Genomic DNA, 47465 nt, shown 5'->3' on the forward strand with positions numbered 1-47465 from the left:
CGCTCCTCGACGTCGCAAATAGCTGTGATCATTGAAGTATCTTGCGCCATAAATCGCATAGCACAAACCGAACCGCGCCCACCCGGCGGTCGGGCGCTGCGCGGCTCATCGTCGGATGATCAACGTCTGCTCCAGGCCCATCCCGCCCCGCCGCTTATTGCACGCACATCAGCCGCAGCGCGTCGTGGATGGCGGCGTGGATGTTGCGGGCGCTGACCGCGTCGCCGATGCGGAAGAGCTGAAACGCGCCGTCGGGATTGGCGGCGACGGTTTGCGGCTGCCCGGCGATCAGCGCTTCATGATCCACCGCGCCGCCGTTGCGCGAGAGGGGCCGCAGATCATGGTACAGGTCGTCGAGCGGCAGGGTGCCGTGATTGACCACCACCTGGTCGAATTCCGCCTCATAGGTGTGGTCGGAGTAATCCGTGCCGAGGGTGGCGCGCAGCCGGTTGCCCGCGCGCGCGACCGATTTGAGGCGGCGCGCAACGGTCATGGTCACGGGCTTGTCCTGAAGGCTGCGCATGTAGGGAACCAGGTTCATCCCCATCACCTCTGGGGCGAAGCTGCGGTCGGGGGTCATCACCTCGACCGTCGCCCCCGATGCCGCGATCACCTCTGCTGCCTGAAGGGCCGCGTGGTCGCCCGCGTCGTCGAACAGCAGAACCTCGCGCCCCGGCCTCACATCGCCGGTGAGGATGTCCCACGCCGTCACCGTCAGGTCGTTGCCCGCCTCGAGAATGTCCTGCTGCGCCAGCCCGCCGGTGGCGACGATCACGATGTCTGGGGCGAGCGCGGTGATGTCCTCGGCCTCGGCGAGCGCGTTGAAGCGGAAGTCCACGTCGCGCGCGGCGCATTGCGCCATGCGCCAGTCGATGATGCCGATAAGCTCGGACCGGCGGCGTGACTGTGCCGCGAGCCGGACCTGCCCGCCGGGCTGGTTGGCGGCCTCGAACACGGTGACGTGGTGGCCGCGTGTGGCGGCGACGCGCGCGGCCTCGAGCCCGCCGGGGCCGGCACCGACGATCACCACGCGGCGGGGGCTCGGGCTGGGCGTGATTTCATGAGGCAGGTCGAGTTCACGGCCCGTGGCGGCGTTGTGGATGCACAGCGCCTCGCCGCCCTGGTAGATTCGGTCGAGGCAATAGGTGGCGCCGACGCAGGGGCGGATATCGTCCTCGCGCCCCTCGGCAATCTTGGCCACGATGCGCGGCTCGGCCATGTGGGCGCGGGTCATGCCGACCATGTCGAGCTGTCCGGTGGCCACCGCGTGGCGGGCGGTGGCCACGTCGGGGATGCGCGCGGCGTGGAAGGTGGGTAGGCCGATCTCGGCGCGCACGCGGCCCGCGAAATCGAGATGCGGGGCCGATTTCATGCCCTGCACCGGGATCACGTCGGTGAGGTTGGCGTCGGTATCGACGCGGCCCCGGATCACGTTGAGGAAATCGACCATGCCGCTCGCCTTTAGCCGGTGGCCGATGGCGAGCCCATCCTCGGCCGTGATGCCGTGCGGGGTGAGATCGTCGGCGGTGTAGCGCACGCCGACGATGAAATCGGGGCCGGTGCGGTCGCGGATGGCCGACAGCACGTCGAGAGAGAAGCGCATCCGCGCCTCCAGATCGCCGTTCCAGGGCGCGTCGAGCGCGTTCTGGCGCGGCGCCCAGAAGGCGTCCATCAGGTGGCCGTAGGCCTCGAGTTCGATCCCGTCGAGCCCGGCGTCCTGCATCCGCTCGGCGGCGTCGGCGTAATCGGCGATGATGCGCGCGATGTCCCAATCCTCCATCACCTTGGGAAAGGCGCGGTGGGCGGGTTCGCGCAGGGCGGAAGGTGCCAGCGAGGGCAGCCAGTCGCCCCGGTCCCAGCGGGTGCGCCAGCCCAGGTGGGTGAGCTGGATCATCACCGCGCAGCCGTGGTCGTGGCATTCATCGGCGAGCTGGCGCAGCCACGGCACCACCTCATCCTGGTAGGCGAGGATGTTGTTGAAGGCGGGCGGGCTGTCGCGGCTGACCACCGCCGATCCTGCGGTCATGGTAAGCGCCACGCCACCCCTCGCGCGTTCGACATGGTAGGCGCGGTAGCGGTCCTTGGGTAGCCCGTCCTCGGCATAGGCGGGTTCGTGGCTGGTGGTCATGATGCGGTTCTTCAGCGTGAGATGGCGCAGCGTGTAGGGCTGAAGGAGCGGATCGCGGGACATGGGCGGGCCTCCGGGCTGGCGGGTCGCGGGGAAGCGTGCCGTGGCCGGGGCGGGGATGCAAGAGGGAGGTTATGGCCTGAAGGGGTCGTTTGGGATTTGGCGATGAGACGCGCGGGTGCCCGACCGCCGGGTGGGCGTGGTTCGGTCTGTGCTGTGTGATTTATGGTGCAAAATACATTTTATATTTCAGCTTCTTGCAGCGTTGCAAAAGCGCCCGCCCGAGGGGGCGGTCGGGCGCTCGCGCGGTGGCGTGCAAGCACGCCTTGTCCCGCGCGGGGTAGGAGGCAAATGACCAATCCAGGCCAAGTGCCACCCTGCTGTGTCTTGCGATGCGCAACCGGGGGCGAAGCTGTGGGGGGGCGCGTCGGCGCCCCCCCGGTGTTGTCTCAGAGCAGCGATTTCACCTCGGTGGCCACCGACTCTGCGGTGATGCCGAACTGCTCGTAGAGCACCTCGGCCGGCGCGGAGGCGCCGAAATCGTGCATGCCGACGAAGCCGCCCTTGTCGCGGCGCCCGCGCTCGCCATAGAGCCAGCGATCCCAGCCGAAGCGGACCCCGGCCTCGACCGCGACGCGCACCGGCCCGGCGGGCAGGACGCGGCGGCGATAAGCCTCGGTCTGATCCTCGAACAGCTCCAAGCAGGGCATGGAGACGACCCGCGTGCCGATGCCCTCGGCCTGCAACAGATCGCGCGCCTGCATCGCGATTTCGACCTCCGAGCCGGTGGCGAGGATGATCGCGCGGCGCTTGCCCTCGGCCTCGGCCAGCACGTAGGCGCCCTGGGCGCTGAGGTTTTTGGTCTTGTGCGTGGTGCGCAGCGTCGGCAGGCCCTGGCGGGTGAGCGACAGCACCGAGGGCGCGTCCTTGGATTGCAGCGCCAGTTCCCACGCCTCGGCGGTCTCGACCGTGTCGCAGGGGCGGAAGACATGGGTGTTGGGCGTGGCGCGTGAAATCGCCAGATGCTCGACCGGCTGGTGGGTGGGGCCGTCTTCGCCCAGACCGATGCTGTCATGGGTCATGACGAAGACGGTGGGCACCTTCATCAGCGCCGCCAGCCGCATGGCGGGGCGGGCGTAGTCGGTAAAGCACATGAAGGTGCCGCCATAGGGGCGGATGCCGCCATGCAGCACCATGCCGTTCATCGCCGCGGCCATGCCGTGCTCGCGGATGCCGTAATGGATGTAGCGGCCCTTGCGGTTGTCGATGTCGAACACGGTCATGTCGCCCGAACGGGTGTTGTTCGAGCCGGACAGGTCAGCCGAGCCGCCGATGGTTTCGGGCATGATCGGGTTGACCACCTCGAGGACCATCTCGCTCGACTTGCGGGTGGCCACCTTGGGGGCCTCCTCGCTGATCTGCTTTTTCAGCGCACGGATGCGGGAGGTGAGCTTGGCCGGCACCTCGCGGGCGAAGATGCGCGTGATCTCGGCCTGCCGGGTGGGCGAGGCGGATTCGAGCCGGGCGGCCCAGGCGTCGAACTCGGGCGCGCCGCGGCGGCCGATCTCTTCCCAGGAGGATTTGACCTCCGACGGGATCTCGAACGGGCCGTGGGGCCAGCCATAGGCGGCCTTGGCCGCGGCGAGCTGGTCCATGTCGGTGAGTGCGCCGTGGCCCTTGGAGGTGTCCTGCGCGGCGTGGCCGAGCGCGATATGGGTCTTGCAAGCGATCATCGTGGGCAGATCGGACGCCTTGGCCGCGGTAAGGGCGGCGTCGATAGCGTCGGGGTCATGGCCGTCGATCTCGATCACCTCCCAGCCGCTGGCGCGGAAGCGCGCCACCTGGTCGGTGCGATCGGCGAGGTCCACGCTGCCGTCGATGGTGATGTTGTTGTTGTCCCACAGCACGGTGAGTCGCGACAGGCGCTGGCGCCCCGCAAGGGTGATCGCCTCCTGGCTGACGCCCTCCATCAGGCAGCCGTCGCCGGCGATCACGTAGGTGCGGTGATCCATCAGCTTGGGCCCGAAGCGGGCGCGCAGCGATTCCTCGGCGATGGCGAAGCCGACGGCGTTGGAAATGCCCTGCCCGAGCGGGCCGGTGGTGGTCTCGATGCCGCTGGCGTGGCCGTATTCCGGGTGGCCCGCCGTGCGCGCGCCCCATTGGCGGAAATTGCGGATTTCCCCGATCGTCATGTCGGCATAGCCGGTCAGGTGCAGCAGCGAATAGAGCAGCATCGAGCCGTGCCCCGCCGACAGGATGAAGCGGTCGCGGTCGGGCCAGTCGGGATTGCGCGGATCGAACTTGAGGTGCTTTTCATAAAGCACGGTGGCCACGTCGGCCATGCCCATCGGCATCCCGGAATGGCCGGATTTGGCGGCGGCGACGGCGTCGAGGGTCAGCGCGCGGATGGCCGCGGCTTTGGTCCAATGGTCGGGGTGCGCTGCGCGCAGGGCTGCGATATCCAAGGGGGCGTCCTTTGAGCGGTGTGGCGGTTGACCGCTCAATACCAGCCCGCACCGGGAATTCAAGCGCGGCGCGGCCCGTGGCGGCGGTGCGCGTGGCCGTTGGGGGGCGCATTTTCGCCCTGATGCGTCTAGACTTGATCGACACCTACCAGTCGTGCGATTCGTTGAGGTCAAGGACAGAAAGAAACGAGGGATCGGGGAGATGAACCAGATCGAGGAGTTGCAGACCCGGATCACCGCCGCGCTGGAGCGCATCCAGCGGGGCGTGGAGGCCCGCGCCGAGGCGGAGGCTGTGCGAAAGGAAGATGATGCGACCGATGGCGCGGAGCTGGCCACCCTTCGGCAGGAGCTGGAGGATGAGCGGCTCGTGACCGCGCAACTGGAAGAGCGTATCCGGGTGCTGCATGAGCGGCTCGAGGAAAAGGAGGCGGCGCTCGCCGCCGCGCAGGACGGGCAGGACGGGCAGGGCGCGCAGTCCGAGACGATGACGCGGCTCGATACCGACCTGCAATCGCTGCGCGCGGCCAACGCGCAGCTGCGTGAGAGCAACGCGGCGCTGCGCACGGCGCACGCGGCGGGGGTGGCAAACCCGGACGCGATCAACGCCTCGCTTCAGGCCGAGCTTGACGCGCTGAGCGCGGCAAGGGACGCGGATCGCGACGAGGTCGCGGCCGTGCTGGCCGAGATCGACAGTGCGGTGGCCGGGGCCGCGCCCGGCGCAGCGGATCAGACGGAGGACGCGTGATGCCCGAGGTGACCATCGAGATCGACGGGCGGACCTTCGAGGTGGCCTGCCAGGAGGGTGAGGAGAGCTATCTCCGTTTCGCGGCGAAATTGCTTGACGAGGAGGCCGCGGTGCTGAGCGCACAGGTGGGCCGCGTGCCCGAGGCGCGGATGCTGTTGATGGCCGGGCTGATGCTGGCCGACAAGACCGCGGGGCTGCAGGACCGGCTCGCCACGGCGGAGGCCGAGCTGGAAAGCCTGCGCGCCACCCCCAAGCCCGAACCCGAGCGCGTGGAGGTGCCGGTGGTGCCCGAGGAGGTGGTGGACACGCTGTCGGAGATCGCCGCCCGGGCCGAGGCGCTGGCCGACACCGTTGATCCCCCTGGCGCCGGTGGCTGATGCCCTGCTGAAGCTCGTCGCGCTGGCGTTGCTGGTCACGGTGATCGGCGTGATGGCCTTTATCCGGCTGGCCCCGTCCGAGCCGATGCGCTGGCACCAGATGCCCGAGACGATCACCGACCGCGACCTCGAAGGCGGGGCGATGCGGCGCGCGGAGGGCGATCTGGCCACGCTGGATGCGATCATCCGCGACACGCCGCGCACGCGGGTGCTGGCGGGGTCGGTGGCGCAGGGCATGGTGACCTATGTCACGCGCTCGCGCGTGTTCGGCTTTCCCGATTACACGACGGTGCGTCAGGACGGGGACATGCTGGAGATTTACGGGCGGCTGCGCTTTGGCCGCTCAGATCTGGGCGTGAACGCCGGGCGCATCGACGGCTGGCTCGGGCGTCTGGCCGAGGCTCGATGACAGGCAGCCGTCGCTTACCTTGCGCCAGATCGGCACGTTGAGCGACATGGCACAGCGCGCCATGAACATCCGGCCATCCACGCGCAGGCAGGTCATCTCGCCCATTTCCACCCGCTCGCCCTGGCCATCGGTGCAGTAGCACTCCACCGTCTTGCCGCCGATGGTGGCGTCCGAAAGGGCCGGTGTGGCGGCGAGGATGAGGGGCAGGAGGTAACGCATGGGGTGAGTATAGCACGGGCCTGCGCCGGTCACCAAGGCACGGATGCGGGACCGAGCGTCGCACGGGCGTGAGGCCGGGGAGTGGGTATTTGGGCCAAGAAGAAGCGCGGGGCGGGGGGTGGCGCGGTGGGGAGGGACGGCGATGCGCTCTTGACCGGGGCGTGACGATGGGACAGAGGATCGCGGTCATGGTGCCCTTGGACAGATTGCAGCGGATCGTGGAGCGTTTCGAGTATATCGAGGCGCAGATGGCGCAGGGCGGCGGCGATCTGGCACGGCTGGGGCGCGAATATGCCGAGTTGCGCCCCGTGGTGGAGGAAATCCGCACGTACCGGCAGGCGCTGGACGATCTCGAGGCGGCGCGCGGGATGCTGGGCGATGCGGAGATGCGCGAGCTGGCCGAGGGCGAGATCGCCGATATCGAAGCGCGGTTGCCGGAGATGGAGCAGGCGCTGCGGCTGGCGTTGTTGCCGCGCGACGCCGCCGATGCCCGGCCTGCGATCCTGGAAATCCGGCCCGGAACGGGGGGCGAGGAGGCCGCCCTCTTTGCCGCCGATCTGATGCGCATGTACGCCCGCCACGCCGAGGCGCGGGGCTGGTCCTTCGAGGTGATCGAGGAGCAGTGGAGCGAATTGGGCGGTCTGCGCGAGCTGGTGGCGCGGGTGAAGGGCGAGGGGGTGTTCGCGCGGCTCAAGTTCGAATCCGGGGTGCACCGGGTGCAGCGCGTCCCCGAGACGGAATCGGGCGGGCGCATCCACACCTCGGCAGCCACGGTCGCCGTGCTGCCCGAGGCCGAGGCGGTGGACGTGGCGATCGACCCGAATGATCTGCGCATCGACACGATGCGGTCTTCGGGCGCCGGCGGGCAGCACGTCAACACCACCGATTCGGCGGTGCGGATCACCCACCTGCCCACCGGTGTGGTGGTCACGAGCAGCCAGAAATCGCAGCACCGCAACCGCGACATCGCGATGGACGTGTTGCGCGCGCGGCTTTTTGACATGGAACGGCAGAAGGCGCAGGGCGACCGCGCAGCGGAGCGGGCGGCGCAGGTCGGCTCTGGCGACCGGTCCGAGCGCATCCGCACCTATAATTTCCCTCAGGGGCGTGTCACCGATCACCGGATCGGGCTGACGCTCTACAAGCTCGACCAAGTGATGCAGGGGGACCTGGACGATCTGACCGATGCGCTTATCTCGGACGCGCAGGCGCGGCTGCTGGCCGAGGTGGAATGAGCGTGCGCGCGGCGCTGGCGATGGCGCAGAAGGCGCTGGCGGAGGCCGGGATCGAGGGCGCGGCGGGGGATGCGCGCGCGCTGGTGGCCGAGGCCGCGGGGGTGGCGCGCGACCGGCTGACGCTGCACCTGGGGGATGAGTTGGGCGCGGGCGCGCGGGCGCGGCTCGACGCGATGCTGGCGCGGCGGGTGGCGCGCGAGCCGGTGGCGCGCATCCTTGGGCGGCGGGTGTTCTGGGGGCGGGATTTCGCGGTGACGGCGGACGTGCTCGACCCGCGCCCCGAAACCGAGTGCCTGATCGCCGAGGCGCTGGCGGGGCCGGTGCCGGTGCGGCTCCTTGATCTGGGCACGGGCAGCGGCTGTATCGCGGTGACGCTTCTTGCCGAGTGGTCCGGCGCGCGGGGCGTGGCCACGGATATATCGGGTGCCGCGCTGGCCGTGGCGGCGGAGAACGCGGCGCGGTATGGGGTGGCGGGGCGGCTCGACCTGGTGGAGAGCGATTGGTTTGAAGGCGTGGCCGGGCGGTTCGACCTCGTGGTGTCGAACCCGCCCTATATCGCCGCCGCCGAGATGGCGGGGTTGGCGCCGGAGGTGGTGCTCCACGATCCCGAGGGCGCATTGAGCGATGGCGGCGATGGGTTGGGGGCCTATCGTGCGATCGCGGGCGGCGTGATGCCGCATCTCGCCCCCAAAGGGCGTGTGCTGGTCGAGATCGGCGCGGCGCAGGGGGCGCAGGTGGCGGACCTGTTTGCGCGCGCGGGGCTGGCGCAGGTGCGAATCCTGCCCGATCTCGACGGGCGCGACCGGGTTGTGGCGGGGCGGCATCCCGCCGAAACGGCGTGAGTTACGGGAAAATACGCGGATTCTATGCGAAATACCGTGGTTTTCGCTTGTAAGGCACCGGCGGGCATGGTTAGACAGGGTATCGCTCAGATGGACCCCTCTTCGGGTGTCTCGGGCGATATCAAGCCAAGACATGTCCGATCCGGGATTGTGAGGCGCGCGGCGCGCCGGTCGGATCAAGCGGCACTCAGACCACAAGGCTGGACTGCAAGCATATGAGATCATCCAAGTCACGTTCGCGGAACAAGTCGAACCGCAACCGGTCCGTCGGCAATGTCGTCAACCGGGTCTTTGACAGCTCCGGCCCCGAGGGCAAGGTGCGCGGCACGCCGCAGCAGATCATCGACAAGTACACCCAGCTTGCCCGCGACGCGCAGCTCGGCAACGACCGGGTGGCGTTCGAGAATTTCCAGCAGCATGCCGAGCATTACCAGCGCATGCTTAACGAGGCGCAGCGCGAGCAGGAGGCGCGGCGCGAAGAGCACGAGCGCCAGAACCGCGACCGCCAGACCGAGCGTGACCGCGACCGTGGCCCGCGCGAGGGTGGCCAGCGTGAGGGGGGGCAGCGCGACCGCGACGCCCGGCAGGGCGAGGGTCAGAACGGCGATCCGGCGCGCAGCCCGCAGCCCGACATCATCGATCCCGCCGAGTCGAGCGACAGCGGCCTAGTCGAGACGCCCGAGGCCAAGGGTGAAAACCGGGGCGAAAACAAGGGTGAAGGCGGTAACGCACCGCGCAAGCCCGCCCGCAAGCCGCGCAGCCGCAAGCCCGCCAAGTCTGGCGGCGACGATGGCAATGGTAACGGCAACGGTAATGGCAACGGCACCGAGGGCGGCTCTGGCGAGCAGGGCGGCCAGGGTGGCCAGGGCACCCCGAACCTGTCCGCGGGTCCGTCAGAGGCCGCGGAATAGGTGCGCGGGGCGTATCCTCTCGCTCGATGACCGGCCCGGCGATCCCCGACACCGACAGAATTCAGCCTGCCTTCGTGCTGGTGCGCCCGCAGATGGGCGAGAATATCGGCGCCGCGGCGCGGGCGATGTGGAATTTCGGCCTCGACCGCATGCGCCTCGTGGCGCCGCGCGACGGCTGGCCCAACCCTACCGCAGGCGCGATGGCGAGCGGCGCGGGGCGGCTGCTGGACGAGGCGGGGCTGTTTGACGACGTGGCGGGTGCGATTGGCGATTGCCAGTACGTGATGGCGACGACGGCGCGCGCGCGCGGGATGACCAAGCCGGTGCTGAGCCCCGAGCGCGCGATGCAGGAGGCTGCGCGCCGCATCGCTGCCGGAGAGCGGGTGGCGATGCTGTTCGGTCCCGAGCGGGCGGGGCTGGAGAATGACGACGTGGCGCGCGCCAACGCGCTGGTGAACGTGCCGGTCAATCCCGAGTTTCCCAGCCTGAACCTTGCGCAATGCGTACTGCTCTGCGCCTACGAGTGGCGGCGTGCCACGGCCGAGGTGGTGGCCGAGCGCGTGGACATGGCCGGTGCCGACTGGGCCGAGCGGCAAGAGATCGAGCGTCTGGCCGACCATTACGAGGAACGGCTGGAGACGGCGGGGTTCTTCTTTCCCGAGCACAAGGCGGCGCGGATGCGGCGCAACCTGCGAAACATGTGGAGCCGGATGCCGCTGACGCGCGCCGATGTGCGGATGCTGCACGGGATCATGCGGCAGATGGTCCGCTGGGGCGGGCGCGGTTGAAGGCGTGCGGCGCGCGGCCTAATCTCTGCCGCATCGGCAATTCGAGGGGCGGGGCATGACCGGGAAACGCAGCATTTTCGAGGAGGTGGGCGCGGATCAGCCCAAGGCCGAGCCGAAGGCGGGTGGCATCGACGCCGGGCGGCGCGGCGCGCGGCGCGGGATTCGCCTGTGGCTGATGCTGCTGTTTGCGCTGGTGGCGGTGATGATCGCCGTCGGCGGGCTTACCCGGCTCACCGATAGCGGGCTGTCGATCACCGAGTGGAAGCCGGTGACCGGGGCGCTGCCGCCGATGTCCGAGTCCGTCTGGCAGGAGGAATTCGACAAGTACCGCGCGATTCCGCAATACGAATTGCTCAACAAGGGGATGAGCCTGGCCGAGTTCAAGGCGATCTACTGGTGGGAGTGGGGCCACCGGCAACTGGGCCGGGTGATCGGCCTCGTCTGGGCGCTGGGGTTCTTTGGCTTCCTGCTGGCGCGGCAGATCCCCAAAGGCTGGACCGGGCGGCTTCTTGGCCTCGGTGCGCTGGGCGGCGCGCAAGGCGCGATCGGCTGGTGGATGGTGTCCTCTGGCCTGGGCGACGGGATGATCGCGGTGGCGTCCTACCGGCTCGCCGTGCATCTCGGCCTCGCCTTCGTCATCCTCGGGCTGATCGCGTGGTACGTGATGGCGCTGGGGCGTGAGGAGCGCGAGCTGATGCAGGCGCGGCGCGGGCGCGAGGGCAGGCTGTTCGGTCTTTCCACCGGCCTCATGCATTTCGCCTTTCTGCAAATACTCCTTGGTGCGCTGGTGGCGGGGATCGACGCAGGCCGCACCTATACCGACTGGCCGCTGATGGCCGGGGGTATCCTGCCGCCCGACATGATGGACCTGAGCCCCTGGTGGCGGAATTTCTTTGAAAACCCGGGCACCGTTCAGTTCATTCACCGGGTGAGCGGCTATCTGTTGTTGGCCTTTGGCGTGGTGGTCTGGCTGCGCGGACGGCGCAGCGCGCACGCGGTGACGCGGGGGGCATTCACAGCGGCGATCGGCGTGTTGGTCTTGCAGATGGTTCTGGGGATCATGACGGTCCTCTATATCGCGCCGTGGCAACTGGCCATCGCGCATCAATTCGTGGCTGTGGTGCTGTGGGTGCTGATCCTGCGGGCACGGTTCCTGAGCCAGTATCCGCGCGCCACGTCGCTGAGGGGGACCTGAGATGGCAGCATATGACGATCTGATGGCGCTGGAGCGCGAAACGCAGGCGCTGGCGCAGGTCGCCGGGCGGCTTGGCTGGGATCAGGAGACGATGATGCCGCGCGGGGCCGCCGAGCAGCGCGCCGAGGAGAGTGGCGCGATGCAAGCGGTGCTGCATGCGCGGCCTACCGATGCGCGGCGCGGCGATTTGCTGGCCGAGGCGGAGAGCGTGGCCACGGATGAGGTGGCGCGCGCGCAATTGCACCATATCCGCCGCGATTACGATCGCGCGACGCTGGTGCCGGGCGACCTGGCGGTGGCGCTGGCGCGGCTGACGAGCCGGGCGCAGGGGCAATGGGCCGAGGCGCGCGCTGCCGACGATTACGCGGCGTTTGCGCCGGTGCTGGCCGAGGTGGTGCGATTGAAGCGCGAGGAGGCGGCTGCGGTGGCGCGGGGGCGCGACCTCTATGATGCGCTGATCGACGACTTCGAGCCGGAGATGAATGCGGCACGGCTTGACGAGATGTTTGCCGAGATGCGGCCCCGGCTGGTCGATCTGCGTGCCCGCGCGCTCGACCGGGAGTGGCCCGCACTGGACGCGCATTTCGATGAGCAGGCGCAACTGCGCCTGTCGCGCGAACTGGCGCGCAATTTCGGTTATGATTTCGCGCGCGGGCGGCTCGATATGGCGGTGCATCCGTTCTCGTCCGGCTCGGGCGACGATGTGCGCATCACCACGCGGGTGAGCGAGCATGACCCGTTCAACTGCCTCTATTCGACGATCCACGAGACCGGTCACGCCTGTTACGAGCAGGGGATTGACCCGGAATATCGACTGACGCCCTTGGGGCAGGGCGTGTCGATGGGCGTGCATGAAAGCCAGAGCCGGATTTATGAGAATCAGCTGGGGCGCAGCCGGGCCTATTCCGGCTGGCTGTTCGGACGGATGCGCGAGATGTTCGGCGATTTCGGGGTGGCCAATGCCGGGACGTTCTATCGCGCGGTCAACCGGGTGCATCGCGGCTATATCCGCACCGAGGCGGACGAGGTGCAGTACAACCTTCATATCATGCTGCGATTCGATCTGGAGAAGGCGTTGATCGCGGGCGATTTGGGCACCGATGATCTCGAGGCCGCGTGGAACGACCGCTTTGCCGCCGATTTCGGCTATGCGGTGGATCGGGCCTCGAACGGAGTGTTGCAGGATGTGCACTGGTCGGTGGGCCTGTTCGGCTATTTCCCGACCTACAGCCTCGGCAATGTCTATGCCGGGTGTCTGTACCGCGCGATGCGCGGGGCGGTGCCGGACCTAGAGGCGGAGCTTGCGCGCGGCGAGACCGGCGGGGCGACCGCGTGGCTGCGCACGCAGGTGCAGCGGCATGGCGGGCGGTTTGCCCCGGCGCAGGTGATCGCGCGCGCCTGCGGCGGGGAAGAGCCGACAGCGGGGCCGCTGCTGGACTATCTCGACGAGAAATTCGGCGGGATGTGAGGGGCGCGTCGCGCGCATCCCTGCAGCCTCTTTCCCGCGGCCGGTCAGCGCGCCCCCTGCGCGGGCAGCCAGATGGTGAATTCGGCACCGTTCCGGGGCCGGTTGCGGGCGGTGATGATGCCGCCCGCCTGTCGGATCAGCGTCTGGCTTACCGACAGGCCGAGGCCCGTGCCCTCGCCATGCCGTGTGGTGAAGAACGGATCGAACACCGCGGCGATCTTGTCCTCCGGGATACCCGGCCCGGTGTCGCCCACAACGAGCGCCGCGCCGGGGCGGTCCTCGCGCGCCATCGGGCGGGTCTCTATCATCAGCCGGCCGCCGGTGCCCATCGCCTGCGCGGCGTTGGTCACGAGGTTGATGATGACCTGCTGCAACTCGCCGGGGTTGATGGTGACGAGGGGGGTGTCGGGTGCTTCGGAGATGCTGACCTCTATCTCGGCCTTGGACAGGACGTGATCGACCAGCACGAGGCAGTCGCGCAGCACCTGGCCCAGGTCCACGTCTTCCTCGAAGCTACCGAACTCGGTGGGTCGCGCGAACTGCAAAAGCTTGCCGACGATGGCGCTGATGCGGCCGACCTGCCGGTCGATGAGCCCAAGCTCGTGGAGAACCGGCTCTGCCCGGTCCCCGAGTGTTTCGCGGATCACGTCGAGATTGCCCTGGATGACGGCGGTGGGGTTGTTGATCTCGTGCGCGACACCGGCGGTGATCTCGCCGATGGAGGCGAGTTTCTCGGACATGACCAGTTGCTGATAGGTGCATTCGAGCTTGGCATTCGCCTCGCGCAGCTCGGCGGTGCGCTCATCGACGCGCTGGTTCAGTTCGTCGTTCCAGGCGCGCAGCGCGCGATCGCGTTCCTGCACCTGGTCGAGCAGGCTGTCGAGATGGGCGGCCACGGCACCGATCTCGTCGCGCGCGGGCACGCGGCCGATGCGCGCCTCGAGGTCGCCCGCCTCTACCCGTGCCATTGTGCGGGTCATCCGCTCGAGCGGCGCGAAGATATTGCGCGCCAGCCGCAGGAAAAGCGGCGCGCTGAGTGCGACCACGGCCAGGAATGCCGTAAACACGATGAGGTAGGCGTTGCGCTTGGCCGCGTCGAACGGCGCCTGGAGAAAGCCCACGTAGAGCATGCCGATGCGGTCCCCGGTGCTGTCGATGATCGGGCGATAGGCCGACATGTACCAGTCATTGACCACGAAGGCGCTGTCGAGCCAGGTACGCCCCTCGTCCAGCACCGCGTGCCGGACCGCCGCCGACACGCGGGTGCCGAGTGCGCGGCTGCCCTCGAACAGCCGCACGTTGGTGGACACGCGCACATCCTCGAGAAACAGTGTGGCGGTGCCCTGCCGCGCCCCCGGTGCGCCGCTGTCGCGATAGACGAGCGCGTTGATCGTGTCGATGAAATCGAGGTTGCGGTTGAGCAGGATGCCACCCACCAGCACCCCCTCGCGCCCGTCGGTGGTGACCGGGGTGGCGCTGTGCACGACCATGCCGCGATCCTCGACCGTGCGGGTGGTGGGCACGGCGGCTTTCGTCGGGATGAGCGGCACAAGGGCGCGGTCGGCCAGTGCCGGGCCGGTTTCGGGCAGGGCGGCGAGGTCATCCTGCGCGAAGAGGTCGATCTCGGTGGCGGGCACCCCGGCGGCGGCGCGGGCGATCACCGGCCAGCCGGTATCCCCCGCCCGCGCGCGGGGCAGGTAATAGAGGAAATCGAGCCCGAGGGTATCGCGTTCCCGGGCGAGAAAGCCGGAGAGGTCGGCCCCGTCTTCGCGCAGCGTGCGATCAAAACGCAGCGATCGGGCGAGCGCGGTGACGTCGCCGCCGGTGGTGGTCAGGATGCGCTGCACATACTGGTCGGCCACCCGCAGGTCGGTTTCGACATTGGTGATGAGCAGCGCGTCGTAATTGGCCGACCAACGCCCGACCGCCACCGCCAGAAGCGCGGGCATCAGCACCACCAGGGGCAGTAGCGCGAGAATGAGCAGGCGTAGCCGAACGGATTTCATGCAAAAGGGCCGCGATCCCGTTTGGAGACCCCGACCCTAAAGCAATTTCAGAAGAAGTTGATAGCCTTTTTCGGTCCGAAATTGCGACACCTCGGCATCATTGATGCGGATTGCGCAGTTCGCGGATCAGTCCCAGCCGACCTCGTTGAAGATGGTCTGCGCGGTGGTCGCGTGCTCCTTGAAGGAAGAGGTGGGCGTATCGTTGTCGGGGATGAAGATGCCGAGTTGCGCCACGTGTTCGCCGATCGGCACACCGGCCATCACCGGGTACTCGTTGTTGGCGTTGGCGAATTGCGCCTGTGCCTCTGCGCTGGCGAGGTATTCCAGCAGCGCGGTCGCCTCGTCCTTGTTGGGGGCGTTGACGGCGATGCCAGCGGCGGCGAGGTTGACATGTGCCCCGCGCCCGCTCTGGTTCGGCCAGACAAAGCCGACACCGTCGATACCCGAGGTGAGCCCGTCCACGTCGCTGGCGAGGCCGCGCACGTAGTAATAGGTGTTGGCCACCGCCACGTTGCATTCGCCCGAGACGATGCCGCGAAGCTGGTCGGTATCGCCGCCCTGCGGCGCGCGTGCCATGTTGGCGACAATGCCGGCGGCCCAATCGCGGGCCGGTTCCTCGCCGTGGGTCTCGATGATGGAGGCCATGAGCGACTGGTTGTAGATGTTCGAGGACGAGCGGATGCAGACCTGGCCCTTCCACTTGGGATCGGCAAGCTCTTCATAGGTTTGCGGCGGGTTCTCGACCCGTTCCCTGGAATAGAAGATGATGCGCGCGCGCTGCGACAGGCCGGTCCAGAGATTCTCGTCGTCGCGCAGGTGGGCGGGTACGTTGGCCTCGATCACCGCCGATTCGAACGGCTGAAGCAGCCCCCTTTCCTCGGCGCGCGAGATGCGGCCCACATCGACGGTCATGAACACGTCGGCTGGGCTGTTGGCACCCTCGGCCTCCATCCGCGCCATCAGCTCGTCGGCCTTGGCCTCGATGCGGTTGATGGTGATGCCGGTCTTCTCGGTGAAGGCGGCATAGAGCGCGTCGTCGCTGTCATAGTGACGGCTGGAATAGAGGTTGACCTCCTGCGCGAAGGCAGGGGCCGTGAGGGCGATCAGCGCGGTGGCCGAGAGCGCAGCCTTGATCGGATTCATCGGGGACTCCTCTTGGTTGATCCGAGTATTTAACTCGGAAATCTGTCGCAATTCTGACAGAATGAGTCAACGGTTATTTCCGATAATTCCACTCAGGCTATGGCCGGTCATGGTCAGCGCGAAAATGAGCGCAGCCACGCAAACGATGGTGGGGCCGGTGGGCGTGTCGAGCCGGAACGAGGCAGCCAGCCCGCCCAGCGCCGCCGCCCCGGCGATCGCCGTCGCGATCAGGGCCATGCGTTCGGGCGTGGCCGAGAGCGGGCGGGCGGCGGCGGCGGGCACGATCAGCATGGCGGCGATCAGCAGCACGCCCACTACCTTGATCGCCACCGCCACCACCAGCGCCAGTGCCAGCGTGAGCACCATCTGCTCGCGGCGCGGGTCGATCCCCTCGGACCACGCCAGATCGGGGCTGAGCGTCGCGGTCAGCAGCGCCTGCCAGCGCCAGACCAGCAGCGCCACGACCCCTGCCGCGCCACCCCAGATCACCGCGAGGTCGCCCCGGCTGACGGCGAGGATATCGCCGAAGAGATAGGCCATCAGGTCGATTCGCACGCCCGACAGGAACGACACCCCCACCAGCCCGAAGGCGAGCGCCGAATGGGCCAACACGCCCAGGAGCGTGTCCATCGCGAAACCGCGTCCCGAGAGGGTGGAGACCGCGCTTGCCATCGCGAGCGACATCACCAGCGCGCCCGCGAAGACCGAAGCATCAAAGGCCAGTGCCAAAGCTACGCCGAGGATTGCGGCATGGGCCGTGGCATCGCCGAAATAGGCCATGCGCCGCCAGACGACGAAGCTGCCGAGCGGGGCCGCCGCCAGCGCCACGCCGAGGCCCGCGAGAGCCGCGCGCACGAGAAAATCGTCGAGGATCATTCGGCGGCCTCGTGGCTGTGATCGTGGTTATGGTCGTGGTCGTGCGAGTGGCCGTGCTCGTGGCGGTAGAGCGCGAGCGCGCCGTGGGTGCCGGTGCCGAAGAGGGCGCGGTATTCCTCGGCCTGCGCGACGATCTCGGGGCGACCCTCGCAGCAGACATGGCCGTTGAGGCAGATCACCCGGTCGGACGCGCTCATCACGACGTGTAACTCGTGGCTGACCATCAGCACCGCGCAGCCCATCTCCTGCCGCACCTCCTCGATTCGGCGGTAGAACGCCGCCGATCCCGGCTGATCGAGGCCCTGCGTCGCCTCGTCGAGGATCAGGAGGTCGGGGCTGTCCATCAGCGCGCGCGCCAGCAGCACGCGCTGGAACTGCCCGCCCGAGAGGTCCGCCATCTGACGGTGGCGCAGGTCGGGCAGGCCCGCGCGGTCGAGCGCGGCGCGCAGGTCGGTCGCGGCGCGGCGGCGGGGCAGGGCGAGAAACCGCATCACCGTCATCGGCAGGGTCGGGTCGATGTGCAGGCGCTGTGGCACGTAGCCGATGCGCAGCCCCGGTGCGCGGCGGACATGGCCGCGACTCACCGGCACCGCGCCGATCAGCGCGCGCAAGAGCGTGGACTTGCCCGACCCGTTGGGGCCGACGATGGTGACGATCTCGCCGCGTTCAAGGCTGAGCGAGACATCGTGCAGCACCTCGGCGCGGCCAAGGCGCACGGCGAGGCCGGTGGCGGCGATCAGCGGCATGGCGCGGCCCCGTCGCGGCAGCGCGGGCAGCGGCCTACGGCTTCGACCACGGCCTGTTCTATTTCGAACCCGGCGGCCTCGGCGGCGGCGCCGAGCATCCCGCGCGCCGGTTCGGCATGGGTCTCGGCGACCGCATCGCAGATGCGGCAGATGAGAAAGGCCGGGGTGTGCGTGGCATCCGGGTGGGTGCAGGCGATGAAGGCGTTGAGCCGCTCGATCTTGTGGGCGAAGCCGTTGGTCACGAGGAAATCGAGCGCCCGGTAGGCCACCGGCGGCTGTGCGCCGAGCCCTTCCTCGCGCAGCGTGTCGAGAATTTCGTAGGCCCCCATCGCGCGGTGCCCCTCGAGCAGGATTTCGAGCACGCGGCGGCGTTGGGGCGTGAGATTGAGCCGGTGGCGCGCGCAATGCGCCTCGGCTGCATCGAGCGCCTCGCGCTTGCAACGGTGATGGTCGTGATGCTCGAATCCGAGTGCGTGCATGGCGGCCTCCAGCGGTCGATTGCGGCTTGATATGTTACATCATAACGATTATCAACCCCGGCAGATATGTAATAAAATAACATATGGAGGATTGAATGCCGACCCGGTTTCTCGTTTCTTTCGGACTGGCGCTGGGATGCGCCGCCCCAGGCATGGCCGCGCCGCAGGTGGCCACCGATATCGCTCCGGTGCATTCGCTGGTGGCGCGGGTGATGGACGGGGTGGGCGAGCCCGCGCTGATCGTGCCGCCGGGCGCGTCGCCGCACGGCCATTCCATGCGCCCCTCCGAGGCGGCGGCGCTAGACCGCGCCGAGGTGGTGTTCTGGATGGGCGAGGGGCTGACACCGTGGTTGGCGGATTCGGTAGAGACGCTTGCGGGCGATGCGCATGTGGTCACGTTGCTGGGAGCGGGCGGCTCGACGGTGCGGACTTTTCGCGAGGGGCTGACATTCGCGACGGCGGACGCGGACGGGCATGACGATGCTGGGCATGACGAGCACGGACACGAGGAAGACGGGCACGAGGACCACGATGAGCACGGGCACGAGGAGGATGGTCACGACGACCATGCCCACGCCCATGACGGCGCCGATCCGCATGCCTGGCTCGACCCGGCGAACGCGCGCGCCTGGCTTGACATGATCGCGGCGGAACTGGCCGAGCACGACCCCGACAACGCCGCGCGCTACGCCGCCAACGCGGCACAGGCCGCGCAGGAGCTGGTCGCATTGGAGGACCGGATCGCCGCGCGCCTCGCGCCCGTGCAGGACACGCCCTACCTCGTCTACCACGATGCCTACCAGTATTTCGAAGCGCGATTCGGGCTGGCCCCCACCGGGGCGCTGGCGCTGGGCGACGCCGCCGATCCGGGGCCGGCGCGAATCGCCGCGCTGCGTGACATGGCACGGGAGGCGGGGATCGTCTGCGTATTCACCGAGCCGCAATTCGATGGCTCGCGGGTCTCGTCGGTGTTTGGCGATACCGCCCGCCACGGCGTGCTCGACCCGCTTGGAGGCCGCCACGCGCCGGGGCCCGCGCTCTATCCGGCTCTCATCGGGGACATGGCCGGAGCGCTGGCGGAGTGCCTCGGCGCAGACGGCTGACGGAACGTCGGAACGCCGCGTAAAACTTGCGCTGCGCCCCGTTCCCGCACATTCTGGCGCGCACGGGAGAGAGCCGTGCCACCAGAGGCGCGGGAACAGGAGGAAAAGGCCATGACGTTCAGCTCGCGTCAGGACGCGCTTGCGATCCAGAATGAGATGCCGTGGGAGGCGCGCGAAACGCCCGCCACGCTGCACGAGATGCTGAGCGCCACGGCGCAGGCCTTTCCCGACCGTCCCGCGCTGAGCTACCAGCTCACGTCGGGGCCCGCCGACAACGCGGTGACGCTGACATGGCGGCAGTTCCAGGAACAGTGCTGCCAGGCGGCCAACCTGTTCCGTAGCCTGCGCATCGGCGAGCAGGACGTGGTGGCGCTGGTGCTGCCCAACTGCGTCGAGACAGCGACCGCCACCATCGGCGGCGCGATTGCCGGGATCGTCAACCCGGTCAACCCGCTGCTGGAGCCAGAGCATATCGGTGCCATCCTGCGCGAGACCGACGCCAAGGTCGTCGTCACGCTCAAGTCATTTCCCAAGACGGACATCGCGCAGAAGACCGCCGAGGCGGTGCGCCATGCGCCGCAGGTACACACCGTGCTCGAGATCGACCTCAACCGATATCTCAGCCCGCCCAAGAGCTGGATCGTGCCGCTGGTGCGCCCGAAAAACGCGGTTCACCATCATGCCGATGCGATGGACTTTCACAAGGCCCTGGCCGGGCAGCCGAAGACGCTGACCTTTGCGGACAGCGCGGGCGACCGGGTGGCGGCCTATTTCCACACCGGCGGCACCACCGGAATGCCCAAGGTCGCGCAGCACAAGTATTCCGGGCTGGTCTACAATGGCTGGCTCGGCCACACGCTGCTCTTTTCCGAAGAAGACAACGTGATGTGCCCGTTGCCGCTGTTTCACGTCTTTGCCTGCCACGTGATCCTGATGGCCTGCATCAAGTCGGGGGCGCATGTCGTGTTTCCCACGCCCGCGGGCTATCGCGGCGAGGGGGTGTTCGACAACTTCTGGAAGCTGTGCGAGCGCTGGAAGATCAGCTTTGTCATCACCGTGCCGACAGCCGTCTCGGCGCTGATGCAGCGCAAGGTGGATGCCGATCTCTCGACCGTCAAGAACGCCTTTTCCGGCTCGGCGCCGATGCCGCTGGAGCTGTTCAATCGGTTCGAGAGCGCGACCGGCATGACCGTGATCGAGGGCTATGGCCTCACCGAGGCGACCTGCCTTGTGTCGTGCAACCCGCCCGACGGGGAAAAGAAGGTAGGATCGGTCGGCGTACCGTTTCCCTACACGGAAGTACGCATCATAAAGGAGACCCCGGATGGCCCGGTGGAGTGCGAGGTCGACGAGGTGGGCGAGATCTGCGTCTCCAACCCCGGCGTCTTCACCGGCAACACCTATACCGAGGCCGAGAAGAACGCGAGCCTCTACTACCACGGCAAATACCTGCGTACCGGCGATCTGGGGCGGCTCGATGCCGATGACTACCTGTGGATAACGGGCCGCGCCAAGGACCTGATCATCCGCGGCGGCCACAATATCGACCCCGCCGAGATCGAGGAGGCGCTGATGACGCATCACGACGTGGCGATGGCCGGGGCCATCGGCCAACCCGATGCCCACACGGGCGAGATGCCCTGCGCCTATGTCGAGCTGGTCGAGGGCGGCACCGCCACGGGCGAGGAGCTTCGCGAATACTGCAAGGTGCATGTCCGCGAGCGCGCGGCGATCCCCAAACATGTCGAGGTGCTGGACGAGTTGCCCAAAACCGCCGTCGGCAAGGTATTCAAGCCCGACCTGCGCAAGCGCGCCATCACCCGCATCTATAACGCCGCGCTTGAGGAGGCGGGGATCGCGGCGCAGGTGACCTCGGTCGTCGATGACAAGAAGCGCGGGCTGGTGGCGCAACTGACCCGCACCGGCGAGGTGAACGAAGAGGCGATGAGCCATGTGCTCGGCCGGTTCGTGCGGCCCTGGGAGTGGGCGGACTAGGCGTGGCTCACGGCTTGCCTGTCAGAGCGAGGTGCGCGAGGCGGGTGATTTCCGACAGGTAGCGCTCCTGCGGCCAGTCGCAGAGGCGGGTCAGGTGCTCCCATGTCGGGATGGAAAGCAGCGTCCACAAAAGGTCGGTTGCCTCGGTCTCGTCCATGACGAGCGCGCGATCCTGCGCGAGCGCCGCGACGACCGCCAATGAGGCCAAGCGCGCGCCCGCTGGATTGCGCGGGCGCGCGGGATGGGCCGCAGCGCGGCCTTATGAGACGTCCTTGTAGCTCACTTCGCGCTTGTCCGCGCCGGTCTTCTCGCGCCGCACGAGAAGCCGGTTGAGCGCGTGGACATAGGCCTTGGCCGAGGCCACGACCGTGTCGGTATCCGCCGATTGCCCGGTGACGATGCGGCCGTCTTCCTCCATCCGCACGCTGACGGTGGCCTGCGCGTCGGTGCCTTCGGTCACGGCGGCCACCTGGTAGAGTTGCAGCCGTGCATCGTGCGGAAACAGCGCCCTGACCGCGTTGAACGTGGCGTCCACCGGCCCGTCGCCGGTGGCCTCGGTGGATTTCTCCTCGCCGTCGATCAGCATGGTGAGGGTTGCCTGTTGCGGGCCTTCGGTGCCGCAGACCACCTGAAGCCGCTTGATCTGCAGGCGGTCGCTCTCGTCGTCGAGCCCGGCATTGACCAGCGCGATCAGGTCCTCGTCATAGACCTCCTTCTTGCGGTCAGCGAGTTCCTTGAACCGCACGAAGATGTCGCCCAGTTGGTTGTCGGCCAGGTCATAGCCCAGGTCATGCAGCTTGGCGCGCAGCGCGGCGCGGCCCGAATGCTTGCCCATCACGATATTGGTGGCGGCAAGGCCGACATCCTCGGGGCGCATGATCTCGAAGGTCTCGGCGTTCTTGAGCATTCCGTCCTGGTGGATGCCCGATTCGTGGGCAAAGGCGTTCTTGCCGACGATGGCCTTGTTGGGCTGCACGGAAAAGCCCGAGACGGCGGCAACGCGACGCGAGATGTGCATGATCTTGCGGGTGTCGATGCCGGTGTCATAGGGCATGATGTCGCCGCGCACGCGCAGCGCCATCACCACCTCTTCCAGCGCGGTGTTGCCCGCGCGCTCGCCCAGCCCGTTGATCGTGCACTCGATCTGCCGCGCGCCGCCTGCGACCGCGGCGAGCGCGTTGGCCGTGGCCATGCCAAGGTCGTTGTGGCAATGGGTGGCGAATACCACCTCGTCGGCGCCCGGCACCGTCTCGATCAGGCGGCGGATGAGGTCCGCGCTCTCGACCGGCGCGGTATAGCCCACGGTGTCGGGGATGTTGATGGTGGTTGCGCCCGCCTTGATCGCGATTTCCACCACGCGGCACAGGTAATCCCATTCGGTGCGCGTGGCATCCATCGGCGACCATTGCACGTTGTCGCACAGGTTGCGGGCATGGGTCACCGTCTCGTGGATGCGTTCGGCCATCTGGTCCATGTCCAGATTGGGGATCGCGCGGTGCAGCGGCGAGGTGCCGATGAAGGTATGGATGCGCGGAGAGTTGGCGTGTTTCACCGCGTCCCAGCAGCGGTCTATATCCTTGAGGTTGGCGCGGGCGAGGCCGCAGATCGTGGCGTTCCTGGCCTGCTTGGCGATCTCGCTCACGGCGCGGAAATCGCCCTCCGAGGCGATGGGAAAACCCGCCTCGATGATATCGACGCCCATCTCGTCGAGCAGCCCGGCGATCTCGAGCTTTTCCTCGTGGGTCATGGTCGCGCCGGGGCTTTGCTCGCCGTCGCGCAGCGTGGTGTCGAAAATGACCACCCTGTCTTTTTTCGCCTGCGGCGAAACGCGGTCCTTGGCTGTATCAGTCATGTCGGGTCTCTTTGTTCAATGATGTCCGTTGGCCTTGGGGCGCGGGGGTGCACATCCTCTGAGCGCTCGCGCCGCGGGGCACGCTCAGAGGCGGCTAAGCAGGAGAAGGCCGGGGAGCGCGCGCAGGCCATCGGCACGCGCCGGGGCGCGATGCGACATCCGGATATGGGCCTGCATCATCATGGCCGCCACTATAAGAGCGGGGCGCGCGGTTGAAAAGCGTGAATTTGGCGGCGCGCGACGCTTGAAGCGGGGGCGCGCCCGGCTAGCTCTGGCGAGATGGACACCGCATTGATCATTGGCGCCTCGGGCGGGATCGGCGCTGCCGTGGCGCAGGCGCTTGGCGCGCGGGGCGTCGCGGTTACGGGGCTGTCGCGGTCGGGTGACGGGCTCGACGTGACCGACGAGGGCAGCGTGCGGGCGGCGTTGGGGCGGCTTTCCGGTCCCTACGACCTGATCCTGGTGGCGACCGGCGCGCTGGAAATCGGCGGCGCGCGGCCCGAGAAGGCTTTGAAGCAAGTAACGGCGCAGGCGATGGTGGACCAGTTCGTGCTCAATTGCGTGGGGCCGTCGCTGGTGCTCAAGCATGCCGTGGCCCTGCTGCCGCGCGACCGGCGCTCGGTCTTTGCCGCGCTGTCGGCGCGGGTGGGCTCGATCGGGGATAACGGCTTTGGCGGCTGGTACAGCTACCGCACCGCCAAGGCGGCGCTCAACCAGATGATCCACACCGGCGCGATCGAGTTGGCGCGCAGCCACCGCGAGGCCGTCTGTGTGGCACTGCACCCCGGCACCGTGGCCACGCCGTTCACAGAGAAGTATCTCGGGCGCCATCCGTCGGTGGCACCGGAGGAGGCGGCGCAGAACCTGCTCGCGGTGATCGGCGATCTCGTGCCCGGGGACAGCGGCCAATTCTTCGACTGGCAGGGCAAGCCGGTGCCGTGGTGAGCCGTCTCGTCCTGGTGCTAGGGGACCAGCTGAGCCACGATCTCTCGGCGTTGCGCGCGGGCGACCGCGCGCGCGATCTGGTGGTGATGGCCGAGGTGATGGACGAGGGCAGCTATGTCCCCCATCACCCCAAGAAGATCGCGCTGGTGCTCTCGGCCATGCGCCATTTCGCGGACGAGTTGCGCGCCGACGGCTGGCAGGTGGCCTATACGCGGCTCGACGACGCGGGGGCGTCGCGGAGCATCGTGGGAGAGCTGATGCGGCGAGGCGAGGCGCACGGGACAAGCGAGGTGATCGCCACGCAGCCCGGCGAGTGGCGGCTGATCGAGGCGCTGGAAGCGGCGCCGCTGACGGTGACACAGCTACCCGATGACCGGTTTATCTGCTCGCTGGAGGAATTCGACGCCTGGGCAGAGGGACGCCGCGAGTTGCGCATGGAGTATTTCTACCGCGAGATGCGGCGCAAGACCGGGTTCCTGATGGAAGATGGCAAACCGGCGGCCGGCAAATGGAATTTCGACCACGACAACCGCAAGCCTGCGCGGGTCGACATGCTGCGCGCGCGCCCGATGCGGTTTGCACCGGACGCGATCACCAAGGAGGTGCTCGATCTGGTCGCGGACCGCTTTGGCGGTAATTTCGGCGACCTGCGCCCGTTCTGGTTCGGGGTCACTGCGGCGCAGGCCAAGCGTGCACTCGACCATTTCGCGAGAGAATTGCTGGCGGGTTTCGGCGATTATCAGGACGCCATGCTCGCGGGCGACCGGTTCCTGCATCATTCGGTGCTGTCGCCATACCTGAATATCGGGTTGCTCACACCTTGGGAAATCTGCACCCGTGTGGTCGAGGAGTGGACGGCCGGGCGTGTGCCGATCAATGCCGCAGAGGGCTATGTGCGGCAGGTCATTGGCTGGCGTGAATACATGCGCGGCCTTTATTTCCGCGAGGGGCCCGGCTATGTGCGGCGCAATGCGCTGGGGCACGGGCGCGCGCTGCCCGCTATGTACTGGGGTGCGCCGACGAAGATGAACTGTGTCTCGCAAGCCATTGAACAAACGCAGAAAGAGTCTTACGCCCACCATATCCAGCGGTTGATGGTCACGGGCAATTTTGCGCTCCTGGCCGGAATCGATCCGGCCGAGGTGCACGAATGGTACCTGTCGGTCTATGCCGATGCGTTCGAATGGGTCGAGGCCCCCAACGTGATCGGCATGAGCCAGTTCGCCGACGGCGGCATCGTCGCGTCGAAACCTTATGTGTCTTCAGGTAATTACATTGCGAAGATGTCAGATTACTGCGCGTCCTGCGCCTATTCGGTAAAGGCGAAGACCGGCGATCTGGCCTGCCCGTTCAACCTGCTCTACTGGGATTTTCTCGTGCGCCATCGCGATCGGTTCGGGCGCAACCCGCGGATGGGGCCGATTTACCGGACATGGGACCGGATGGATGCGGAACGCCATCACGCCGTGCGTGACGGCGCCGCGGCAGTTCTGGCGCGGCTCGATGCGGGGGACGAGGTCTGACTATTCCGTGCGGGTGAGATTGTCGGTGAGCACGCCATCCTCCCAGGTGCCGCTCGCCTCTTTCCCGCCGGCGTAGCGCATCGTGCCCTCGCCCTGCCGCTTGCCGGAGAGGAACATGCCCTCGTAGACATCGCCATTGGCATAGGTTGCCACGCCGCGCCCCGATATCTCGCCCTCGCGCCACTCGCCCTCGTAGACGAAGCGGTCGTTCTCGGGCGTGTCGGGGTTGTCGGGGATGGTGATCTTGCCTTGCCCGTGGCGCTGGCCATCGACGAATTCCCCCTCGTAGATGGTGCCGTCGGGATAGGTGGCGGTGCCTTGTCCGTGGCGCTGCCCGTCGTTCCACTGGCCCTCGTAGCGATAGCCGTCGGGATAGGTCATCACGCCGTGGCCGTGGTTGCGCGCGTTCACGAACTCGCCCTCGTAGACCAGCCCGCTGGGATAGGTGGCGCGGCCCGTGCCCTCGATCACGCCGCCGACCCATTCGCCCTCGTAGGTCGAGCCGTCAGGGTAGGTGATCTTGCCCTGCCCGTTGGCGAGATCGTCGCGAAACTGGCCCTCGTAGACCGAGCCGTCCGGATAGGTTACGCGACCGGTGCCGGATATCTTGCCGTTCTGCCACTCGCCCTCGTAGCGATAGCCGTCGGTGCCGGTGAATACCCCCTGACCGTGGCGCATGTCGTCCTTGAACTGGCCCTCGTAGACATCGCCGTTGGCATAGGTCACGCGGCCTTCGCCCTCGCGCTGACCAGCGACCAGATCGCCCTCGTAGACATCGCCGTTGGGCTGGATGAGCTTGCCGGTGCCGTCGATCTGGCCGTCCTTCCACATCCCCTCGTAGATCAGCCCGTCGGGCATGGTGAGCTTGCCCTCACCCTCGCGTGCGCCGCGTTTGACCTCGCCTTCGTAGATTGCGCCGTCGGGATAGGTGATGGTGGCGCTTCCCTCCTTGACGCCGCGGACCCAGTCACCCTCGTAGCGATAGCCGTTCGGGCTTTCCATGCGGCCGGTGCCATGATGCATGGCATTGAGAAATCCGCCCTCGTAGCGCACGCCATTGGCATAAACCGCGACACCCTGGCCGGTGATCTCACCCTCTACCCATTCGCCCTCGTATGTGCCGCCATCGGCGAACACGATCTTGCCCAGGCCGTGCGGCTTGCCGCGCGCGAACTCGCCCTCATAGACCGAGCCGTTGGGAAAGCGCGCGACGCCCTCGCCGCGGATCTCGCCCTCGGCCCATTCGCCGGAATATTCATAGCCGTTGGGCAGCGTGTAGGTGCCGGTGCCGTGTTGCAGGCCGTTCTTGAACGTCCCTTCGTATATGCCGCCGTCGTCGTATTGCTTGGTCCGCACCTCGTCGTCCTGCGCAAAGCCTGCATGGCCCGCGACGAGCGCGGCGGTCAGGATCGTCGTATGCGTCACTATGCGTGTCATGTCTGCCCCGATGCCTCTCGCCCGCCAGAAATGGCGGCAGGCGCTGCAAATCTAGATGAGCCCGCGGCATGTGACAACGGGATTCGGGCAATTCGGCTTTTCCTCGCGCCGCGATCTGCTAGATCATCAGGGCAAAGCGGCGAGGGGACGCGCATGGCCGAGAGGTTTCGCCTGACACTGGCACAGCTCAACCCGACGGTGGGCGACCTGGCGGGAAACGCCGCGCTTGCACGCGGGGCGTGGGACGAGGGGCGCGCGGCGGAGGCCGATCTGGTGGCGCTGCCCGAGATGTTCATCACCGGCTACAACATGCAGGACCTGGTGCTGAAACCGGCATTCCACCAGGCCGCGATCGCCGCGATCGAGGCGCTGGCGCGCGACTGTGCCGAGGGGCCGACGTTGGCGATCGGCGGCCCCGCGCTCGACGGCGTCGGGCTCTACAACGCCTATTACGTGCTGCAGGGCGGGCGGATCTCCGCGCGCGTGCTCAAGCATCACCTGCCCAACGAGACCGTGTTCGACGAGAAGCGCCTGTTCGAGAGCGGGCAGGTCAACGGGCCCTATGCGGTGGGCGGGGTGCGCATCGGCTCGCCCATCTGCGAGGATAGCTGGTATCCGGACGTGGCCGAGACGCTCGCCGAGACGGGGGCCGAGATGCTGCTGGTGCCCAACGGCTCGCCGCATTACCGCGAGAAGATGGCGCTGCGGCAGAACCACATGGTGGCGCGGGTGGTCGAGACCGGGCTGCCGCTCGCCTATCTCAACATGGTCGGCGGGCAGGACGACCAGGTATTCGACGGTGGCTCCTTCGTGCTTAACCCTGGCGGTGGGCTGGCGATGCAGTTGCCGATGTTCGAGGAGGCGGTGGCGCAGGTCGATTTCGAGCGCGGCGCCGAGGGCTGGCGCGCGCGCCCCGGCGCGCTGGCGCATCTGCCCGGCGATCTGGAGCAGGATTACCACGCGATGGTTCTCGCGTTGCGCGACTACCTGCGCAAGGCGGGGTTCGAGCGGGTGCTGCTGGGCCTGTCGGGCGGGGTGGACAGCGCGATTGTCGCCACGATTGCCGTCGATGCGCTCGGGGCGGGGAATGTGCGCTGCGTGATGCTGCCCTCGGAATACACGTCGGAGACGTCGCTCGATGATGCGCGGGCCGTGGCCGAAAATCTCGGCTGCCGCTATGATACCGTGCCGATCTCGGCGGGGCGCGCGGCGATCACCGACACGCTCGCGCCGCTCTTCGAGGGCTGCGCGCCGGACATCACCGAGGAGAACATCCAGTCCCGGCTTCGCGGCCTCTTGCTGATGGCGCTTTCCAACAAGTTCGGCGAGATGCTGCTGACCACCGGCAACAAGTCCGAGGTGGCGGTGGGCTATGCCACGATCTACGGCGACATGGCGGGCGGCTACAATCCGATCAAGGATCTTTACAAGACGCGGGTCTTCGACATCTGCCGCTGGCGCAACACCAATCACCGGGTGTGGATGCGGGGGCCGGAGGGCGGGGTGATCCCGGAGCAGGTGATCGACAAGCCGCCGAGCGCCGAGTTGCGCGCCGACCAGAAGGACAGCGACTCGCTGCCCGATTACCCTGTGCTCGATTCGATCCTCGACATTCTCGTGGATCAGGACGGCTCGATCGCCGACTGCGTGGCGGCGGGCCATGATGCGGCGGATGCCCGGAAGGTGGAGCATTTGCTTTACATCAGCGAATACAAGCGCTTCCAGGCCGCGCCAGGGACAAGGCTGTCGTCGCGGGCCTTCTGGCTCGACCGGCGCTACCCGATCGTCAACCGCTGGCGCGACGCATCGGGCGGGGGGAGCGGCACCGGCTGAGGCGGATCATTCGGCGGCGTGGCCGATCCCGGGGGCGGGGCGGTCTGACACGGCGGTGCGGGCCGCGCGCGCCCAGCGCAGTTGCGAGACATGGGCGACGAGGTCCGCCTTGCGCAGCGGCTTGCCGAGAAAGGCGTCCATCCCCGCCAGCCGCGCGGCCTCGCGGTGCTGGTCCAGGATGTTGGCCGAGACCGCGACGACATGCGCCGGGGCCAGACCCTGCGCCGCCTCATGGGTGCGGATGAGGCCGGTGGCCTGATAGCCGTCCATTCCGGGCATCGAGACATCCATCAGCACGATGTCGACCGGGTGTTCGGTGTAGAGCGCGACCGCCTCGGTCCCGCTCGCGGCGAGCCGCAGATCGGCACCGGAATTCGCAAAATACCGTTCGAGCAGCAGCCGGTTGGTGGCGTTGTCGTCGACGGCGAGCACGGTCAGGCCGCTGGCCCAGGCCGCGGCCGGCGCGGTCCCCTCGGCCCCCGGTGCGGCCCCTGTGCGCGGGGTGGTCTGGGGGGATGCTTCCACCCCGAGCAGGCGCGCCACCGTGTCGAGAAACGACCGCTCGCGCAGCGGCTTGCGCAGGACCGCGCCACCGGCGGGGGGCTTCTGCGCTGCACTACCGAGCAGGAGCCTGGGTGTCCGGGCCGCGCAGGCGGGTGCCAACGCGCGGTCATCCATGACCAAGAGATCGGGGGACGGGTCTGCGGCCATGTCCTGCGGCCCCGCGCCCTCGGCCACCCGTGCCCCGTGATGCGCGAGCAGCGCGGCGATCCCGGCGCGCCGCCCGGGCAGCGGATCGAGCAGCCAGACCAACGGCGCGGTGCCATCCGGCAAGGCGAGGGCCCCGTTGCGCGCGGTGTCGGCGGCATCGTCGGTGGGCACCAGAGGCAGGGTAATCGCAAAGCACGACCCGGCCCCGGGCCGCGAGGAAAGCGTGATCCGGCCGCCCATGAGCTGTACGAGTTGCCAGCTCACCGCGAGGCCAAGCCCGGTGCCGCCGGGATGCGTGGTTCTGCCGTCGCCTGCCTGCTCGAACGCCTCGAATATCCGGCCCTGCTGGCCCTCGGGAATGCCCGCGCCGGTATCGTGGACCGAGATCACGATCTCGTCCTTGCCGCCCCGCGCCACGGCCAGGCCGACATGGCCCTCCTGCGTGAACTTGACGGCGTTTCCGGCGATGTTGATGAGCACCTGCCGCAGTCGCCCGGCATCGCCGATCATCACCTCCGGCAGGTCCGGGGCGACATGGGCGTAGAGCTCGATCCCCGTGCGCGACGCTAGCGGCGCGAGCAGTTGCGCGACATCCTCGACGATCTCGCGCAGGCGGTAGGGCTCTTGCGCGAGGGTGAATTTGCCCGCTTCGATCTTGGAGAAGTCGAGGATATCGTTGATGATCGCCAGCAGGGCGTCGCCCGAACGCACCACGGTGGTGACATAGGTCTCCTGTTCGGGCGAGAGCGGGGTTTCCGACAGCAGGTCGGCCATGCCGAGGATGCCGTTCATGGGTGTGCGGATCTCGTGGCTCATCCTTGCGAGGAAATCGGATTTTGCCGCGTTCGCTGCGATCGCCTCGGCGCGGGCGCGTTCCAGCCGCGACAAGAGCCCGCGTAGCGGGCGCCCGACGATCACCCGGAACGACACCCAGTTGGCGAGCGCGGCGACGAGAATGCCGCCCGCGAGCAGCAGCAGCAGGAAATCCCGCTGATAGCGCTTGACGGTCGCGATCTCGCGCTCGTCGAAATGCGTCACCAGCTTGGTGATCGGCCAGGAATACACCTCGTAAGGCAGGGTCAGCGCGCCGCCCGCCCCTTTGCAGCCCAGCCCCCGTGGCACCACGGCAAGCTGGTGTTGCGTCCCGGGATCGACCAGCTCGACGCAGCGGATTGCCGGGTCGCCGAGCAGCGTCTGCATCAGGTCGGTGACGTAGGGCGCGCGCCAGTCGGTCGCGCCCTCCGACTGGTCGCTGAAGCGTTCCAGCGCGCCGCCCAGCCGCGCGGTGGCGTTGCCGATGCGCATCGCCATCGCCTCCTCGCTGCGCAGGAGGTTCTTCTCGCTCAGCCACAGGAGCCCGGCCCCGGCAAAGGCGAGGAAGGTAGGCACCATCACGGCGGTGAGCTTGAGATACAGGCTCAGCGTCGGCGTGCGCGGATCGGCGGTGGCGGCCATGGGCGCGGCGCTCATTCCAGCCGCGCCGCGCGGCCCGCGTCCATCAGCGCGTGCAGCGGAGCGCGGTTGTCGATCTCCATCCGGATGACGCCAAAGCGCCCGTCGCTTTCGGCGATGTAGTAATCCACCGGCGCCTCGTCCCCGTTCTCGGAGACGAGCGTGGCGCACATGACATAAATGTCGTCCATCCTGAGGATGATTTCGTGGTTCTCGGTCGGGTAGTATCGGGTGACCGCGCCGGTCGCCAGATTGACATGGGGAAGCGCGCCGCCGAGCATCGAGCGGCCCAGGCTGCGCTGCAACGTTGCCTGAAGCCGCGTGCGCAACTCGTTGAGCGATTGAGCCTCTGCCCCGGTTGCGCAAAGCAGACCGAGTACCAGAAGCACGGAGAGTGGCGAACGTGTCATGCCGGGATCGTCCTTCATCCTGAATCGCCTGTGCATTGAACGCGCGCAGCGTTATCAAATCGTTTCCACGGGCGTTTCCTCGCGATCACCTTTGCGCGAGGTATTGCCGGGGGCCACGCGGATGTGACTTGTCGGCGCTATCTCATGCGTCGCAACATGGGTCCGGATCATGCGGGGTGCGATATGCGGTTTGTCTTTTTCTTTCAGGTCATTCTGGTGCTTCTTGCGGCGCAGGGGGCGGCTGCCTGCGGCGTCGACAGCGACTGCCGGATCGGTGATCGGCACTACCGGATCGCATGGCCCGAGGACGCGCGCGCGCCGGTGGGCGCAATCGTCTTTGCGCATGGTTATCGCGGGTCGGCTGCGGCGGTGATGCGCAATCGCGGCCTGCGTCGCATGGCGGCGGAGGAGGGGCTCGCGCTCATCGCGCTCAAGTCGCTGGATCGCGACTGGGTGATTCCCCACGCACCCGGCCACGCGGGCACCGACGGGGCCCGCGAATTCGCCTATGTCGAGGCGGTGCTGGCAGATGTCGCGCGGCGGTATCCGTTGGACACGGGCCGGGTGATGGGCGCGGGCTTTTCGTCCGGGGCCATGCTGATCTGGAATCTCGCCTGCGCCATGCCGGAGCGATTCGCGGGGTTTGTCGCCGTGGCCGGCACCTTCTGGCAGCGCCCGCCCGCGCGTTGCGCCACCCCGGTGGAGAGCCTCGTGCATATCCACGGTCAGAGCGACCCGACGGTGCCGCTGACGGGCCGCGCCATCCGCGAGACGTGGCAGGGCGACGTGCGCGAGGCGCTGTCGATGTATCGCCGCCTCGGCGGGTTCCGCGCGGCACAACCCGCGGGGATCGAGGGCCTCACCTGCGAGGGCTGGCGCAATGCGCGCGGCGAGATCCTTGATTTCTGCCAGCATCCGGGCGGGCACTCGCTGCGCACCGCCTATATCCGCGCGGGGTTGGACCGGCTGCGCGAGGCGGGGCAAATGTAGCGCGCCACACCCCGGCGCCCGGTCACTCCCACCAGCGGTCGATGGCGGCGATGTCGTCGTCGGACCAGCCGAAATGGTGGGCGAATTCATGCACCACCACATGCGCCACCAGATCGGGCAGCGCCACGTTGCCGCGGTCGCGCCATTCCTCGAGGATCGGCTCGCGGAAAATCCACACGGTGTCGGGGCCGAGCGGCTGGTCGAAGTGGGATTTCTCTGTCAGCGGGATGCCTTCGTAGAGCCCGGTGAGGTCGCGCGCGTCCTCGATTTCCATCTCGTCGAGGAGATGCGCGGGCGGCCAGTCCACGACCAGGAGCACCACCTCCGATGCCGCGGCGCGGAACGCGGGCGGCAGCGCGTCGATGGCGTTTTGTGCGAGCCGCTCGAACGCGGCGAGGGAGGGGGGCGCCTGATCCATGCCCGTCCTATCGGGCAGGGCGCGGGGTTTGTAAATATCCCCTCCCGCGCCCGTGCCCCCCCCGCGGCTCAGAGCATCAGTTGATAGCTCGTCGGCAGGTAGCGGTATCCTTCGCCCGCCTGCTCGACATAGCCGGTGCCGGGCCAGGGCATGTGATATCCCACGAACGGGATATTGTCGGCGGCCAGCATACCCAGCAGGCGGCGGCGGGTTTCGGCCGCCCTGGCCTTGTCCATGTCGAATTTTACCTCCCAGTCGGGATAGCCAAGCGACCAGACATAGTGATTGGCGAAATCGGCGGCGAGCAGCAGTTGCCTGCCCCCGCTTTCGATCATGTAGACGGTGTGCCCGGGGGTGTGGCCATGCGCGGCCATCGCGGTGATGCCGGAGGCGACGCTTGCACCGTCGCCGATCATCTCGGTCTGCTCGGCCAGCGGGCGCATCTTGGCCTCGAATGTCTGGTTGTCCATCGCCGCCCACGCGTCGAATTCGACACCTGACGTGACGTAGCGCGCATTGGCGAAGGTTGCGCCGCTCTCGCCCATCAGTCCGCCGATGTGGTCGCCATGCATATGGGTGATGACCACGACGTCCACCTGGTCGGGCGTGTAGCCCGCCGCCTGCAGCGCGCCCGTGATGCCCTCGGGGTTGAGCCCGGTGTCAAAGAGCACGAGCTCGCTGCCGGTGTTGACCACGGTGGGGGTAAAGAAGAACTGCGCCTGATCGGTCGGAATGTTGGCGGCCTCGGAGGCGGCGTTGAACGCCTCTTCGCTGACATTGAGGCCGAAGATCGAATGCGGGTCGGGGCGCGGCATGGTCGCGGCCAGAAGCGTCGTGACCTCGAACTCGCCAAGCGTCACGCGGTTGAACCGCGTCGTACCGGCGCCCATCATCGGTGCCGCGGCGCGCGCGACCGGGGCGGTGACGGCCGCCATCGGCAGCGCGGCGGCCGAGGCGAGGACACAGCGGCGGGTGAGGGTGGGTGCGCGTGACATAGAATCCTCCTGTCGGTTTGGTTTGGATCGACTGTAACGCGTTAGCACGTAGGGCGTGTGGCTCTCACGCAAAATTGAGAGGCCCGCGGCGTGCTACGAAATGTGCCGTTTTCCGCGCGGTTAAACGCGTGTAGCGTCGCCGCCATGATGAGCCTTTTCGCCAACCGGAACTATGCCCGCCTGTTCGGCGCGCAGGTCGTCGCACTTCTGGGCACCGGGCTTCTGACCGTGGGGCTGGGTCTTCTGGCCTATGATCTCGCGGGGGCACGCGCGGGCGTGGTGCTGGGCACCGCCTACACGATCAAGATGGTGGCCTATGTGGGTCTTTCCCCGCTGGCGCAGGCCTGGGCGCTGCGCCTGCCGCGCAAGGCGGTGCTGATCGGGGCCGACGCGCTGCGCGGGGGCGTGGCGCTGTGCCTGCCCTTCGTCACCGAGCTGTGGCAGGTCTACGTGCTGATCTTCATGCTGCAGGCGGCCTCGGCCACGTTTACCCCGGCCTACCAGGCGGTGCTGCCCGACATTCTGCCCGAGGAGCGCGAGTATACCCGCGCGCTGTCGCTGTCGCGCATGGCCTATGACCTCGAGAACCTGCTGAGCCCGGCGCTGGCGGGGTTGTTGCTGGCGGTGCTGAGCTATCACTGGCTGTTTGTCGGCACCTTCGCGGGCTTCGTCGTCTCCACCGTTCTCGTGGCGTTATCGGCGATCCCGGCGCTGGGCCGCGCCGCCGCTGCGCGCCCGTTCCGCGAGCGGCTGTCGCGGGGCCTGCGCATCTACCTCGCGACGCCGCGGCTTCGGGGCCTCTTGTCGCTCAATCTCGCGGCGGCGGCGGTCGGGGCCTTCGTGCTGGTCAACACGGTGGTGCTGGTGCGCGCCGGGCTGGGCGGCGGCGAGAGTGGCCTGGCGATTGCGATGGCGGCGTTCGGCGCGGGGTCGATGGCGGCGGCGCTGTTGCTGCCGCGGCTGCTCGATCATCTGCCCGACCGGCGGGTGATGATGGCGGGCGCGCGGGGCCTCGCGGCGGTGGCGCTGGTCGCGGGGTCGGTGTTGTGGCTGGACGGGTTGCCGGGCTGGGCGGTGTTTCTCGCGGTCTGGGCGGTGTTCGGCTTTCTCTATTCGGCCATCCTCACGCCTTCGGGGCGGCTGTTGCGGCGCTCGGCCCATGCCGACGACCGACCGGCGGTGTTCGCCGCGCAATTCGCGCTCAGCCATGCCTGCTGGCTGGGGACCTATCCGCTGGCCGGCTGGGCGGGAGAGGCCCTGGGCATGGGCCCGGCGCTGATGCTGCTGGCGGGGGTCGCGGGGCTGGGGCTGGTCGCGGCGGCGCGACTGTGGCCCGCGAACCTGCCCGACGCACCCGAGCACACGCATCCCGATCTGCCCGACGATCACCCGCACCTGCGCGCCCACGGCGGGCGCAGGCACGCGCATCCCTTCGTGATCGACGACGATCACCACGCCTGGCCCACCCACGGCTGAGCACCCGCCGCAATCTGGACAATCGCGCGCCCCTGTGACAAAGCCGCGGCACAGTCAGGAGACGCCGATGACCACCACCCGTTTTGCCCCGTCGCCCACCGGATACATCCATGTGGGCAACCTGCGCACCGCGTTGATGAATTACCTCATCGCCGCCAAGGCGGGGGGCACATTCATCCTGCGCATCGACGATACCGACCCGGAGCGCTCGCGCGAGGAATATGTGGACGCGATCAAGTATGATCTCGAATGGCTGGGTCTGCACTGGGACCGGGTGGAGCGGCAATCCGAGCGGCTCGACCGCTATGCCGGAGCCGCCGACCGGCTGCGCGACATGGGCCGGTTCTACGAGGCGTTCGAGACGCCGACCGAGCTGGACCTGAAGCGCAAGAAACAGCTCAACATGGGCCGCCCGCCGGTCTATGACCGCGCCGCGCTGAGCCTCACGGACGCGGAAAAGGCCGCGCTGCGCGCCGAGCGCGGCGACGGTGTCTGGCGGTTCAAGCTCGATCATGAGCGGATCGTCTGGCAGGACGGTATCCTCGGCGAGGTGTCCATCGACGCGGCCTCGGTCTCGGACCCGGTGCTCATTCGCGGCGACGGGCAGGTGCTTTATACGCTGGCCTCGGTGGTGGATGACGTGGAGATGGGCGTGACCCATGTGGTGCGCGGCTCGGACCACGTGACCAACACCGCGACGCAGATCCAGATCATCGAGGCGCTGGGCGGCACGCCGCCACAATTCGCGCATCACTCGCTGCTGACCGGGCCGCAGGGCGAGGCGCTGTCGAAACGTCTCGGTACGCTTTCCCTGCGCGACCTGCGCGCGCGGGGGGTGGAGCCGATGGCGCTGCTGAGCCTGATGGCGCGGCTCGGCTCGGCCGACCCGGTGGAGCTGCGCAGCGACATGGCAGAGCTGATCGAGGGCTTCGACATCGAGCGGTTCGGCGCGGCACCGACCAAGTTTGACGAGCACGACCTGTTTCCGCTTACCGCCCGGATCGTTGCGGCGAAGCCCTACGACGAGGTGGCGGGGACCATCGCGGCGCTGGGCGTGCCCGAGGCCCTCGGCCCGCAATTCTGGGAGGTCACGCGCGAGAACATCTCCACGCTGGGTGACCTGGAGGCTTGGTGGATCATGTTCCGAGACGGGGCAGAGCCGGCGATCGACGAAGACGACCGGGAATTCATCGCCGAGGCAATGGCGCTGCTGCCCGAGGGGCCGCATGACAACGAGACCTGGGGCAAGTGGACCGCGGCGGTCAAGGAGGCGACGGGACGCAAGGGCAAGGGCCTCTTCATGCCGCTGAGAAAGGCGCTGACCGGGCAGGCGCACGGGCCCGACATGGCCCGCGTCCTGCCGCTCCTGCAAGTGATCCGCGCGAAGCGTTGACCGGCACCGTCACCCGCGCGATGGACAAGCCCGTCGCCGCGCGCTAGAGCGGCGGCACAGCATCCATGAGAGGGCTCTTGTCATGCACGCCGCCGTCATCGTCTTTCCCGGCTCCAACTGCGACCGCGATCTTGCCGTGGCTTTCGAGCGCGCGGGGGCGCGGGTGTCGATGGTCTGGCACAAGGACACGGCACTGCCCGCAGGCGTCGATATCGTCGGCGTTCCGGGGGGCTTTTCCTACGGCGATTACCTGCGCTGCGGCGCGATCGCGGCCAATTCGCCGATCTGCCGCGCGGTGGTGGCCCATGCCGACCGGGGCGGGCATGTTCTCGGCATCTGCAACGGCTTTCAGATCCTGACCGAAACGGGCCTGCTGCCCGGCGCGCTGCTGCGCAACGCGGGGCTGAAATACATCTGCAAGCCGGTGGGCCTGACGGTCGTCACAAACCAGAGCGTATTCACGCACGGGTACGACGCGGGCAGCACCATCACCGTGCCCGTGGCCCATCACGACGGCAATTACTTCGCCGACGAGGCCACGCTCGACCGGCTCGAAGCCGAGGACCGCGTTGCCTTTCGCTACGCCGACAATCCCAACGGATCGGCCCGCGACATCGCCGGGATTCTGTCGGAAAACCGCCGCGTGCTGGGCATGATGCCCCACCCCGAGCGGATGGCCGAGCCCGCCCACGGCGGCAGCGACGGCGCGGCCATGTTCGCGGGGCTGATGGGGGCGCTTGCGCCAGCGTGACGCTTGAGGGCTAGGCGCGCGCGCTCTAGACTTGGGCAATGACAACGTCCGACCGCCCCGATCCGACCCCGCGCCCGCGCACCATCCCCTGGCGTGCGCGGCTGGTGCTTGCGGGGCTGTTCCTGGTGGCGGTGGTGGTGGTGCTGACCACGCACCGGTTGCTCACCGACCGTTTCACCGAGAACACGCGCAACCGCGCCGAGCTGCGGCTGCTGCTCTACAGCGGCAACCTGCTGAGCGAGTTGCGCCAGAACGCCATCGTGCCGCAGCTTCTGGCCCGCGATCCCGCGCTGATCTCCGCGCTGGGTAGCCAGGACTACGCGCGATCCACGCAGCGCCTCATCTCCTTTCTTGACGAGATTGGCGCCGCCTCGCTGACGCTTCTGGACAAGGACGGGCGCGTGGTGGCCGCGACCGAGCGCACCCGCCTCGGGACAAACCTGCGCCAGGCGCCTTATTTCGTTGACGCCATGCGCGCGCGCGACACCGTTTTCAAGGTGCTGCGGCAGGAGGCGGGACAGTTTAGCTTCTTCTATTCGCGGCGTATCGAGGGGTCGTCCGGCGTGCTTGGCGTGATCCTCGTCGAGGTCGATTTGCAAAAGTTCGAGAGCGCCTGGGCAGGCATTTCCGACGCGGTGATGGTCACCGACAGCGAGGGCGTGATCGTGCTCGCTACCGAACCGCGCTGGCGCGGGCTCACCGAGGCGGAGGCGCTTGCGCACGAACCGGCTGACAGCGCGATCGAACGCGCCATCGAGGCCACCGCCGACTGGACGGCACTGCCCGCTGACGCCTATCTGAGCGGGCAGGCGGTGATGCGCGTCGAGGGGCGAGTGGCTTTCCGCGGCTGGCGCATCGCGAGCTTCACAACCTATGCCACGGTGCGCGACAAGGTGAACGGCTACATCGCGCTCGAAATCATGGGATTCGCGATTCTCATGGCGCTGGCCTTCTATTATCTCAATCGTCGCGCCACCTCGCGGATGATGCTGTTCCAGCGCGAGTCGGCAGAGCTTCGCGCTTTGAACGCCCGGCTTCAGCGGGAAATCGCCGAGCGCAGGCGCGTGCAGGAGACCCTCGCGCAGGCCGAACAGACGCTCCAGCAAAGCTCCAAGCTCGCGGTGCTGGGAGAGATGTCGGCAGCTGTCAGCCACGAGCTAAACCAGCCGCTCGCAGCGATGAAAACCTACCTCGCGGGCGCGCGGCTGCTCTCGCGCCGCAACCGCCCGGACGAGGCGCTCGTGTCGTTCCAGCGCATCGACGACCTGATCGAGCGGATGGGGGCGATCACGCGTCAGCTCAAGTCTTACGCGCGCCATTCCGGCGACAGCTTTGCCCCTGTCAATCTTGGCGATGCGCTGGCCTCGGCGCTGGCGATGATGGAGCCGCAACTGCGCAAGAGGAAGGTGCAGATCACCCGAACGTTGCCGTCGGAGCCGGTGATGGTGATGGGCGACCAGGTGCGCATCGAGCAAGTGATCGTCAACCTGCTGCGCAATGCGCTCGACGCCACCGAGAACACCGAGGACGCGGCCATCGACATCCTGCTCGTGGCGGGCGACACTGCGGTGCTGACCGTGCGCGACAATGGCGGCGGCATCGACGATCTCGAAAAGCTGTTCGAGCCGTTCTACACCACCAAGCTGCCCGGCGACGGGGTCGGGCTGGGTCTTGCCATTTCCTCGGGGATCGTCAACGACCTCGGGGGCCGCCTGACGGCACGCAATGCCGAGGGCGGGGGGGCTGTATTCGAGGTGCAGCTTCCCATATTGCCCGAAGAGACCAGAGCCGCGGAGTGAAAGTGCCATGCCAACTGCCATGAAGATTGCCATCGTCGACGACGAACGTGACATGCGCCAGTCCATCAGCCAGTGGCTGGCGCTGTCGGGGTTCGATACCGAAACCTTCGCCAGCGCCGAGGATGCGCTCAAGCAACTCGGCCCGGACTATCCCGGCATCGTGGTGACCGATATCCGGATGCCGGGCATGGACGGGATGCAATTTCTGCGCCGTCTCATGGGCAACGACTCGACCCTGCCGGTGATCATGATCACCGGCCACGGCGACGTGCCGATGGCGGTCGAGGCGATGCGCCTTGGTGCTTTTGATTTCCTGGAAAAGCCGTTCAACCCCGACCGCATGACCGAACTCGCCAAGAAGGCCTCGCAGAAACGCCGTCTCGTGCTCGACGCGCGGTCGCTGCGGCGTGACCTGTCGGACGGAAGCACGCTGATGAAAAAGCTCATCGGCACCTCGCCGGCGATGGAGCGGCTGCGCGAGGATATTCTGGATCTCGGGCAGGCCGACGGCCATGTCCTGATCGAAGGCGAGACCGGCACCGGCAAGACGCTGGTCGCGCACGCGCTGCACGCCGCCGGGAACCGCGCGGGGCGCAGTTTCGTCACGCTCTCCTGCGCCGCCTTCGAGGAGGGCGCGCTCGCGCGGCGCCTGTTCGGCCCGGTCGAGTCCTGCGACAATCGCTTGCCGGCTGTCGAGGAGGCGCGCGGCGGCACCCTCGTGCTCGAGGATGTCGAGGCGCTGTCCGACACGGTACAGGCGCGGATGCTGACCGCTCTCAACGAGGAGGGCACCCCGCCCGAGACCCGCATCGTCGCCATCTCCAACATGCAGGATGAGGGGCGCACCTGCGAGGATGCGCTGCGCCCCGACCTGTTCTATCGGCTGGCCAGCCTGCGGCTGACGGTGCCGCCGCTGCGCGCGCGCGGCGAGGATATCCTGACGCTGTTCACCCGTTTCGTCGAACAGTTCGCCGAGGATTACGGCTGTGACGCCCCGCAGGTCAGCGCGCAGGAAGCCACGCAACTCCTGCAGGCGCCGTGGCCCGGCAACGTGCGCCAGCTTTTCAATATCGCCGAGCGCGCCGTGCTCCAGTCGCGGCGCGGCACCGGTACGCTCACGTCGCTTCTGATGTCCGATCACGAGGACATGCAGCCGGTGATGACGACCGAGGGCAAGCCGCTCAAGGAATATGTCGAGGCGTTCGAACGGATGCTCATCGACAACACCATGCGCCGCCACAAGGGCTCGGTGCAGGCGGTGATGGACGAGCTGTGCCTGCCGCGCCGTACCCTCAACGAAAAGATGGCAAAATATGCGCTCAGCCGCGCCGATTACCTCGGCTGAGGGCGCGCACGCATTTTGGCCATTGTGTTTTTGTCACCGGTGGCTTTACTGTGACATGAGGCGATCCCGGTGCGATACCCCGGGTTTTGCCACGAGATTCGCTGTTTCAGGTATCCGTTGGATCGCAATCCCTGCGGCTGAACAGACCGATTGGCCCCCCGCGTGGGGACCGCACGCTCGCCCGTTGTCGTGCCGAATGGCCCGACCGGGCGCTGAATTGGCCCCCGCAGAGGGGTCGGAGTGAAGAACCGCGATGACGCGCGCAACAGGCAAGACACCGATATCGGCAGCGCCCGGCGCCTGCGGCGCTTTTGCGCCCGTCCTCGCCCCTGACAGACACAGACCGCAAGGCGCCGCGCCCCCCGGGCCGGTCGCCACGCGGTCGTGCATACGGAACACATGGCCAAGAAAATGCTTATTGATGCCACCCACGCGGAGGAAACCCGCGTCGTGGTGGTCGACGGAAACAAGGTCGAGGAATTCGATTTTGAGTCTGAAAACAAACGTCAGCTAGCCGGAAACATCTATCTCGCCAAGGTCACGCGCGTGGAGCCTTCGCTCCAGGCGGCCTTTGTCGAGTATGGCGGCAACCGGCACGGCTTTCTCGCCTTTTCGGAAATCCACCCGGATTACTACCAGATCCCGGTGGCCGACCGCGAGGCGCTGATGGCCGAGGAAGAGGCGCTCGCCCAGGCCCAGCAGGATGAAGAGGAAAAGCCCAAGCGCGCCTCCCGCTCCCGCTCGCGGTCGCGCCCCAGGGCCAAGACGGAAAAGACCGCGTCGGACGACGCGGTGACCAGCGCCGACATTTCCGGTATGGAAACCATCGACCTCGGCGATGACGAGGACGAAGGCAGCTCGCCGATGGAGCGTGTCGCCGAAACCCCGGTCGAGGAGCCGGACGCGGAGCGGGCCGCGAATACCGCCAAAGGCGAGGACAACGAGACCGCGCCCGAGACTGAGGAGGACACGCCCGACACGCCCGACACGCCCGACGCGCGTGACACGCGCGACCACTCCACCAACGATGACAGCATCGAATCGGTCGCCGACGAGGATGACAGCGAAGACATCCGCCCCGCGCGCAAGCCGCGCCCGCGCCGCTACAAGATCCAGGAGGTCATCAAGGTCCGCCAGATCATGCTGGTGCAGGTGGTCAAGGAAGAGCGCGGCAACAAGGGCGCCGCGCTGACCACTTACCTCAGCCTCGCCGGGCGTTACTGCGTGCTGATGCCCAACACCGCACGCGGTGGCGGCATTAGCCGCAAGATCACGCTCGCCGCCGACCGCAAGAAGCTCAAGGAAATCGCCGCCGAGATCGACGTGCCCAAGGGCGCGGGCCTCATCATCCGCACGGCGGGGGCCAAGCGCACCAAGGCCGAGATCAAGCGCGATTACGAGTATCTCCAGCGCCTGTGGGAGCAGATCCGCGAACTGACGCTGCGCTCCATCGCGCCGGCCAAGATCTACGAGGAAGGCGACCTCATCAAACGCTCGATCCGCGACCTCTATAACCGCGAGATCGACGAGGTTCTGGTGGAGGGCGAGCGCGGCTACCGCATCGCCAAGGACTTCATGAAGATGATCATGCCGTCCCACGCCAAGAACGTGAAGCACTACACCGATGCGATGCCGCTCTTCGCGCGCCATCAGGTCGAGAGCTATCTCGCCGGCATGTTCAACCCGGCGGTGCAACTGCCCTCGGGCGGCTATATCGTGATCGGCGTGACCGAGGCGCTCGTCGCCATCGACGTGAACTCGGGGCGCGCCACCAAGAAGGGCTCGATTGAGGAAACCGCGCTCCAGACCAATCTCGAGGCCGCCGACGAGGTTGCCCGCCAGTTGCGCCTGCGCGACCTCGCCGGGCTCATCGTCATCGACTTCATCGACATGGACGAGCGCAAGAACAACGCGGCGGTGGAAAAGCGCTTCAAGGACAAGCTCAAGACCGATCGTGCGCGCATCCAGGTGGGACGCATCTCGGGCTTCGGCCTGCTGGAGATGAGCCGTCAGCGCCTGCGCCCCGGCATGCTCGAGGCCAGCACGCAACCCTGCCCGCATTGCCACGGCACCGGGCTGATCCGCTCGGATGACAGCATGTCGCTGTCGATCCTGCGCCAGATCGAGGAGGAGGGCGTGCGCCGCCGCTCGCGCGAGGTGCTCGTGCGCGCACCGGTGGGTATCGCCAACTTCCTCATCAACCACAAGCGCGAGCACGTTGCCGGGATCGAGGCGCGCTATGGCCTGTCGGTGCGTATCGAGGGTGATCCGTCGCTGGTCAGCCCCGATTTCACGCTTGAGAAGCTCAAGACCGCGACCCGTACCGTGCGCGAGCCGGACACGGCCTTCGTGTCCGCGGGCGCGGCGCTGATGGACGCCATCGACGACGAGGTCGAGGCTCCTGCCGAGACAGAGGCCGAGGTCGAGGCCGAGAGCACGCCGCCCGATACCGAAGAGACCGAGAAGCCCAAGAAGAAGCGCCGTCGCTCGCGCAGCCGCAAGCGCAAGCCGCGTTCCGGCGACGGGCAGGGCGAAGGGCAGGGCGACAACGGTGCCCCGCAGAACGCGGCGGAGGTCGACACGGTCGACGCACAGGCCGAAACGCAAGCCGACACGCAGGCAGAAACCCCGGCGCGGCCCGCCGAGGAAACCGACGCGCCGGTGGCCGAAAAGCCCAAGAGACGCCGGGCGCCCCGCAAGAAACCCGCGCCGGAACCCGCTGCCGCCGAGGAAAGTGCCGACGCGGACGCACCGCAGCCCGAACCCGAGGCCAAGCCGAAGCGGCGGACCGTGTCGCGCCGCAAGAAGGCCGACGCACCCGCGCCGGAGCCTGCCGCCGAGGAACCTGCACCGGTCGCGGAGCGGACCGGGTCCAAACCCGCGCCCGAGCCGGAGCCGGAACCCGCGGCGGAGCAACCTGCGCCGGAGCCCGTTGCCGAGCAACCTGCGCCGGAACCGGATCCCGCGCCCGAACAGCCTGAGCCGGAACCGGAACCCGCCTCCGAGCAATCGGAGACCGAGGAACAGCCCCGGCCCAAACGCCGCGGCTGGTGGTCCTTCGGCTGATATCTCTCACGCGCCCCGGCCCGGTGCCGGGGCGCGTGGACCGTTCAGCCGGATTTTCTGATGAAATAGGTCTGCACGCCGCCCGCCTCTTCGGTCGAGATCAGTTCGTGCCCGCTCTCGGTGCAGAAATGCGGCACGTCCACGATCGCCGCCGGATCGTCGGCCTGCACCGCGATCACGTCGCCCGCAGTCAGCGATTTCAGCCGCTTGCGCAGCTTCAGCACGGGCAGAGGGCAGAGCAGCCCGCGCGCGTCTAGGGTGTGATCCGGCGTCATGCCCCGCAGATAGCCGCGCTGTTACAGCCTGTCCACAAGGATGTGACAGACTGCCTGATGACGCGGGCGTTGCGACCGGCTATGTGGGGGGTCATGTTCGGAATCGAGATCATCGACGCGGCGCTCCTGCCCGCAATGTTCGTGGCGCTTCTGGCGGGGCTCGTCTCGTTCCTCAGCCCCTGCGTGTTGCCCATCGTGCCGCCCTATCTCGCCTACATGAGCGGGGTGAGCCTCAACGAGTTGTCGCAAGAGGGCCACGCGCGCGCGCGCGCCGTGGTGCCCGCGCTGTTCTTCGTGCTGGGGCTCTCGACGGTATTCCTGTTCCTGGGTTTCACCGCCTCTGCGTTGGGGCGGGCGTTCCTGCAATACCAGGACTGGTTCAATATCATCGCCGGGGTCCTGGTGATGGGGTTCGGCGCGCATTTCGTGGGCGTCTATCGCATCGGCTTTCTCGACCGCGAGGCGCGGATCGACGCGGGCGACCGGGGCGGCTCGTCTCTGGGGGCCTATGTGCTGGGGCTGGCCTTCGCCTTTGGCTGGACACCCTGCATCGGCCCGCAGCTGGGCGCGATCCTGTCGCTCGCCGCCTCCGAGGCCAACGTGGCCCGCGGCACCACGCTGCTCGCGGTCTATGCCATGGGCCTCGGCGTGCCGTTCCTGCTGGTCGCGGCCTTCCTGCCGCGCCTCACCGGGCTGATGGGGTGGATGAAGCGCCACATGGCGCAGATCGAGCGCGTCATGGGCCTGCTCCTGTGGACCATTGGCCTCCTGATGCTCACCGGCGGGTTCTCGGATTTCTCCTACTGGCTGCTGGAGGTATTCCCGTCGCTCGCCCTTCTGGGCTGACTGGCCTCAGCTCTCCATCCAGATCGTGACGGGACCGTCATTGACGAGGCTCACCCGCATGTCGCCCGCGAATTGCCCGGTCTCTACCGGAACGCCGAGCGCCGCGAGCGACGCCGCGAAATGTTCGTAAAGGCGGCGGCCCTCCTCGGGCGGGGCGGCTGCGGAAAAGCCGGGCCGGTTCCCGCGCGAGGTGTCGGCGGCCAGCGTGAACTGGCTGACCACCAGTGCGCTGCCCCCCACATCCGCAACCGAGCGGTTCATCCGTCCCTCACCGTCGCGAAAGATGCGCAGCTTGACTACCTTGCCCGCCAGCCGTTCGGCGGCGGCTTCGTCATCGCCCTGCATGGCGCAAACGAGGATCAGGAGCCCCCCGTCACAGCGCCCGATCACCGCGTTCTCGACGGTCACTTCCGCCTCGCTCACCCGTTGCAACAGCGCGCGCATCGCCCTCTCCCGACTTGAGGCGGATCAAGGAAATTCCCATCTCCGCAGTGTAATTTGATGACAGTGCAACGCAAAGGAGGATGCTGCAATGGTCGAGAAAACCCATGTCGCCGGCTTCTGGCCCCAGCTTTATGAGCCGCTGCGAAATTTCGGGGCGCGCGTGGCCGATTGGCTGGCCCCTGCTTCGGATGCCTCGTCGAACGAGGACGCCTATCGCATCACGATGGAACTGCCCGGTGTCGAGGAAAAGGATATCGAGCTGTCGGTGCATGACGGCGCGGTGACCGTCACCGGCGAGAAATCCGCCACCCGCGAGGAAAAGGGTGAGACGTGGTTCTTCTCGGAGCGGCAATATGGCCGCTTCAGCCGGTCGTTCCGGCTGCCACCCGACGCCGATGGCGACAAGGTGGAGGCGGATCTCAAGGATGGCGTGCTCAGCGTCACCATTCCGCGCCGCAACGAGGCCCCGGCAGAGGGCCGCAGGGTCGAGATCCGGCGCGGCTGATCCTTGCGAAAGCCGGGTCCGCGGTAGCACGCATCGACCCGGGGAGGCCGCGGCTTAACGGAACCTGTCGACCAGTTTCTGCAGCGGGCTGCGGTCGTCCTCGGGCGGTTCCTCCGGCTCTTCCGGCTCTTTCTGGGTCGGCGGGGTGGCGGCCTTGGCTGCGGGGCGTGCCGGGGCCATGCGCTGCGCCACGGCGTTCTGGAACCGGTCGGGCTTGCCCTGCGCGAGCCACGGCGCGCCATCGCTGATGCCGCGCATCAGGTCGTCGAGCCAACCGGCATCCGCCTTGGCGAAATCCTGCAAAACGTAGCCGCTCACCCGGTCCTTGTGGCCGGGATGACCGATGCCGAGCCGCACGCGCGCATACTCGGCCCCGAGATGCGCGTGGATCGAGCGTAGGCCGTTATGACCCGCATGCCCGCCGCCGCGCTTGACGCGCAGCTTGCCGGGCGCAAGGTCCAGCTCGTCGTGGAACACCACCACATCCCCGGGGCCCAGCTTGTAGAAGCGCGCGGCCTCGGCCACCGACTCGCCCGAGAGGTTCATGAACGTCTCGGGCTTGAGCAGCAGAACCTTCTCGCCGCCCAGCACGCCCTCGGCCACGCGACCCCGGAACTTCGCCCGCCACGGCCCAAAGCCGTGATCCGCGGCGATGGCGTCCACCGCCATGAAGCCGATATTGTGGCGGTTGCGCGCGTATTTCGCGCCCGGATTGCCAAGGCCCACAAAGAGCTGCATTGCCGTTGCTCCCGTTCTCAGGTGAGGGTGGTGTAGGGTGAGCACGCGGCGGAATCAACGGCAAGGGGCAGGGCATGGCGGAATTCGAGATCGAGGGCCTGCGGCTGGAGGTGCCCGACAGCCATCTCAACGATCGCATCGCGGCCAAGCTCGCCTCGGGTGGCTACGAGGGACACGAGGCGCGCGCGGCGCTGATGCGGCTGCGTGCCGGGCAGCGGGTGCTGGAACTGGGATCGGGGATCGGCTACATCGCCTGCCTCTGCGCGCGGGTGGCCGGGGCGGAGAACGTCACCACGGTCGAGGCCAATCCCGATCTGCTGCCGGTGATCGCGGGCAACCTCGCGCGCAACGGGTTTGACGCGGTCACGGTGCTGCACGGTGCCGTGGGCGGCATGGACGGGGGGGCGGCGCCTCTTGCGTTCGATGCCGCGCGCAGCTTCTGGGCGGGGCACATCGCCGACGAGGCAAGCGCCGCCGAGCGCGTGGTCGAGGTGCCGCATCTGGGGCTGCGTGACCTGATGGCGCAGGTGCGTCCCGGCCTCGTCATCATGGATATCGAGGGGGCCGAGGCGCATCTGTTCGACGCACCCTGGCCCGCGCATGTGCGCAGCGTGATGATGGAGCTGCATCCCGGGCGCTATCCCGACACGGTGATCCAGCGCATCGTCGATTGCATGTCCGCATCGGGCCTGACCTATGATCCCGGGCCCTCGCGCGGGCGCATCCTGTGCTTTCGCCGGGTGCGGGGGCGGTAGGGGCGTATCCGCGGACAGTTGGCTTGCTGGGCGTGAATGGCCTGTAGCGGTCGTTGCCGTCTGGTCCCGGCGCGGAATCAAGGCCGAAGGCCGCCGCGCCATCGCATGTCCGCCCCCCGGACAGGCGATTTGGCTAAGCTAAAGCATCCCACCGAAAACCTGAATCGGTGGGATTCCCTTGAAGCCTGATCTGTGATTCATCCTGTTTGGGAGGATGGATTATGTCAGCACCTTTGCCGGATGCGCTTCGGGCGCGGTTTCAGAAGTTGATCGAGGAAGGGTTGAGCGGGCGCGCGGCGGCGTTGCGGCTGAAGGTATCGCCTGCCACCGGGGCACGTTGGGGTCTTGCGGTCCGCCGCACCGGTCAGGCCCGCGC

42 protein-coding genes are annotated in these 47465 nt (G+C 67.7%); 24 read left to right on the plus strand and 18 right to left on the minus strand.

The features are described from left to right. Positions 1-154: 154 nt before the first annotated feature. Positions 155-2191: an NADH:flavin oxidoreductase gene (locus C6W92_RS13190; RefSeq protein ID WP_129433968.1), complete on the minus strand. Its 2037-nt coding sequence runs from the start codon at positions 2189-2191 to the stop codon at positions 155-157. A 386-nt stretch (positions 2192-2577) separates the two neighbouring features. Continuing rightward, positions 2578-4593, minus strand: coding sequence for a transketolase (tkt, locus tag C6W92_RS13195; protein WP_129433970.1), 2016 nt, complete (start codon positions 4591-4593; stop codon positions 2578-2580). A 202-nt stretch (positions 4594-4795) separates the two neighbouring features. Between tkt and C6W92_RS13200 the strand changes: the two genes are divergently transcribed. Genes C6W92_RS13200 through C6W92_RS13210 form a run of 3 tightly spaced genes read left to right on the plus strand, consistent with a single transcriptional unit; the run spans position 4796 to position 6124 of the window. Next, positions 4796-5338, plus strand: coding sequence for a hypothetical protein (locus tag C6W92_RS13200; RefSeq protein ID WP_129433972.1), 543 nt, complete (start codon positions 4796-4798; stop codon positions 5336-5338). Beyond that, entirely contained in the window at positions 5338-5715 is a 378-nt protein-coding gene (locus C6W92_RS13205; protein ID WP_104018873.1) for a cell division protein ZapA, read from the plus strand. The genes C6W92_RS13200 and C6W92_RS13205 overlap by 1 nt, the downstream gene beginning before the upstream one ends. 7 nt (positions 5716-5722) lie before the next feature. Further along, positions 5723-6124 (plus strand): DUF1499 domain-containing protein, encoded by a 402-nt coding sequence (locus C6W92_RS13210; RefSeq protein WP_129434080.1) that lies wholly within the window; start codon positions 5723-5725, stop codon positions 6122-6124. Here C6W92_RS13210 and C6W92_RS13215 read toward each other — a convergent pair. Then, positions 6059-6343 carry a hypothetical protein gene (locus tag C6W92_RS13215; RefSeq protein ID WP_104018874.1) on the minus strand — a complete coding sequence of 95 codons (285 nt, stop codon included), beginning with the start codon at positions 6341-6343 and terminating at the stop codon, positions 6059-6061. The two genes, C6W92_RS13210 and C6W92_RS13215, sit on opposite strands and share 66 nt — an antisense overlap. A gap of 188 nt (positions 6344-6531) precedes the next feature. Between C6W92_RS13215 and prfA the strand changes: the two genes are divergently transcribed. The 6 genes from prfA (at position 6532) to C6W92_RS13245 (ending at position 12782) form a co-directional block, all read left to right on the plus strand. Continuing rightward, entirely contained in the window at positions 6532-7578 is a 1047-nt protein-coding gene (gene prfA, locus C6W92_RS13220) for a peptide chain release factor 1 (RefSeq protein WP_129434082.1), read from the plus strand. After that, a complete protein-coding gene (prmC, locus tag C6W92_RS13225; protein ID WP_129433974.1) occupies positions 7575-8420 on the plus strand; it encodes a peptide chain release factor N(5)-glutamine methyltransferase in 846 nt (281 codons plus the stop codon). Before prfA ends, prmC begins: the two co-directional genes overlap by 4 nt. A 215-nt stretch (positions 8421-8635) precedes the next feature. Beyond that, positions 8636-9331, plus strand: coding sequence for a DUF4167 domain-containing protein (locus tag C6W92_RS13230; RefSeq protein ID WP_129433976.1), 696 nt, complete (start codon positions 8636-8638; stop codon positions 9329-9331). A gap of 26 nt (positions 9332-9357) precedes the next feature. Next, positions 9358-10119 carry an RNA methyltransferase gene (locus C6W92_RS13235; protein WP_129433978.1) on the plus strand — a complete coding sequence of 254 codons (762 nt, stop codon included), beginning with the start codon at positions 9358-9360 and terminating at the stop codon, positions 10117-10119. 55 nt (positions 10120-10174) lie between these two features. After that, complete coding sequence (gene ctaA, locus C6W92_RS13240) at positions 10175-11314, plus strand: heme A synthase (protein WP_129433980.1); 1140 nt, start codon at positions 10175-10177, stop codon at positions 11312-11314. 1 nt (position 11315) lies between these two features. Then, positions 11316-12782, plus strand: a complete 1467-nt coding sequence (locus C6W92_RS13245) for a carboxypeptidase M32 (RefSeq protein WP_129433982.1) — start codon at positions 11316-11318, stop codon at positions 12780-12782. A gap of 44 nt (positions 12783-12826) precedes the next feature. Here the strand turns inward: C6W92_RS13245 and C6W92_RS13250 are convergent, their stop codons facing one another. The 5 genes from C6W92_RS13250 to C6W92_RS13270 all read right to left on the minus strand — a co-directional run bounded on the left by C6W92_RS13250 (position 12827) and on the right by C6W92_RS13270 (position 18032). Continuing rightward, a complete protein-coding gene (locus C6W92_RS13250; RefSeq protein ID WP_129433984.1) occupies positions 12827-14788 on the minus strand; it encodes a cache domain-containing protein in 1962 nt (653 codons plus the stop codon). 126 nt (positions 14789-14914) lie between these two features. Further along, entirely contained in the window at positions 14915-15931 is a 1017-nt protein-coding gene (locus C6W92_RS13255) for an extracellular solute-binding protein (RefSeq protein ID WP_129433987.1), read from the minus strand. Between the two features lie 66 nt (positions 15932-15997). Next, positions 15998-16807: a metal ABC transporter permease gene (locus tag C6W92_RS13260; protein WP_129433989.1), complete on the minus strand. Its 810-nt coding sequence runs from the start codon at positions 16805-16807 to the stop codon at positions 15998-16000. After that, on the minus strand, positions 16804-17553 hold the full coding sequence (locus C6W92_RS13265) for a metal ABC transporter ATP-binding protein (RefSeq protein WP_129433991.1): 750 nt from the start codon (positions 17551-17553) through the stop codon (positions 16804-16806). Before C6W92_RS13265 ends, C6W92_RS13260 begins: the two co-directional genes overlap by 4 nt. After that, complete coding sequence (locus C6W92_RS13270) at positions 17544-18032, minus strand: transcriptional repressor (protein ID WP_129433992.1); 489 nt, start codon at positions 18030-18032, stop codon at positions 17544-17546. Before C6W92_RS13270 ends, C6W92_RS13265 begins: the two co-directional genes overlap by 10 nt. 95 nt (positions 18033-18127) lie before the next feature. On the opposite strand from C6W92_RS13270, the gene C6W92_RS13275 reads away from it, so the two are divergent. After that, positions 18128-19135, plus strand: a complete 1008-nt coding sequence (locus C6W92_RS13275; RefSeq protein ID WP_241691163.1) for a zinc ABC transporter substrate-binding protein — start codon at positions 18128-18130, stop codon at positions 19133-19135. A 111-nt stretch (positions 19136-19246) separates the two neighbouring features. Then, positions 19247-21130 carry an acyl-CoA synthetase gene (locus tag C6W92_RS13280; RefSeq protein WP_129433994.1) on the plus strand — a complete coding sequence of 628 codons (1884 nt, stop codon included), beginning with the start codon at positions 19247-19249 and terminating at the stop codon, positions 21128-21130. Between the two features lie 7 nt (positions 21131-21137). Here C6W92_RS13280 and C6W92_RS13285 read toward each other — a convergent pair whose 3' ends face one another. Then, on the minus strand, positions 21138-21338 hold the full coding sequence (locus tag C6W92_RS13285; protein WP_129433996.1) for a hypothetical protein: 201 nt from the start codon (positions 21336-21338) through the stop codon (positions 21138-21140). A 51-nt stretch (positions 21339-21389) separates the two neighbouring features. Further along, on the minus strand, positions 21390-22982 hold the full coding sequence (locus tag C6W92_RS13290) for a 2-isopropylmalate synthase (protein ID WP_129433998.1): 1593 nt from the start codon (positions 22980-22982) through the stop codon (positions 21390-21392). Positions 22983-23261: 279 nt separating this feature from the next. On the opposite strand from C6W92_RS13290, the gene C6W92_RS13295 reads away from it, so the two are divergent. Both C6W92_RS13295 and C6W92_RS13300 read left to right on the plus strand, forming a co-directional pair. Continuing rightward, positions 23262-23927 carry an SDR family NAD(P)-dependent oxidoreductase gene (locus tag C6W92_RS13295; RefSeq protein WP_129434000.1) on the plus strand — a complete coding sequence of 222 codons (666 nt, stop codon included), beginning with the start codon at positions 23262-23264 and terminating at the stop codon, positions 23925-23927. Next, on the plus strand, positions 23921-25450 hold the full coding sequence (locus C6W92_RS13300) for a cryptochrome/photolyase family protein (protein WP_129434002.1): 1530 nt from the start codon (positions 23921-23923) through the stop codon (positions 25448-25450). The genes C6W92_RS13295 and C6W92_RS13300 overlap by 7 nt, the downstream gene beginning before the upstream one ends. On the opposite strand, the gene C6W92_RS13305 is transcribed toward C6W92_RS13300, so the two are convergent. Next, positions 25451-26887, minus strand: a complete 1437-nt coding sequence (locus tag C6W92_RS13305) for a 2-isopropylmalate synthase (protein ID WP_129434004.1) — start codon at positions 26885-26887, stop codon at positions 25451-25453. A gap of 153 nt (positions 26888-27040) precedes the next feature. Between C6W92_RS13305 and C6W92_RS13310 the strand changes: the two genes are divergently transcribed. Then, positions 27041-28720: an NAD+ synthase gene (locus C6W92_RS13310; protein ID WP_129434005.1), complete on the plus strand. Its 1680-nt coding sequence runs from the start codon at positions 27041-27043 to the stop codon at positions 28718-28720. 6 nt (positions 28721-28726) lie between these two features. Here C6W92_RS13310 and C6W92_RS13315 read toward each other — a convergent pair whose 3' ends face one another. Continuing rightward, positions 28727-30901 (minus strand): ATP-binding protein, encoded by a 2175-nt coding sequence (locus C6W92_RS13315; RefSeq protein ID WP_129434007.1) that lies wholly within the window; start codon positions 30899-30901, stop codon positions 28727-28729. After that, positions 30898-31293, minus strand: a complete 396-nt coding sequence (locus C6W92_RS13320) for a hypothetical protein (RefSeq protein WP_129434009.1) — start codon at positions 31291-31293, stop codon at positions 30898-30900. The genes C6W92_RS13315 and C6W92_RS13320 overlap by 4 nt, the downstream gene beginning before the upstream one ends. Positions 31294-31476: 183 nt before the next feature. Here C6W92_RS13320 and C6W92_RS13325 point away from each other — a divergent pair, with 183 nt between their 5' ends. Continuing rightward, positions 31477-32283, plus strand: coding sequence for an alpha/beta fold hydrolase (locus C6W92_RS13325; RefSeq protein WP_129434011.1), 807 nt, complete (start codon positions 31477-31479; stop codon positions 32281-32283). A 22-nt stretch (positions 32284-32305) separates the two neighbouring features. Here the strand turns inward: C6W92_RS13325 and C6W92_RS13330 are convergent, their stop codons facing one another. Both C6W92_RS13330 and C6W92_RS13335 read right to left on the minus strand, forming a co-directional pair. Next, entirely contained in the window at positions 32306-32701 is a 396-nt protein-coding gene (locus tag C6W92_RS13330; RefSeq protein WP_104018895.1) for a metallopeptidase family protein, read from the minus strand. Between the two features lie 68 nt (positions 32702-32769). Then, positions 32770-33696: an MBL fold metallo-hydrolase gene (locus C6W92_RS13335; RefSeq protein ID WP_129434013.1), complete on the minus strand. Its 927-nt coding sequence runs from the start codon at positions 33694-33696 to the stop codon at positions 32770-32772. Between the two features lie 144 nt (positions 33697-33840). On the opposite strand from C6W92_RS13335, the gene C6W92_RS13340 reads away from it, so the two are divergent. From C6W92_RS13340 to C6W92_RS13365, 6 genes are all read left to right on the plus strand, one after another. Beyond that, complete coding sequence (locus C6W92_RS13340) at positions 33841-35172, plus strand: MFS transporter (protein WP_129434015.1); 1332 nt, start codon at positions 33841-33843, stop codon at positions 35170-35172. Positions 35173-35239: 67 nt separating this feature from the next. Next, positions 35240-36565 carry a glutamate--tRNA ligase gene (gene gltX / locus C6W92_RS13345; protein WP_129434017.1) on the plus strand — a complete coding sequence of 442 codons (1326 nt, stop codon included), beginning with the start codon at positions 35240-35242 and terminating at the stop codon, positions 36563-36565. Between the two features lie 82 nt (positions 36566-36647). Continuing rightward, positions 36648-37316, plus strand: coding sequence for a phosphoribosylformylglycinamidine synthase subunit PurQ (purQ, locus tag C6W92_RS13350; protein WP_129434019.1), 669 nt, complete (start codon positions 36648-36650; stop codon positions 37314-37316). 38 nt (positions 37317-37354) lie between these two features. Continuing rightward, complete coding sequence (locus C6W92_RS13355; protein WP_129434021.1) at positions 37355-39115, plus strand: ATP-binding protein; 1761 nt, start codon at positions 37355-37357, stop codon at positions 39113-39115. A 7-nt stretch (positions 39116-39122) separates the two neighbouring features. Continuing rightward, the gene (locus tag C6W92_RS13360) at positions 39123-40460 is read left to right on the plus strand and encodes a sigma-54 dependent transcriptional regulator (protein ID WP_129434023.1); all 1338 of its coding nucleotides are present in this window, start codon (positions 39123-39125) and stop codon (positions 40458-40460) included. A gap of 399 nt (positions 40461-40859) precedes the next feature. Beyond that, positions 40860-43526, plus strand: a complete 2667-nt coding sequence (locus C6W92_RS13365; RefSeq protein ID WP_129434025.1) for a ribonuclease E/G — start codon at positions 40860-40862, stop codon at positions 43524-43526. Positions 43527-43570: 44 nt separating this feature from the next. Here the strand turns inward: C6W92_RS13365 and C6W92_RS13370 are convergent, their stop codons facing one another. Next, on the minus strand, positions 43571-43801 hold the full coding sequence (locus tag C6W92_RS13370; protein WP_129434026.1) for a sulfurtransferase TusA family protein: 231 nt from the start codon (positions 43799-43801) through the stop codon (positions 43571-43573). 93 nt (positions 43802-43894) lie between these two features. Between C6W92_RS13370 and C6W92_RS13375 the strand changes: the two genes are divergently transcribed. Then, complete coding sequence (locus C6W92_RS13375; RefSeq protein WP_104018904.1) at positions 43895-44647, plus strand: cytochrome c biogenesis protein CcdA; 753 nt, start codon at positions 43895-43897, stop codon at positions 44645-44647. A 6-nt stretch (positions 44648-44653) separates the two neighbouring features. Here C6W92_RS13375 and dtd read toward each other — a convergent pair whose 3' ends face one another. Further along, the gene (gene dtd / locus C6W92_RS13380) at positions 44654-45091 is read right to left on the minus strand and encodes a D-aminoacyl-tRNA deacylase (RefSeq protein ID WP_104018905.1); all 438 of its coding nucleotides are present in this window, start codon (positions 45089-45091) and stop codon (positions 44654-44656) included. An 88-nt stretch (positions 45092-45179) separates the two neighbouring features. Here dtd and C6W92_RS13385 point away from each other — a divergent pair, with 88 nt between their 5' ends. Beyond that, a complete protein-coding gene (locus C6W92_RS13385) occupies positions 45180-45596 on the plus strand; it encodes an Hsp20/alpha crystallin family protein (protein WP_129434061.1) in 417 nt (138 codons plus the stop codon). Between the two features lie 54 nt (positions 45597-45650). Here C6W92_RS13385 and pth read toward each other — a convergent pair whose 3' ends face one another. After that, positions 45651-46334: an aminoacyl-tRNA hydrolase gene (gene pth, locus C6W92_RS13390; protein WP_129434063.1), complete on the minus strand. Its 684-nt coding sequence runs from the start codon at positions 46332-46334 to the stop codon at positions 45651-45653. A gap of 74 nt (positions 46335-46408) precedes the next feature. Here pth and C6W92_RS13395 point away from each other — a divergent pair, with 74 nt between their 5' ends. Further along, a complete protein-coding gene (locus tag C6W92_RS13395) occupies positions 46409-47089 on the plus strand; it encodes an FkbM family methyltransferase (protein WP_129434065.1) in 681 nt (226 codons plus the stop codon). Positions 47090-47465: the final 376 nt, after the last annotated feature.

The organism is Roseovarius sp. A46 (assembly GCF_004126395.1).
In the GTDB taxonomy this organism is placed as follows: Bacteria; Pseudomonadota; Alphaproteobacteria; order Rhodobacterales; family Rhodobacteraceae; genus Roseovarius; species Roseovarius nitratireducens.

Coding starts and splice junctions, on each gene's coding strand:
- C6W92_RS13340 (WP_129434015.1), top strand. CDS start 33,841: ATGATGAGCCTTTTCGCCAACCGGAACTATGCCCGCCTGTTCGGCGCG.
- C6W92_RS13320 (WP_129434009.1), bottom strand. CDS start 31,293: ATGACACGTTCGCCACTCTCCGTGCTTCTGGTACTCGGTCTGCTTTGC.
- C6W92_RS13355 (WP_129434021.1), top strand. CDS start 37,355: ATGACAACGTCCGACCGCCCCGATCCGACCCCGCGCCCGCGCACCATC.
- C6W92_RS13215 (WP_104018874.1), bottom strand. CDS start 6,343: ATGCGTTACCTCCTGCCCCTCATCCTCGCCGCCACACCGGCCCTTTCG.
- C6W92_RS13310 (WP_129434005.1), top strand. CDS start 27,041: ATGGCCGAGAGGTTTCGCCTGACACTGGCACAGCTCAACCCGACGGTG.
- dtd (WP_104018905.1), bottom strand. CDS start 45,091: ATGCGCGCGCTGTTGCAACGGGTGAGCGAGGCGGAAGTGACCGTCGAG.
- C6W92_RS13315 (WP_129434007.1), bottom strand. CDS start 30,901: ATGAGCGCCGCGCCCATGGCCGCCACCGCCGATCCGCGCACGCCGACG.
- pth (WP_129434063.1), bottom strand. CDS start 46,334: ATGCAGCTCTTTGTGGGCCTTGGCAATCCGGGCGCGAAATACGCGCGC.
- C6W92_RS13295 (WP_129434000.1), top strand. CDS start 23,262: ATGGACACCGCATTGATCATTGGCGCCTCGGGCGGGATCGGCGCTGCC.
- C6W92_RS13385 (WP_129434061.1), top strand. CDS start 45,180: ATGGTCGAGAAAACCCATGTCGCCGGCTTCTGGCCCCAGCTTTATGAG.
- C6W92_RS13255 (WP_129433987.1), bottom strand. CDS start 15,931: ATGAATCCGATCAAGGCTGCGCTCTCGGCCACCGCGCTGATCGCCCTC.
- C6W92_RS13265 (WP_129433991.1), bottom strand. CDS start 17,553: ATGCCGCTGATCGCCGCCACCGGCCTCGCCGTGCGCCTTGGCCGCGCC.
- C6W92_RS13290 (WP_129433998.1), bottom strand. CDS start 22,982: ATGACTGATACAGCCAAGGACCGCGTTTCGCCGCAGGCGAAAAAAGAC.
- C6W92_RS13365 (WP_129434025.1), top strand. CDS start 40,860: ATGGCCAAGAAAATGCTTATTGATGCCACCCACGCGGAGGAAACCCGC.
- C6W92_RS13205 (WP_104018873.1), top strand. CDS start 5,338: ATGCCCGAGGTGACCATCGAGATCGACGGGCGGACCTTCGAGGTGGCC.
- C6W92_RS13275 (WP_241691163.1), top strand. CDS start 18,128: ATGCCGACCCGGTTTCTCGTTTCTTTCGGACTGGCGCTGGGATGCGCC.
- C6W92_RS13360 (WP_129434023.1), top strand. CDS start 39,123: ATGCCAACTGCCATGAAGATTGCCATCGTCGACGACGAACGTGACATG.
- gltX (WP_129434017.1), top strand. CDS start 35,240: ATGACCACCACCCGTTTTGCCCCGTCGCCCACCGGATACATCCATGTG.
- C6W92_RS13230 (WP_129433976.1), top strand. CDS start 8,636: ATGAGATCATCCAAGTCACGTTCGCGGAACAAGTCGAACCGCAACCGG.
- C6W92_RS13250 (WP_129433984.1), bottom strand. CDS start 14,788: ATGAAATCCGTTCGGCTACGCCTGCTCATTCTCGCGCTACTGCCCCTG.
- C6W92_RS13280 (WP_129433994.1), top strand. CDS start 19,247: ATGACGTTCAGCTCGCGTCAGGACGCGCTTGCGATCCAGAATGAGATG.
- C6W92_RS13370 (WP_129434026.1), bottom strand. CDS start 43,801: ATGACGCCGGATCACACCCTAGACGCGCGCGGGCTGCTCTGCCCTCTG.
- prfA (WP_129434082.1), top strand. CDS start 6,532: ATGGTGCCCTTGGACAGATTGCAGCGGATCGTGGAGCGTTTCGAGTAT.
- C6W92_RS13305 (WP_129434004.1), bottom strand. CDS start 26,887: ATGACACGCATAGTGACGCATACGACGATCCTGACCGCCGCGCTCGTC.
- C6W92_RS13190 (WP_129433968.1), bottom strand. CDS start 2,191: ATGTCCCGCGATCCGCTCCTTCAGCCCTACACGCTGCGCCATCTCACG.
- C6W92_RS13260 (WP_129433989.1), bottom strand. CDS start 16,807: ATGATCCTCGACGATTTTCTCGTGCGCGCGGCTCTCGCGGGCCTCGGC.
- purQ (WP_129434019.1), top strand. CDS start 36,648: ATGCACGCCGCCGTCATCGTCTTTCCCGGCTCCAACTGCGACCGCGAT.
- C6W92_RS13335 (WP_129434013.1), bottom strand. CDS start 33,696: ATGTCACGCGCACCCACCCTCACCCGCCGCTGTGTCCTCGCCTCGGCC.
- C6W92_RS13270 (WP_129433992.1), bottom strand. CDS start 18,032: ATGCACGCACTCGGATTCGAGCATCACGACCATCACCGTTGCAAGCGC.
- C6W92_RS13235 (WP_129433978.1), top strand. CDS start 9,358: ATGACCGGCCCGGCGATCCCCGACACCGACAGAATTCAGCCTGCCTTC.
- ctaA (WP_129433980.1), top strand. CDS start 10,175: ATGACCGGGAAACGCAGCATTTTCGAGGAGGTGGGCGCGGATCAGCCC.
- C6W92_RS13395 (WP_129434065.1), top strand. CDS start 46,409: ATGGCGGAATTCGAGATCGAGGGCCTGCGGCTGGAGGTGCCCGACAGC.
- C6W92_RS13330 (WP_104018895.1), bottom strand. CDS start 32,701: ATGGATCAGGCGCCCCCCTCCCTCGCCGCGTTCGAGCGGCTCGCACAA.
- C6W92_RS13245 (WP_129433982.1), top strand. CDS start 11,316: ATGGCAGCATATGACGATCTGATGGCGCTGGAGCGCGAAACGCAGGCG.
- prmC (WP_129433974.1), top strand. CDS start 7,575: ATGAGCGTGCGCGCGGCGCTGGCGATGGCGCAGAAGGCGCTGGCGGAG.
- C6W92_RS13375 (WP_104018904.1), top strand. CDS start 43,895: ATGTTCGGAATCGAGATCATCGACGCGGCGCTCCTGCCCGCAATGTTC.
- C6W92_RS13325 (WP_129434011.1), top strand. CDS start 31,477: ATGCGGTTTGTCTTTTTCTTTCAGGTCATTCTGGTGCTTCTTGCGGCG.
- C6W92_RS13200 (WP_129433972.1), top strand. CDS start 4,796: ATGAACCAGATCGAGGAGTTGCAGACCCGGATCACCGCCGCGCTGGAG.